This is a genomic window from Solirhodobacter olei (assembly GCF_004010155.1).
Taxonomy (GTDB): domain Bacteria; phylum Pseudomonadota; class Alphaproteobacteria; order Rhodobacterales; family Rhodobacteraceae; genus Solirhodobacter; species Solirhodobacter olei.
The window spans coordinates 1-55,859 of the sequence record NZ_RRYH01000028.1 but is presented as its reverse complement, the minus strand read 5'-3'; the positions used below and the strand labels follow the sequence as shown (position 1 = coordinate 55,859).

Genomic DNA, 55,859 nt, shown 5'->3' with positions numbered 1-55,859 from the left:
TGGACACACGTCCTGGGCGAGCGCATCATGCAGCAGGGAGGAAAGCAGCCATGGAAACGAACCCTGTCGGGATCGGACGCCTGTGTGGCGCCGTGCAGAGTGCGCGGGCACGCATCGTCCGCAACGCTGAACTCCGGTTGTTCGTAAGCGGAGGTTCAGCACCACTTACGAGATTGCAGAAGGATACCCGTCAGGCCGCCGCCTTGAAGTTGGCCGAAGAACTCGGGCGGCTTGCGAGCACGGAAACCGCCGAGACCCTGGAGTATGCTCAGCTGAGTGCCATCTTTGGACGCTTGACCAGCATCGGGCTGGTGCTGCCCGGGCCGGAAATGCAGGAGTTGCACGCGGCATTCTTCGCAGCGCGTTCAGAGTTCGCCGCATAGGATCTTCGTCCGACCGGCCCCGCGATGCGGTTGTTGGTGTCCGCTTAACCGCTGCACCGGGCGCTTTCGCGGCTGCCGCCGGCACTCGCGAACGGGCGCGGGCGCCACGACGGAACTGGGTTGCACGGCGAATGAGCCGCTCTGATGGGTGATCGTCGCCAAACTGATACCGCCGGATGCCGAGCAGAGTGGCTCGGCTGCAACGAACTTGGGTGCCGGGAAATAGCTGAGTGGAGGAGAAGCCGCGGCTCCTGATTGCGGTCTCCTGCTTATCGGGGCGTCCCGAACCTCCGCCAGGAACGGCTGCGCCCCTGGCCCATGGCCGGGTGTCGAGATGCGGCCAAGTTCGGCGGCCCGAATGTGCCTTCGCCGCCAAGCCTCGTGGGCGCATTGTTGCCGAGCCCTATAGGTGGTGGTTGGCCAATCACTGCCGAAAGCAGAACCGGCACATTCATCATAGTGATTTTTCGTTGTCCGGATCGTTACCGGTCCGTTATCAAGTGGTCAGACTTTCCGAGTTCGATGATCTGCAAAAGTCCTAGCCGTCGACCTTCAGTCCAGGAAAGACTATCCGATGCTCCATAGCAGTGTTGCGACCGTCGGTGACGAGCCGTCGGTCAACGATCGACTCAACGCCATCCTGACCACGCTCCGTCGGCATGTCCTCGGCCGGTATTTCATGGTCGCGGGGCCACTTGTCCGAGGCGACAAACGCCACGTCCGGCTCGATGTGATCGCCGACCTTCGCGACGAGGATTACCGCCCGGGGCTCGTGCCGAACTACGAGACCCTGCTCGCGCTCTCGCATCCGTTCTTCGGTAATCCTGACCTTCTGCAGCCCTACTTGATGTTCAGGGACACGTTGCTGTCGCGGTGCAAGCGGGGCAATTATTGGGTCGAACTTCCTGACCCGCAGATCCTGCGCGACGCTCTGGTTGCAGAAATGCAGCCGTTGAAGGCCGTGCTGCCGCTGCCAGCCTGAGCTGTAGCAAGCAACACCGGGCAACTTTCCCGTACAGCCCGCCGGCACGCTCCCGCCTTCGGCTCCGGATTTCAGTGAGCTTATCACCAGTGTAAGCGTGGCGCGGCTCAGAAGACCGCGACCAGTCTGTCGAGTTCCATGTCGAAGTCGGAAAACAAGCATTCGGTGGATGAATGGGTCACCGGGACCGGCCTGCGCAAGGAAGATTATGGCACGCATTCGCGGCGAAGGACCAAAGCCTCCATCAACTACAACGCCACGAGAAACCTGCGCGCAGTGCAGGTTCTGCTGGGCCACCCGAAGATCGAGAACATGGTTCGCGCTAGCGAATTCAGAGGGTTTCTTGTGCAACTTCAGTCTCTTGCGGCCACGACAGCGGGCGAAAGCTGGCGCTCGTCACATGATGCTGCACCTTTCGTCCAGCGCAAAAAGAATTGCGGGATTGTTGGCGGTGCCGCCCTTGAGCGGCAGCACCCTCCGAAATAGAGCCATCAATCGCCACGATCCCATTCGGAGAGCCAATGACCATTCATCCCTCAATGGGGATTTCGTCCTCTCGCAGCCTCAGTCGTTCCAGTTCTATGTCTCACGCCAGAAATCAATCCGGGCCGGTGACTCCGTAGCTCATCTGCCATCATCGATCGCACTGTGTGCCCTCGCAGCATGGGGCGCGCAGGTGGATTGGTCAGTCAACCCACTCCCCATCCCGGTGATTTCGTTGCTGGACGCAGCTCGATGCAAGATCGGCCTACTTCGGACATTTGCCATAGTCGAGCCCGCCACAACGCGGCATCTCCACATCTGCCATTCGTTTCCAAGCGCAGCAATTGCGCAGGTCATACTCACTAACAATCAGACCGGACCAGTCAGGTCAGACCGTCCAGTCTCGGCCGCTGATTGCCGTCCGGGACATGGGGGCCTTGCATCCTGCTGACGGCAATCCGACAGGCGATGGCACTGGCCTGCAGCTGACGCCGCGCTAATTCACCTGCAGTCTGAACGTCAGGAGGAAGCAATGAACGCCCGACTCAGCCTCGCCGTCGCTGCTCTGATCCTTCCGGCCGTCGCAGTTGCCCAGACCGGGGCGCCCATTCACCTGCGCGGCAATGTCGTTGCCGCCACCTCCACCAGCCTCACCCTTAGGACCGATGGTGGCACCGAAGGAACAATAGCGCTGCCGCCGGGGTATAGGCTCATCGGCGTTAAGGCGGCGAAGCTCTCGGATGTAAAGATCGGCGGCTTCGTCGGCGTAGGCTCAGTGCCGAACAGCTCCGGCGGCCAAAATGCGGTCGAAGTGACGATCTTTCCGCCTGCGATGGCGGGCACCGGCGAGGGCAGTTATCCTTGGGCCATGGCTCCGCAGGGTACCATGACGAACGCCACGGTAAGAAGCACAGTAAAGACGGTCTCGGCCGACCATCTGACGCTCGTTTACAAGGGCGGTCAGCGGACAATCGACGTGTTGCCAAGAACCCCGATCGTCGCCATTTCTCCGGCAACGACGGCGGACCTAAAACCCGGGGTCGCCGTATCTATCCGGGGCACGCAAGATGCGTCGGGGACGGTCATCGCGAAGTTTGTCATCGTAGGCCTCGGCGGCACCGTGCCTCCGGTCTAACGGCCCAACCTTAGCTCGGTATTCGCGCCCGGAATAGGTTGACACTCGCAGGAACGCGAACCTGGCCTTCAACATCGAAGGGCGCCAGCTCAGCTCGGCAAGTCTCCTCAATGGCAGCCCGGTCGAGCTCGGTTCCACCCAGCGCGGTCATGATGCGGGTAGCCGGTCCGTTCGAGACCGCGAGGTCAACAACCTCTTCAAGCGTGCCCGGTGGATGCAGGAAGAGCTTGGTTTCGACCCCGGAACAATCCTCCATTCCCGCTGACTGCAATATCTTGACCACGCGGTTGATGTCTCGAAAGGCCATGGGGCCAGGTGCTGTTGGGTCACCTGCTTCGACCTTACCGAGGCGCGCCATGGCGGCCTTGGCGGGGATAGTGAACCAGGGGTTTTGCTCCGGCGCGGCCCAGGCGGCGAAAAACACGCGACCTCCTGGACGCAACGCGGTCCCCATATTGCGGAAGGCGGCCGTAGGGTCGTCGAAGAACATCACCCGAACCGCGAAATGAGAACATTGAAGTTGCCGGACTTGAGCGGGTAGGTTTGAGCATCATCCAATTGAAATGTGACGTTGCTCAAGCCCTCGGCCTGAGCCCGCAGCTTGGCATGGCGCAGGAGCGGCTCTGATATGTCCAAGCCGAGGACCGAGCCTTCTGCGCCAATGCGGCGAGCGGCGGCGATTGTGGTGGCTCCTGCACCGCATCCGATATCAAGGACAGCCTCGCTTGGCTGGAGATCAGCGCCCGAAAGGACGAGGTCCAGCACCTCGGCCATCATGGCGTCAAGGGTGCCCTGGATGCTCACCCAATGCTCACCGCGGGGACCATTCCAAGCAGCGGCCTCGGCCTCGTTCGACATTGCGGCCATCTGCGGCGCCTCCATTGGCAACTGAAAAGGCAAATGAGTTGCCCATCCAGTCACTCTACTTCCGGTGGCTCACCACGTCATCCTCTGGCCGAGCATTGAGCCTGACCGCACCCGAGGCCCGCCCAATGCAGACCTTGACCAGAGGCAAAGAGAAGGAACGTTCCGGGCCAAATTGCCGGGACATTTCTTGGCCTGATCTGCCCGAAGGACATTTATCCTTTCATTCCAAACATGGGTACTTGCGGGTCAAATGAAACACCAAAGACTCACCTCTTAAGATATCGCGACTAATTTCTCGCTGTGACCTGTTTCGATCCCGTCAGCCAAAGACAACTTCGGCCTACGAATGAATACGATGGCAGGACTTCGAAGACTTTCGTCGGGCTCAGAAGAAGCAATATCTGCGAGAGTCGTTAACTTTCGGCACTCATCTACGCATGTGGCCCGACTTACTATCTCGACCTCAAGCTCCGACGGCTGACCTGCGGCGAGTAGCCTGTTTCCAAGCTCTGCAATGCGATGCATCGACATGTAGAGGGCGAGCGTCGTGCCTGGCGTCAACACCTCAGCGAACTCTGGCACCACTCCCTTCGCCTCAAGCGTGCCGGTTGCCAGCACCAATCGGTCCGTGCGCCCACGTTCGGTAAGCGGACGCCCAACGCTCGCAGCCGCGGCCGCGGCCGCCGTGATGCCCGGAATAATCTCGACGGCGACACCGGCTGCCTTCGCCGCCGCGATCTCCTCTGCGGCACGCCCGAAGATTCCTGGATCGCCACTCTTCAGCCGCACGACACGGCGGCCCTGCCGAGCAGCGGCCAACACGACGCCGTTGATCCTATTTTGGGGCCAAGAGTGTAGACCAACCTCCTTCCCGACATAGATCCGTTCGGCATCTCGCCGCGCGAGGTCGAGCACTTCCGGCTCGACAAGCCGGTCATAAAAGATGACGTCGGCCTCCTGTAGCCGCTGCACTGCGCGCAGGGTCAGGAGATCCCTTGCACCAGGGCCTGCACCAACGAGGCTGATCAGCCCTTCCGCCGCCCCGCGCCCGCCCTCCGAGATCGCGCGTTTGAGCAGCTGCGCCGCCTCCCGCTCCCGCCCCGCCGCATGGAGGCGGCGGGGCGTGTCGGAGAAGGCCCAGGCCCAGAACGCCCGCCGCTCCGCCGCCGGGACCTGGCGCGAAACGACCCCCCGGAGTCGCCCGGCCAGCGCCGCGAAGGCCCCAAGCCGCGGCTCCAACATGGTCTCGAGCGCGGTGCGGATCTGGCGGGCCAGGACCGGCGCGGTGCCCTCGGTCCCGATGGCGATCACCACCGGGTCACGGTCGACGATCGAGGGGGTGAAGGCGTCGCAAAGCTCGGGCCGGTCGACCACGTTGACAAGCGTCCCGGCTGCCTTGGCGAGGGCGTGGAGGCGGAGGTCCTCGGCCGCGTCCCCTGTCACGATGAAGACCAGCGCCGCATCGCGGAAGCTCTCGGTCGAGGCCGGGCACGCGTCGTGCTCGGCCCGGCCGCAGGCGACGAGGCCGGCGAGCTCATCCTCCAGCCGCGGGGCGAGGATCACCAGCCGCGCCTCGGTTCGCGCCATCAGGCGGGCCTTCTGCGCCGCGCCCTTGCCGCCGCCGGCGATGACGACGCGGCGGCCCGAGAGGGTCAGGAACATCGGAAAGGTCATCATCGCGAACCTCCGTTCTGGGTGCTCATTCTGCCGCCTCCCGCAGGGCCGAGGCGCCGATCAGCCGGCGGAGCTCCGGCCGGCAGGAGCCGCAATTGGTTCCGGCGCGGAGCGTGCGGCCGATCTCCTCGACGCTGGCGAGGCCCTCTTCGGCGATGGCGGCGAGGATGGTGTTCACGCCCACCTCGAAACAGGCGCAGAGGATTGCGCCCGGGTCCGGCATGTCGGCCGCCGGCCGCCCGGCGAGAAGGCCCGGCCCGGCCCGGCCCGAGACGAGCCCCGCCGCGTGGGTCCGCGACAGTGCAACCGGCTCCGGCCCGGCGAAGAGGGCGGCGGCGAGATGGCCCGCCTCCATCAGCGCGACGCGCGCGACGCCGCGGGTGGGGTCGGTGACCGTCACGACCTCGGCCCCCGGCAGATCGAAGAGCGCGCGGGCGGTGGCTTCCCAGTCCTCGGGCACTTCCTCCCCCGCCAGCTCGGCCCGCCAGCCGCTCGCGGTGCGGGCGGTGGCCCAGTAGGCGAGATCGGGGCGGATCGGCGCGCGGGAGACGGCGAAACCGTACCAGGCAGCGCGGAACGGCGCGACGCGGACCGCAGCGGCCTTGCTCTCGGGCTGGCCGGAGACGGCATCGGTCTCGGCCGCAATCAGGGCGTCGACGCGGCCGGTCGGCGCCGTCTCTCCGGTCCAGTGCATCGGCGCGAAAAGCTCACCCGGCCGCACCCGATCCGTCACAAGCGCGCGCAGGACAGCGCGGCCGGAGGGGCTTCTCACTTCCGCCAGCATGGCAGGCGCGATGCCGAGGCGGGATGCGTCCTCAGGGTGGATCTCCATATAAGGCTCAGCGATGTGCTGGGAGAGCCGCGGCGCGCGGCCTGTCCGGGTCATGGTGTGCCAGTGGTCGCGTACCCGGCCCGTGTTGAGGCGAAGCGGATGCTCCGCCGTCAGCGCCGCGCGCGGGGGGCGGGCTCGAAGCGGCAGCATTCGGGCGCGGCCGTCGGCGGTGAAGAAACCGCCCGCGCCGAAGAACCGCCCGCCGGTTCTCGTGGCCGTCACCGGCCAGCGCACCGGCTCCAGCTTGTCGTAATCCTCGTCCGAAAGATCCGCGAGCCCCGTTAGGTCGAAGTCCCTCCCAAGGCGCGCCGCAACGCCCGAGAGTGCGGCGTATTCGCGGAAGATATCGGCTGGGCCGGCGTAGGCGAAGGCCTCCGCCCAGCCCATGCGACAGGCCAGGTCACAAATGATTGCCCAGTCGTGACGCGCCCCGCCCGGCGGCGGCAGGACTGGGCGCTGGCGGCTGATCATGCGCTCGGAATTCGTGACCGTGCCGGATTTCTCGCCCCAGCCGGTTGCGGGCAGCAACACGTCGGCGAGGCGGGCGGTATCGGTCTCGGCGGTTAGATCGCTGACCACGGTGAAGGGACAGGCGGCGATGGCAGCCCGGACAACATCGGCCTCTGGCAGGGTCGCTGCGGGATTGGTCGCGATGATCCAGAGCGCCTTGATCCGCCCATCGGCCACGGCGTGGAACATCTCCACTGCCTTCAGGCCGGGCGTCTCGGGCATTCTCGGGGCGGCCCAGAAGCTGCGCACGGCTTCGCGATGCGCGGGCTCCTCAATGTCGAGGTGGCAGGCAAGCATGTTTGCCATCCCCCCCACCTCGCGCCCGCCCATCGCGTTGGGCTGGCCAGTGACAGAGAACGGCCCCATCCCGAGCCTGCCGATGCGCCCGGTGGCAAGGTGGCAGTTCAGGATCGCGTTCACCTTGTCGGTTCCAGAGGCTGACTGGTTCACACCTTGCGAATAGACCGTCACCACCCGCTCCGAGCGGATCCAAAGGTCGTAGAAGGCTTGCCGGTCGTCCGCCCTCAGGCCGGCGGCACGCGGGTCGCTTGCGCGGGCGGCCTTGAGTGCCGCTGGAAAGCCCGAGACATGCGTCGCAACATAGGCGGCATCAACCGCGCCCTGCGCCGCGATCTCCGCCAGAAGACCGTTGAAGAGCGCCACGTCCCCGCCGGGGGCGAGGGCGAGGTGCAGGTCGGCGATATCACAAGTTGCGGTGCGGCGCGGGTCGATTACGACGACTTTCATTCCCGGCCGCGCCGTCTTGGCCGCCTGCAGCCGCTGGTAGAGGACCGGGTGGCACCAAGCGAGGTTGGAACCGGTCAGCACAACCAGATCGGCCAGCTCCAGATCCTCGTAGACCCCGGGCACCGTGTCCGAGCCGAAGGCACGGCGGTGGCCAGCAACGGAGGAGGCCATGCAAAGCCTTGAATTCGTATCGATATTTGCCGAGCCGATGAAGCCCTTCATCAGCTTGTTAGCGACGTAGTAATCCTCCGTCAGCATCTGGCCGGAGACGTAGAAGGCCACGCTGTCGGGCCCGTGCTTCGTTATCGTCTCGGAGAAGCGCTGCGCCACGAGATCGAGGGCCACCTCCCAGCCAGCCTCCCGCCCGCCGATCCGGGGGGCGAGGAGCCGGCCCTCGAGCCCCATCGTCTCGCCCAGCGCGAGGCCCTTTGAGCAGAGCCGCCCGTGGTTGGCGGGGTGCTCCGGGTCGCCCTCGACCGTGAGCCCGCCGCGCCCGTCCGGCCGGGCCAGAACGCCGCAGCCAACCCCGCAATAGGGGCAAGTGGTGCGGAAGCTGACGGCCTTGCTCATGCCGCCGGCCGTTTCGCGAGGAGGCCAGCGTCGACAAGAATGCGCCCCCCTTCAACCCTTGCCGGATGGGTGGCGACCCGGCCCTCGTCCAAGCCCTCGGCGAGACCGGTCTCGAGATCGAGCACAAGGTTATGGAGCGGGCAGGTCACCCGGGCACCATGGACGATCCCCTCGGATAGCGGGCCGCCCTTGTGCGGGCAGCGGTCGTCCAGGGCAAAGACGCGGTCGTCCTGCGTGCGGAAGAGGGCGACGCAGCCGCGGGCGGCCTTCACCACCCGGGCGCCGCGGCGGGGAATGTCGTCGAGAGCGCCGATGTCGATCCAACCGGTCATTCCGCGGCCTCCAGCGTCAGGTCGGCGAGCGGAGCCCAGCGGGCGCGGGTCTCGGCCCGGGCATGCTCGGCCCAGGGGTCCTTGCGGTATACCGTTTGAGATATGTCGAACCGCTCCTGAAGCGCTCTTCTGCTCTGCGGATCCTCGACGACCTGCGCCTTGACCCAGTCGAGCCCGACCTTCGCGACCCATTTGTAGGGCCGGTCGAGGTAGCGGGCGCTCTCGCGGTAGAGCTGGATGAAGGCGGTGACGATTTCCACCGCTTCGTCCTCCGTCGAGACCTTGGCGAGAAGCTCGGTCGCCTTCACCTCCATCCCGGCCGCACCGGCAACGCCGATCTCGAAACCGCTGTCGACGCAGACGATGCCGACGTCCTTGCAGGTCGCCTCGGCGCAGTTCCGCGGGCAGCCGGAGACCCCGAGCTTCACCTTGTGCGGCGTCCAGGAACCCCAGAGGAGTTTTTCCAGACGGATCCCGAGGCCCGTCGAATCCTGGGTGCCAAAGCGGCAGAAATCCGTCCCGACGCAGGTCTTCACGGTACGGAGGCCCTTGGAATAGGCGTGGCCGGAGACGAGGCCGGCCTGGTTTAGATCGGCCCAGATTGCCGGCAGGTCCTCCTTCCGGACACCGAGGAGGTCAATCCGCTGGCCGCCGGTCACCTTTACCATCGGCACCGCGAATTTCTCCGCCGCATCGGCGATGGCGCGCAGCTCGGCCGGGGTCGTCACCCCGCCCCACATCCGGGGGACAACGGAATACGTGCCGTCCTTCTGGATGTTAGCGTGGTTGCGCTCGTTCACGAAGCGGGACTGGCGGTCGTCTTGGTACTCCAGCGGCCAGTCGGCGAGCAGGTAGTAGTTCAGCGCGGGGCGGCAGACATGGCAGCCGCAGGAAGTTTTCCAGCCAAGCTCCTGCATCACGGCGGGCATGGACTTCAGCGCCTTGGCACGGATCAGGCGGCGCAGGTCCTCATGCGTCAGATCCGTGCAGGCACAGACCGGCTTCACTGTCGGGGCGGCGTAATCCCCACCGAGCGTCACGGCAAGGATCTGCTCGACAAGCCCGGAGCAGGTGCCGCAGGAGCTTGAGGCCTTGGTCTTCGCCCGCACTGCCTCGAGCGTGGTGCAGCCGCCGGCGATGGCCTCGGTGATCTTGCCCTTGCAGATGCCGTTGCAGCCGCAGATTTCCGCCTCAGGCGGCAATGCTGCAACGGCCGCCATAGGGTCCGCGGGCGCGCCTCCCTGGTAGGCCGGGCCGAAGATCAGCGTCTCGCGCATGGCGGAGATGTCGGCGCCCTCCTGCATCAGGCCGAAGAACCAGTTGCCGTCGGTGGTCTCGCCGTAGAGGACGGCGCCGATGATCCGGTCCTCGCACAGGACGAGGCGCTTGTAGACGCCGCGGGTTGGGTCGCGGAAGACGATCTCCTCCCGACCCTCGCCCTCTGCGAAATCGCCGGCGGAGAAAAGGTCCACCCCGGTGACTTTCAGCTTGGTCGAGGTCTGGCGTGGGCGGAAAGCGGCGGGCTCGGCGGCGAGCGTCTTCGCTGCCACCTTCGCCATGTCGTAGAGCGGGGCGACGAGCCCGAAGAGTTGGCCCTGATGCTCTACGCATTCGCCCAGCGCCAGGATGTCCGGGTCCGATGTCTCCATCTGGTCGGAGACCGTGATGCCGCGCTCGACCTCGAGATGCGCGTCGGTGGCGATGCGGGTCTCAGGGCGGATACCGACGGCCATGACGACGAGATCGGCACCGTAGACCGTGCCGTCTTCCAGCAGCACCGCCTCCACCCGCTCGTGGCCGAGGATCGCCTTGGTTTGGGCGCGGCAATGAACCTTGATGCCGCGGCGCTCGAGATCCTTCTGCAGAAGGTAGCCTGCAGCGGGGTCCAGCTGACGCTCCATCAGGTGACCCATGAGGTGGAGAACCGTCACCTCCATGCCGCGGAGCCGCAGGCCTGCGGCGGCCTCGAGCCCCAGAAGCCCGCCGCCGATAACCACCGCCTTCGCGCCGGGCTTCGCCGCGGCCGCGATCATTGCGTTGGTATCGTCGAGGTCGCGGTAGGCGAGAACGCCCGGAAGCTCCCGCCCCGCGACGGGGATCATGAAGGGCGCCGAGCCGGTGGCGATGACGAGCTTGTCATAGGGCGTCTCGCGGCCCTTGGAGACGACAACCTTGCGGGCGCGGTCGATGGCGGTGACGGTCTCGCCGAAGCGACAGGCCACACCGTGGGCGGCGTACCAGTCCGCGTCATGGGTCACGATCTCCTCCCACGTCTTCTCGCCGGAGAGGACGGGGGAGAGCATGATGCGGTTGTAGTTTCCACGCGGCTCGGCGCCGAAGAGGGTAACGTCATAGGCGCCGGGCGTGTCCTCGAAGAGATGTTCCAGCATCCGGCCGGAGGCCATTCCGGCGCCGATCACCACGAGTTTCAGGGCCATCATGCAGCCTCCTCTTTGCGGTTCGGATGGGCGCCGTGCTCGTACTCGGCGAGAAAGCCGAGCACCTCGGCGCGGTAGCCGTAATAGGAGGGGTGCGAGAGCAGCGCCTTGCGGGTCCGCGGGCGCGGCAGGTCGATGTCGAGGACCTTTCCGATGCGGGCGCGGGGGCCATTCGTCATCATCACCACGCGGTCGGCCAGAAGGATCGCCTCATCCACGTCATGGGTGACGCAGACGGCGGTGACCTTGGTGCGGGACCAAACCTCCATCAGCACCTCCTGCAGCTCCCAGCGGGTAAGGCTGTCGAGCATGCCGAAGGGCTCGTCGAGCAGGAGGAGCTTCGGCGACAGCGCGAACGCGCGGGCGATGCCGACGCGCTGACGCATGCCGTTGGAGAGCGTGGAGGCGGGGCGGTCCATAGCATCGCCGAGACCGACCCGCTCGAGGTAATATTCCACCACATCCTGCCGCTCGGCCCGGCTCGCCGCCGGGTAGACGCGGTCGACGCCGATCGCCACGTTTTCCTTCGCGGTCAGCCAGGGGAAGAGCGAGGGCGACTGGAAGACCACGGCGCGCTCCGGGTCGGCGCCCTCGACATGAACCCCGTCGAGCTTGATCGCGCCTTTGGAGATCGGGTTCAGACCGGCGGTCATGGTCAACACAGTCGACTTGCCGCAGCCGGAATGGCCGATCAGGCTGACGAACTCACCTTTCTTCAGCGAAAGATCGAAATTCTCCACCACGGTCAGCGGACCCTTCGGAGTGGGGTAGATCTTGTGGAGTTGGGAGTATTGCAGGTAGCGGTCATCAAGCGGACTTGTGGCGGCCGTGGCATAGGCGCGCGGCATGGCGTGGAGGGGGGTGACGTCCGGTAGCTTCCGGGTCTCCTCCACCTTGGCGGCGATGCCCACTTCCATCAGGTATTGTGCGACCTCGGCGCGCAGGCGCTTGAAAGCGGGGTCGGTATTCACGCCGGCCCGGTCCCGCGGGCGCGGCAGAGCGACGGGGAAGGCCTGGCCGAGTGTCCCGTCTGGGTTCAAGGGCAGGATCCGGTCGGCCAGCAGGATCGCCTCGTCCACATCGTTGGTGATCAGGACGACAGTGCGGCGGTCCGCCTCCCAGATCGACTCGATTTCGTCTTGCAGGTTGGCGCGGGTCAGCGCGTCGAGGGCGGAGAGCGGCTCATCAAGCAACAGCACCTCTGGCGTGATCGCCAGGGCACGAGCGACGGAGACGCGCTGGCGCATGCCGCCGGACAGCTCCGCGGGGCGGCGCTCGGCGGCATGGGAGAGGCCGACCATTGCGATGTACTTCGCGACCAGCGCCTGGCGCTCTGCCTTCGATTTGCCGCGATGGACGGCATCGACGGCGAGCGCCACGTTGCCGGCGACGGTGAGCCAGGGCATCAGCGAATAGGACTGGAAGACGAGGCCGCGCTCGGGGCCCGGCCCGTCAACCTCGGCGCCGCGGAAGCGGACCATGCCGCGATCCGGCCGCTCAAGGCCAGCCAGCAGGTTGATCAGCGTCGTCTTTCCGGTGCCGGAGAAGCCGAGGATGGCGAGGAACTCCCCCTCCTCCACCCGGAGGCTCACGTCGCGGAGCACCTCGCGCCGAGCGGACCCCTCGCCGAAGCCTTTGGAAACATGGTCGAATTCGAGGATAGTCATGGCGCTCACCGATGTGTGGAGAAGGTGAAAAGCGATTGCAGCGCGAGCATCAGCCGGTCGAGGAGGAAGCCGATCAGGCCGATGGTCAGGACCGCCACCATGATCCGAGCAAGGCTGTCCGAAGATCCGTTCTGGAACTCGTCCCAGATGAATTTGCCCAGGCCGGGGTTTTGCGCCAGCATCTCGGCCGCTATCAGGACCATCCAGCCGACCCCGAGCGACAAGCGCATGCCCGTGAAGATCAGGGGCAGCGCCGAGGGCAGCACCAGCTTGGTGATCCTCCGCCAGGTGGAGAGCTTGAGGACGCGGCCGACGTTCACCAGGTCACGGTCGATCGAGGCGACGCCGAGCGCGGTGTTGACCAGTGTCGGCCAGAGCGAGCAGAGCGTGACGGTGATCGCCGAGACCAGGAAAGACTTGGGGAAAAAGCCGTTGTTCGTCGTGTAGAGCGCCGAGACGACCATGGTCACTATCGGCAGCCACGCGAGCGGTGAAACCGGCTTGAAGAGCTGAACCAGGGGATTGAAGGCGGCATTCGCCGTGGCCGACAGCCCACAGAGGATGCCGAGCGGCACCGCCACCAGCGTCGCCAGCAGGAAACCGAAGAAGACAGTGCGGATCGAGGTGAAGATCTGGTCATAATAGGTGGGCGTGCCGACATAGACGTGGTGGCGCACCCGATCGGCCTTGCCTTCGGCAACAAGCAGGGCGTTGCGCTTCGCCTCGCGGGCGTAGAAGGCCTTGGCCTTCAGGTGCTCTGCATTGGCCTCGGCGTTGAGTTGTACCGCCTGCTCCCAAACCGCGACCGGCCCCGGGATGGTGCCGAGCGAGGTCTTCACCTGGGGCGCGAGGACGCCCCAGAGCAGGAGGAACGCCCCGATCGCCAGAAGCGGCACGCCGAGGAGGCGGAAGATCTCGCGCCCCTGCGCCCTCGGGTTGTCGCCGGAGAGAGCGCGCAGGATCGGCGTCATCCAGGCGAGGCCCAGAAGCTTGAACCAGCCGTCGAGCGCGCTGATCCGGGTGAAGAGGCGCGCGCGGCGATCCTCCTTCAGGGCGGCCGTGTCGATTGTCTGGTCGAATGCGGTCATCTCTGGGCCTCCGATGCCGTGGTCAGTTGGTAACCTTGCCGTCGGTGACGGTCTGGTTGTCTTTGAGCCCGATCTTGAGGCTGTCGATATAGGCGTTGGGGTGAGTGCCGTCGTAGGTGACGTGGTCTATGAAGTCGGAGGTTGGGGGCTTGTAGCCATCGGTCATCCAGGGGAAGTCGGAGGCCTTGGCCTCGCCCTCGTCGACCAGCATCTTCGCGGCCTTGAGGTAGATGTCGGGCCGGTAGACCTCTTTCGCGACATCCTTGTACCAGCTGTCGGGATGGCCGACGGGGATCTGGCCCCAGCGGCGCATCTGGGTGAGGTACCAGATCGCGTCCGAGTAATAGGGATAGGTCGCGTCATGTCGGAAGAAGACGTTGAAATCCGGCATCTTCCGCTTGTCGCCCTTCTCGTATTCGAAGGTGCCTGTCATCGAATTGGCGATCACCGAGGCGTCGGCGCCGACATATTGCGGCTCCGACAGGATCTTGACCGCGGCGGCGCGGTTCTTGCCGTTGTCCTCGTCGAGCCAGATCGCGGCGCGGATCAGCGCCTTGGTCAGCGCCAGCGTGGTGTTGGGGTATTTCTTGGCAAATTCCGCGGTGACGCCGAAGACCTTCTCGGGGTTGTTCTTCCAAATCTCGTAGGAGGTCACGACCGGCACGCCGATGCCCTTGGCCACCGCTGCCTCGTTCCAGGGCTCGCCCACGCAATAGCCGTAGATCGTGCCGGCCTCGAGCGTGGAGGGCATCTGCGGTGGGGGCGTGACGGAAAGGAGGACCTGCGCGTCGATCGTGCCTGTCGCGTCGTCGGGGCTGTAGAAGCCGGGCTGGATGCCGGAGGCGGCGAGCCAGTAGCGGAGCTGGTAATTGTGCGAGGAGACTGGGAAGACCATGCCCATGTTGAAGGGTTTGCCCTCAGCCCGGTACTTGGCGACGATCGGCTTCAGCGCCTCGGCCGAGATCGGGTGGACCGGCTTGCCGTCCGCCCCTTTCGGGATGTTCGGCAGCATCTGCTTCCAGATGTCGTTCGAGACCGTGATTGCGTTGCCGTTCAGGTCCATCGAAAAGGGCGTGATGATATGCGCCTTGGTGCCGTAGCCAATGGTCGCGGCGAGCGGCTGGCCTGCCAGCATATGCGCCCCGTCGAGCTGGCCGGAAATCACGCCGTCCAGAAGCACCTTCCAGTTCGCCTGCGGCACCAGGGTGACGTAGAGGCCCTCGTCCTCGAAGAAGTGCTTCTCCTTGGCGATGGCCAGCGGCGCCATGTCGGTGAGCTTGATGAAGCCGATCTTCAGCGTGTCCTTCTCGACATCGAGCATGTCGGCCCGGGTCGTGGTGGCGAAGGCCAAGGAGGCGGCGAGGGCGGCGGTGAACAGTTTCATGTCCGGTTCCCTGTCGAGGCGGCGGCGGCCGCAAATACGAAAAAGCCGACGACACACGCCGCGGATGCGGCGGGTCGAGCGGCTTTGCTCTGGTCCCTGCGGATTTGGGAATTTGGCGGAGCGGCGCTGCCCCGGTGTCTTTCCATCGCCCGGCGGGGCGTGCCGGTCAAACGCTGCAGCGGTGAGGCGTGTGATTTTCGCTGCGCCGCAGCGCGGCTGCCCGAAAAAGCATCAACTTCCGGGAGCCGGGTCGAATATTCCGCCATCGAAGAATCGGTTGCGCGGCAGAATCACGCCCGAGGCGCCGCCTGCGGCGAGGATGGGCGCCTCCGCCCCGCCCTCCACCTTGTCCGATGTCGCGGGCATCTCCGCCCCCGCGCCGGCGAGGTTGCGGCGGTAGAGGTCGGAACGAAAGACGGCGCGGGCGGCCTCCAGCGCCTCGTTCCGGTCGAGGCCGAGGCGGGCGGCCATGCGCGCGCCGATCCAGGCGGCCTGGCTCCTCCAGGGGAAGGCCGCGAGGCCGGCGTGGAACTCGAGGAACCCCGGCACCTGCGCCTCCGCCCCCTCGGGAGAGATCACCAGATCGCCGGCAAGCCCGCGCTCCGGCACCTCGGCGGGCAGGTCCAGGTACTGCGGGCGTGCGAGGATTTCGGAGGCGGTGATGCGGTTGGCTGGATCGCCGAGCCAGCGCCCCGCCCGCCAGATCGCCCGCATCAGGCGGCCGGCGACCTCGGGCTCGCGCTCGGCCCAGTCGTGCCGGGTGGCGAGGACCTTTTCCGGCGCGAAGGACCAGATCGCCGAGCCCGGGAGCAGCAGGTCCCCCGCCCCGGTTGCCACTGCGATGGAGCCCCAGGGCTCGCCAACGCAGAAGGCGTCGATCTCGTCGGTGGCCAGCGCCGCGGCCATCTGCGGTGGCGGCACGGTGCGCACGGCAAGGTCCTGCGGGACACGGAAGCCGAGCGCGCCGAGCCAGTAGTAGAGAAGCTCGGCATGCATCGAAAACGGGAAGGGCACGCCGATCCGGAGCCCCTCCCCCGCCGCGGCGATGAGCGCGCGGCCGGCTGCCGCGGCATCGGCGAAGTCGAAGCCATGGCCCGCCTCCCGCATCCGCGCGGCAAGCGCGCGGGAGACGCCGATGACATTGCCGTTGACCGAGAGGACCTGCAGCGCGTCGAGCTGCCCTGCCCCGCCGCCGAGGCCAAGCGCCGTCGCCACCGGCACGGGCGCAAGCATATGCGCCGCCGCGACCTGCCCGAAGCTCAGCATGTCGCGCAGCATCGACCAGGAGGCGGCGCGACGGAGCTCGAAGGTGAGACGTTCCTCCTCGGCGAAACCCAGCTCCTGCGCAACGATGAGCGGCGCGGCATCGACCAGCGGGATGAACCCGAGGGGAAGCACCACCCCGCTCATTTCAACAGTGCCGCGGCGGTGACAAGGGCATTTGCGACATCGGCGATCTTGCGGCCCTGATCCATCGCGGTCTTGCGCAGGAGTGCGTAGGCCGCGTCCTCGTCGATACCGCGGGCGCGCATCAAAAGGCCTTTGGCGCGGTCAATGATCTTGCGTTCCTCCAGCGCAGCCTTGGTGGCGGCGAGCTCCGATCGCATGCGGTGGAACATGTGGAAGCGGGTGATCGCGGCATCGAGGATCGGCTTGATCCGGTCGGCGCGGAGCCCGTCGACGACATAGGCGGAGACCCCGGCCTCGATCGCGGCCTGGGCAAGGCCCTCGTCTGAGCGGTCGACGAACATGGCCACGGGCCGGTCCATCGGACCGGAGGCAAGGGTCAGTTCCTCCAGCACGTCGCGCGAGGGGCTGGTGAGGTCGATCAGAACGAGGTCGGGCCGGCGCTCGGAGATGCGGCGAGCAAGGCGTGATTCCTCGGAAATAACATAGATATCGTGGCCGCCCGCTTCACGCAGGCTGTCAACGATCAACATCGCCCTCTCACGGTCTTTCTCGACCACTACGATGGAAAGGCCTTGGTCCACTTCCCAACCTCTCGGTTCGTCCTTTGGTTTCGGGCGACTTCGTTCCGTGCAAGCCGTAACGCGTCGATCGAGCCATCCACCATCACTCTGCACATATTTTAGGCAACCAAATCGGCGCTTGGTCCTTACGTCGAGCGCTCGGTTTATTGGCGATCTGAGACGCGCTGACTCGAGCGAGGGCCCCTGACCAGATGTCGAGCGAACCGCCGTATTTTATGGCACCAGTTGGAATTGCCCCGAGAGACCGTAGGCCTTCCGCGCCGCTGCCAAGGTCTCTCCGCTCGACTGGGCCGGGGCGCCCCCCGGCCATTCCCACGAGCAGTGCCTTGAGAGATCCTGCGCAGCGCTGCTATTGGCAGCACCTCGGCGAGGAACTTGAGGATGCGCTGGCCCCTGCCGAGGCGGTAGATATCTGATCGACCGGGCCGCACGACATGGGCGGCCCTTTGCGGTCACCGGGGAACGGGGCAAAGCCACCTCTCAAGATCTCCGCAGCGGCCATATGTGCGGCCTGCAGCATGCCGATGGCAGTGCTGGAGGCCTCCGCGACAGGAGCGGTTCCCTTCACTCCTTCACCAGCTGAGCTGGATGCTGCCCGGCTGCCCAAGCAATTGCCTCTTCGAGGCGGTCGTCGCCCCAGAACACTTCTTCGCCGACGACGAAAGTCGGCGAGCCAAATCCACCGAGGCCACGGACAAAATCTGTTTCCGACGCATAGCGCTCGCAAACCTCGTCACTTCCGGCCTTGCGCAAGACCATCTCGGGATCCTTATCAAGGCCAACAAGGATATGCGTGAGCGCATCGGGATCTCCCAGAGGCTTGCCTTCGAGATACCAGGAGGAGAAGCTTGCACGGGTGTATTCGGAGCACCAGCCTTCAATCATCGCGACCACACCAACCCGGTTCGCAAGTTCCTCAGGATCGGTTGGCCACACCGGCGGCGCAACGAATGGCACTCCGTGCTGAGCCGCCCGGCGCTCAATATCGCGCCAGATGTAGCGCAGTTTCTCCTTCTGGCTCCGGAGAGGGTTTTTCTGCTCGATCATAAGGGTGCGGACGCTGAATGGTCGCCAATGGACGGTCACCCCTGATGCCTTTGCCAAGGCATCGATCCGCATCACCGACAAGTAGGCATAACCACTTCCGAAGAAATACATGAAATTCAGGTCTTGCATGCCCCCTCCCGGATATCGAGGCCCAACGTGATGGCTGTCACGATCCGGCGCCCGCCGCCTGTGCGAGACTCGTTTGGGATTATAGCAAATCACGTCGCCCAGAAGAACCTCAGCACGGCTTATGACCCGGCCAACGCATAGAAGACGTGGCCGCTCCCCGACCTGTTGCGGACCTACAACCGAGGATTTGACGCTGCATTGCAGAGCTCCAAGAGCTGCCCACCACGCTTGGCGCGAAGGCTAACCGCGCTACCCCCATAGCAAGGCACAAAAAGGGCGAAATCGCCGCTGCCGTTTAAGCGGGTCATAACAACGCCTCGGACCGTTGGATATTGAAATTTTGAGTTCGATCGATCTTTCCGTGTTGAAGATTCAGATCATTAATTTCGATGGCCTCGATGTAGATCGATAGTCTGTCGCATAGCCCAAATTGGTCATGCCACGATCAACGAGATGACGTATGCTTCAGAGGACGACATTGAGCCTGCATGGGAACGCATTGAGTTCGGCTGGCGAGATCGACGAGTTACCCTCTGACAAGAGGAAACCATCATGGTCCTTTTCAAAGCGGCTGCCGCATCGATAATGATGATTTTCGCGGTGGAAGCATCGGCAACCCCCTGCCGACAGATGACGACGGCACAGTTGAAGCGCCTGACTTCCAATGGCGTCACCCTCCACCTTGGGAAGCCGGATACCGGGGTCCTGGGCCGTCTCAGTATCCGCGGGAACGGAACGGCCTCGGGCTACATAACCATAGGTGGTCATAACTATGGCATCTCGGGTAAATGGCATGTTGCCGACAACAAGTTCTGCCGAACCTGGGAAGGTGGGCGCAGCGCGCATAAGCAGGTCTGCGAAACCTGGTGCATGCTTTCGCCGACATCCGTCGAGGCGTTCCAAGGCAGCAAGGATCTTGGGATGAATTCCTGGTAGGACTCGACCGATATTTTCATTCCGCTCGAGCAGCAGGCTTGGCCGCAAGCCATTCATGCATGATTGATCTGGAATGCTCACACGGATGCAAGACCCACGCTGGCCGCTCTTGCTCACATAGTCCATATGGATCATGACGTTCAGGCAGGCCCGTGATAATCGTGAAACATGGCCCTATCACGGTCGGTCATCGCGGAAAGGTGTCGGTGGTAGAATATTCGAAGACAGTTCAAGACAGAAATTTAACTCCCTCTTTGGTCGGTGCTATTTTGGTATTCCCCGATGGATGTTGTTGGTGCGTGCATCAGAGTTATCCGGCTGCGATATGGGCCTGCAAAAGACCAAATTAGATGCCCTTTTCTGCTCCCTGTTTTATTGGGATCGCGTTAAACGGGAGGTCAAACATGTCAATTCCCAAAGCCGCTCATTCATTGTCTGTTCTGGTCATTGGACTCAACCTGGCGACGCCCGGCTTCGCCGCAAGCTATCTCAGTCAGGCCCAGCTCTTGTCGATGTTGCCCGGCCATACCGTCAGCGGTCTCGCCGAGGATGGAACCAAGTTCGTGACAAACTACGGCCCTGGCGGACGCATGGGCAAGGCTGCCGGAACCTATCACAACCATCCCTTCGAGGAAGCCTGGTATGTTCAGGGCAATTTGTGGTGCGAGAACGGCGGCTGGGGCCACGTCTGCTACAAGGTGCAGCAGGTCGACGCCAGCACCCTGCAACTCTATTACAACGGGAAGGCGTTGAAGCACACCTGGTCGCTGAAATAACCCGGCGGCCCCGGGCACATGGCGCTCCTCGTGCGCAACGTCTTCGTCATTCACCGACCCGTCGCCTTCCCTGTCCCCACCAGCGAAGGGCGGCGAACCGCCGGGGTGGTACCGCAATCGGCGGTGCTACCCCGGAGGTTGACCGATTTCCCTTCTCGTGAGACGATGAGCGAGTTGGCAGGGGGCATCTGCCATGGGGTCATTGTGTCTGGGCACATATAGCCGACTGTCGGCTCTTATCTTTGCCGCCGCTCTCAATCCGGAGCTGTGGTTGGATGTCGCCGAAGCCTTTGCGTCCGAATCCGGCGGCGCCCATGCGCACATTATCGGACATGACACCCGAACGAATAAGGGCATTCAAGCTGTTACGTCGCTCTACGATCCAGAGAGAATGGCATCCTATCAGGAATACTATGCTCAGATAAATCCGAGGATCAACTGGATTAAGGCCCTGACACCCGGAAGGTTTGTCTTTTCGAGACAGGTTTTTCAACTCGATGAGCTTTTCGCGAGCGAGTTTTACAACGACTGGATGCGACCACAGAAACTGTCGCACCGGGGCGGAGGGGTCGTTCTCTTCAACGATCCGGAGAGGCTCATCTTTCTTGGGGCGGATGTTCCGGACAAGCAGGGTGATGATCTCGATCCGGCATGGGAAGGTCTTCTTACACCACTCATTGGCTCCCTTCAGCAAGCGTTGGAAATCAGCCGAAGCCTGGACGGACTTCGCATCGAGCGGATGCTCACGGATGACGAGTTCAACTCCGGAGCTGCCGTCTTCGCGGTCAGCGACGATCGCCGTTTGCTCTTTGCAAACCGGGCGGCCCGGTTGATTTTGACCCAAGGATTACTCTTTTGCGAGAATAACGCGGGCCAGGTCCGGTTGCGCGACGGGTGTCATATCGAGGGAAAGCCCGACCGTGCAACGCGCATCCGCGCAGGCAATCACCAGTGGATTATGCGCTGCGTCGACTTCACCCCCTCCGTGCTGGGGTTTTCTCCGTTCGGCACATTGCTGAACGTGGACCGGCGCTCCAAGCTCATCATCGTCTCTGAAGCGAGACATCACATTCCATCCGTCCAAGACCTTGGGTTGAGCGGAAGTGAATATGCGGTGGTGATGGCGCTTGGAAACGGCAAGACACCTCAAGAGATCGCGGATGAGCGGGCAACCAGTGTCAACACAGTCCGCAACCAGATCAAATCGGCCATGTCGAAGACCGAGACCCATCGCCAAGTCGATCTCGTTCTCGCGGTGAAGAGTGCCACGGAGGAAGCGCCGCCGGGTATCGTCGACTTATAGATCTCGATGTCGGACCCAGCAGTATCGCCATCCAAGTCCGGCGAGGTTGCTTCGAGCTGGAGGCGCGGCCTATTCTCCTTTAGCCATTTAATCCAATAGCCAAAATGGATCATGAAATTTCCCCGAATCAGGCGCATCATTGAAATCGGTCCTGGCCAAAGAAGCCGAGACTAAGCTGGAATATCGGAAACGGTTCACGGAGCTATCCGGATACCGATTCCGGGAAATATCTGACCTTCAATCTGGATAAATGCGCTTCCAGGCACGGCTAAAGTTCGGCCTCCGCCCGGTATTTCTGGGGGGCGAGCCGTGCAAATGCCCATTCGTCTCGGAAACGCCCTTCAACGGGAGATAAACATGAAACGTCCGGTAATCTTTAAAGCGAAATTCGCCCTTCCAATCGGCGTTGCTCTCGCTGTCGCATCCCTCGCGACACCTGGGCTCGCGAACTCCTACCTGACCCAACAGCAGCTCTTATCGATGCTGCCGGGCCACATTGTGATGGGCAACAGCTCCGGCGGTGCCAAGTTCGCCCGGAGCTTCGGACCCGGCCAGGAAATGGGAAAGGTGACCAATAAGGGCACCGGCACATTCAGCACCGAGGGTTGGTACGTCCAGGGCAACTCATGGTGCGAAGAAGATGGTTTTGACCATGCCTGCTACCAAGTGCAGCAGGTGAACGCCAACACGCTGCAGGCTTATCAGGGCGGGAAACCGCTCGAGACCGCCTGGACGCTGCAATAATCCATCTTTGAAGTTCCTTTTCGGCCCGAGCCTTCGAGTCCGAGGCGCTCGATAAGACGCCGGCCAGCGCACTGGCCGGCGTACCCGACGGCCCTACCGGGCGCGGGAGTGGTCAGGGCAAACACTTACCAGGTCGCAGACCATGACCTAATGGGCCGTCAGACTCTGGGGGGCTAGTCTCTCCGTTCCATGCTGTCCTCTTTCGCGAACTTCGTGGTGACCGGGAAGCTGTCAGATCGCTTCCATGGTCTCATCTCTTGGGGCGTCGAAGCGTGTGCCGTGGCGCAGGATGGTCCACGCGGTGCGGGCCAGCTTGTTGGCCAGGGCGACCGCGGCCTTGTTCCTCGGCATGCGGGAGACGGCCCGCTCGAGCCACGCGCCTAAGCTGAAGGCTTGCCAGCGGTGGGGACGCATCATGATCACCTTCGCGGCCTGAACGAACAGCATCCGCAGGTATCGGCTTCCCCGCTTGGTGATCCGTCCCAGGATCGTGCGACCGCCCGTGCTGAACTGCCGGGGCACCAGCCCGACCCAGGCGGCGAAGTCACGGCCTCGGTCGAAGGCCTCGCCTTGGCCGATCGCCGCGACCATGGCCGTCGAAATCATCGGCCCGATGCCCGGGATCGACGTGATGTTCGCGCAGTTCTCCTCGGTGCGGCTGATCTTCTCGATCTCCTTCGATACCGCCGCGATCCGGTCATCGAGCCAGAGCCAGTCACCATAGAGCCCGACCAGAATAGACCGAGTGCGAGGAGAGATCTCGTCGCGCCGCTGTTCGAGGATCGTCTCGAAGGAGTTTCTCAGCGCCCGGAGCCCGCTGCGGACCGCGATCCCCTGCTCGATCAACAGCCAGAGGATGTCGGTGGCGTCTCCGGCTATGCCTATTTTCTGAACATCCTTGCCGACCCGGACGACCAGGAACATTCCGAAACGCTCCGCTGGAGCGGCGGTTACTTCGATCCGGAGTGGTTCGACCTGGAGCGGATAAACAAGGACTTGCGTAACACCCTACGTGCCAACGCCCGCCGACCGAGAGACCAGCCGAAGCCGCGCAGGAATTGAAGCAATCCCGGAGCTCACGCGTTTAGACGGTCGGCCGCCACTCGCACCTTGGAGCAGACTTACCCCAACCCGCCTTGATAACTGTTATCAAGGCGGCCATATTGAGGGGCCAAGCACGTGGAGGTCAGGATGATCAGCGCAGACCTTGGAGCGCAGCTCGAACACTTCGTCTCCTCCCTTGTCGAGACCGGGCGGTACAATTCGAAGAGCGAAGTCCTGCGGGAGGGGATCCGTCTGATCCAAGAGCGCGAGGCGCGGCTTCAGGCGCTTGACCAGGCGATTGGGCGTGGGCTCGCCGATGCCGACGCCGGCCGCGTGGCCCCCCTCGACGATGTCGTCAGGCGGCTCGAGGCCAAGTATCAGGCCCAGGGTCGCGCCCCCGAATGATCGTCGAACTGACGGCGGCGGCCGCGGCGGATCTGGAGGCAATCGGAGACTACATCGCCCGCGATAATCCCGCGCGGGCTGCCAGCTTCATCCGGGAGCTCTATCGCGCCTGCACTGACATCGCGGATATGCCCGACGCCTGGCCGGTCGTTCCACGCTACGAGCGATACGGCATTCGCCGTCGGGTGCACGGGCGTTATCTGATTTTCTCCCGCGTCGCGAGCGATCGGGTCACAATCCTGCACATTCTCAACGGCACCATGAACGTCGAGGCTATTCTGTTTCCAAACGGATGAAATCAAGTCTGCCCATCCTCAGGCCGAAAGTTGGCACATCATAAATTCTATTAACCGTCGCAAGCTTACAGCACATCTGACGATTGAACCCTCAGAAGTGGAAGCGGGCGCGGCCGTCCGGTGTTTCTGCTGCCGTGAGGACGTGCCACCGCAGGAAGGCCTCCGGGCCGTCGATGATGACGGCGGTTCGGACGTATTCGGCGATCCTGCGGCCCGGTTCCTCCTTATAGACGTCGTTCCCCAAGAGGCGCAAAGCTTCCAGGATGATGTCGCAGTCGCCCGCATCGGGCACGAGCGCGGCTTTGGCGCTGCGCAAGGCTTTGGTGCAGGTCAACCTATCCTCCGTATCGGGCCGCAAGGCCCTATCGGTGTTGCGGCCTAAGACAACGCGGATATTGCTCACGAGTGTGTGAGTTCCAGCGTGGCGCGCACCCCTCCGGACGGCGCGCCGATCGCCGGGAACCGCTGTGCTGTCGCGATTAAATGGCCGCCAAGGCGGCACCAACGATCGATCAGGCCACGGGACACACAGCAGTAGCCCCGGCCCCTCCATCCTTGCATCAGCGTTAGAGCCGTCGCAGCATCTGGCTGACCTGAGACTCGGTTTCCGTCACGTCTGGGCAGCATTCTCTCGTGGACCACATTGCAAAGATCCTGGCCGAGAGCTTGGCGGATTGGGAAGCCGCCGCGCTCGTCGGGCTTGCGCAAGCCGCGATCTCCGATCGGACCCCGGCCTTGGAGCGGCTCCTCGACCTCCGACTAGCCGAACCAGTCATTGACGCAGGGATGCCGATGCGGGTTCGGGTCTCCCTTCTCGGTCAATCAGTGCTCGCGTTGATCCGACAGTCAGAGTGACTCTGGACCTGCTCGCATTCATAGGTTGCGACGCACATAGAGCTTCCCAACGACAAGCCCCACCCGCTCCTTGTCCGTGAGCTCGGCAAGCGCCCGTTCAAAGTCGGTCTGCAGGGCGCCGACGGTTTGCCTCACAGCTATCACATCGACAGCCTGCTCCGGGTCTGTGGCGTCCTGGCGCGCCAGTTCCGCAAGGATCGCCTGCCGCAAGCTCTCCGGTTCCATCAGGCTTTCTCCCCCTCTGTTGGCCCATGTCCCTAACATGGGGGCGCGGAGGTCATTGAAAAGGCCGCCATGGGCCGTGTGCCGGCAACTCTTCAGTGCGAATGGCCGAGAGGCCAAGCTCGTCAGGCCGTTGGAAAGACAAGTTCGGGGCCGCTTGCGGACTGGCCGATTGTGGCGAGGACGGCCGCCATTGCTGCCATTCCCGGGGAAGCGAACATGGAACAGGTATCAATTTGTCGTAGGCGATCCTTACCGCCAGTGCCGAACACACCTGCTATGGCAGTAACTTAGCACCAGGCTAGCGATAGTCTGCCCGGTCCGGCTGTGCCGCTCTACGAATACATCCGCAAAACCTGGACTTCAGAGCCGCACAGATTCATCATCGACTCGATCCGCCAGATGCCGGGATTGAACAGTCCCGGACGGACGGAGAGGGTTTCATGGGCATGCAATTCCGCGCCTGCAACCTGCCCATCATCCAACTGCAACTCTGCCAGCCCAACCACAGCCCCTCTCCCCAGCACCTGCATTTGGAGACCAAGGGCGAAGGCGTATTCCATAGGGGCTTCGAGGTTTCCGATGCCGACGCGGCGGAAGCCGCCTCGGGCACGCCGGTTAAGATGACGGGCCGCCGCGCCAATCGGACCGGCTTCACCTACTACAACACCGCCGACCATGCTGGTGTCATCCTGCTGAGCCGCGCCGCCAACACGTCTGGGAGGTGGCATTGGAGGCCAGCGGGGTCGGCCTTACGGGGCGGTCGCCTCTGCCGGCTCCACCGGGCGCATGTGCGACTGGCGTTCTGCCGCGCCGCGAATGGCGGCGCAGAGATCGTTGACGGGTTGCAGCGCCATCAGGTGCTGGCGCGTCACCAGCCAGGTCTCCAATGTCCGGGTGGGCGCATTGTGTCTGACGCGCTTGAGCCCGTGGCTCAGCGCCTCGCGCTCAAGGACGTCGGCCAGCAGGATGATGTGGTTGCTCTGGCTCACGATCGACAGCAGCGCGGCGACGGAGTTCGTGCGAAGGGTGCAGCGCGGGAACGAATGCGAGGGATTGCCGAAATCCTCTAGCACCTCCGCATCCTGCTGGTCGTCGCCTGAAAATCCGGCCCAGGGGTATGAGGCCAGATCCTCGGCGCTGACGGCCCCCCTTTCGAGCAGCGGATGTCCGGCGCGGACGAAGGCGAGCATCTGCACCTTTAGAATGGGCTCGATGACCAGGTCGTCGCGCTTGCCGCTCGCCTCGAGGATCTCGTCGATGTTGCGGACGGTGCCGAGAAACACGTCAATGTCGCCCGAGGTGATCAGCGGCAGCAGGGGCTTGGCGATTCCGGTGCGCACCTCGACCTGAAGCTGCGGATAGCTGCCGTGCAGCCTTGAAAGAATGCGCGGCAGGGGCCCGAGGCTCCAGATCAGACCCGCGCCGATGCGCAGGGTTCCACTGGTGCCCTTGCGCAGGGCCTCGATCTCCATCGCCGCGTAGCGGGCATCGGCGAGCATCACCTTGACATGGCGTTCGAGCGTCCGGGCGGCCACGGTCGGCACGACACCCTTGCTGGTGCGCTGAAACAGGCTGACGCCAAGCTGGTCTTCCAGCTTCGCCAGGCTCTTCGACAGGGCCGGCTGGGTGAGCCCGGCCGCCTCGGCCGCGGCCCTCAGGCTCCGATGGTTCATCACGGTGATGAAGTGTTCCAGTTGTCGCGGGCTCAGGGCGAAGGCGGGGCGCATTTTGCGATAACCTTTAGTTTTCATATTCTGAAAAAAAGCAATTAGACTTTATCATGTCTGCTTCCTAACGTCATCCGAACCGAATGCGAGGGAGGGGAGGCCACGCATGAGAAGCGTGTTCGTACTATTTGACTCGCTCAATCGACTCGCGCTGGCGGCGTACGGCGGCACCGCAGTGCCCACCCCGAATTTCGATCGCTTCGCGGCAAGAGCCGTCACCTTCGACACCCACTACGCCGGCTCGCTGCCCTGCATGCCGGCGCGACGTGACATGCATACGGGCCGGCTGAACTTCATGCATCGCAGCTGGGGGCCGCTGGAGCCCTTCGACAATTCCTTTGCCGAGATCCTGTCGAAGGCCGGCGTCAAGACGCACATGATCAGCGACCATCTGCATTATTTCGAGGACGGCGGTGCCACCTACCATACCCGCTATGACACCTGGGAGTTTATCCGGGGGCAGGAATATGACCCTTGGATCGCAATGGTCGAGCCACCGCTGCAGCGCTTCCGGGAGAAATACTCACCCAAGCACTATGACTTCTCCCAAAGCCCGCGGAAGCTGCAAAGCGCAGTCAACCGCGAAGAGATGCGCACCGAGGCTGATTTTCCCGGCGTGAAATGCTTTGACGCCGCGCTCTCCTATCTGGAGCGGAACCGCCGGGCCGACGACTGGCTGCTGCATCTGGAATGCTTTGATCCACACGAGCCCTTCGATGCCCCCGAACGGTTCCGGGCGATGTGCAGCACCGGCTACAACGGGCCCGTACTCGACTGGCCGGCCTATGAGCGGGTCACGGAATCGGCCGAGGAAATCGCCGCCATCCGTGCGAATTACGCGGCACTCGTGGCCATGTGCGACGAGAACTTCGGCCGCTTGCTGGATTTCTTCGACGTGCATGAGATGTGGCAGGACACGGCGCTGATCCTGACCACCGATCACGGTTATCTGCTGGCCGAGCATGACTGGTGGGCGAAGTCGCGCATGCCGTATTACGAGGAAATCTCGCACATCCCACTGATGATGCACCACCCCGAGCTCGGCCGCCCGGGCGCCAGGTGCCGGACGCTGACCCAGACCACCGACCTAATGCCGACCTTCCTCGACCTTCATGGGCTGCCGGCGCCGGCGGAGAGCCGCGGGCGGTCGCTGCTGCCCCTGGTGAACGGTACCGAGACCACGGATCGTGCGGTGATCTTCGGAATCTTCGGCGGCCCGATCGGCGTCACCGATGGCCGCTGGGTGCTCTATCACTACCCGCCGGACACGGCGGCAGACGGGTTGAACGAATATACCGTGATGCCGACGCATATGAGCGAGCCGTTCCGGCCGGACGAATTGCGCACGTCCAGCCTCGCGCCGCCCTTCGATTTCACCAAGGGCGCGCCGCTGCTCAGGATCAACGCGCTGTCGGATGCGCGTCGCGTTCCAATGAACGACGGCCACCGTTTCGCCGACTACGACACCGCGCTCTATGATCTCCGGTCCGATCCGCGGCAGGAGCAGCCGGTGCGGAACGCCGAGGTCGAGCGCGCGCTCTACGCGCAGATGCACCGGATTCTGAAGGATCACGACACACCGGAGGAAGTGTTCGCCTGGTATCGACTGGAACCGGCGGGGCCGAGCCTCGTGAACGGATAAGATGCAAAGGGAGGAGAAGATGTTGAGAGGGTTTTCGAAGATAGTGGCTGCCTCGGCGCTCGCACTCGGCGGAGCGGGGCTCTTGGCCGGGCCGGCAATCGCGCAGTCGAGCTTCCCGACGCGGCGCATTGAGGTGATCTATCCCTGGACTCCGGGAACGCCTACCTATGCCGTCAGCCAGATCATTGCCAATGCCATGGGCAATAACCTCGGCGTCAACATGCCCGTGGTCGCGAAGACCGGCGCCAGCGGGGTGAACGCCTTCGACCAGGCGCTGGCCCAGCCGGCGGACGGCTATTCGGTCATCGATGGTTATGTCGCGCCGCTGGTCATCTCGCCGCTTTTCAAGAAAGCGAACTGGAATTGCGGCGACTTCGTCCCGCTCTATTCCGCCACCTCGAACGCCTTCGCGGTCGTCTCGCGCGCGGATGAAAAGCGCTGGACCGACTTTCCGTCCTTCATCAAGTATCTGAAAGCGCATCCCGGCAAGACCCGCTACACGGCCAGCGCGCAGCTGTCGCTGCCACATATGGTCATGGCTAAGGTGTTGAAGACCGTCGGCGCAGTGGCGCGCAACGTGCCCTACAACGACCTTGCGGACGGCACCAAGGATCTGCGGAGCGGGCTGCTCGACTGGATGGTCGTCAATCCCGGGATCTACCGCGCGAACAAGAAGGAGTTTCGCGTGCTCGCCGTCCTTAGCGGCCTGAAGGAGGTGAGCAAGATCTATGATGGCGCCAAGCGGGCGCAGGACTATGGCGTCGACATCGGTCTGCACAGCCTTGCTCCGATGGGATGGGACTGGTGGCTCGTCAAGAAGGGCACCCCGGCTCCGGTCGTCGCCAAGCTGCGCGCGGCGATGGGCAAGGCGCTTGCCGAGCCGGCGGTGCATAACAAGATCCTGCAGATCGGCTTCGTACCCACGAGCTATAAGCCCGACCAGTATTCCAAGGTCTGCACCAGCGTCCGCCAGCAGCTGCAGGCGGCGATGGGCGCCATCACCTGGGAGACCAACGAACTCAAGAAGTACCACTGAGCCATGGCCCGCTTGCGTGAGCGTCGGCTCATTGGGGAGCTGGTCGTCTCGGCCGGCTTCCTCGCCCTGTCGCTGTTGGTCTTCGAGCAGATCGTCGTGGTCTTTGCGCCGGAGGGGGCAGCCTCCGGGGGGGCGCTGCAGAATGCCGCGCTCTATCCCGGGCTCCTGGCCGGCGCATTGGCGGCGCTCACTCTGGTCCAGATCGGAAAGACCCTGACAGCACGGCGGGCACCGAAGATCGAGCCCGATCAGGACAACGGCCGGGTCGCGCCGGAGGACGCCGAGTGGATACGTGCCTTCATCTGCACTGCGGCCTTCGTCTGCTATCTGATTGCACTTCCGCCCATCGGCTACCAGCTGGCGACGCCGGTGCTGATGTTCATCCTCTACCGGTCGCTGGGGGAAACAAGCCTCTTCAAGGTCGCCTTTTTCGCCATCGCGACCTCGCTTGCGGCCTCGTTCGTCTTCGAGCGGCTATTGGACGTCATTCTGCCGGTCGGCCGCTTCGGCATCGGCTACTAGGCATTTCAGGGGAGCAGCGAGACAATGATGACGGGAGCTTTCATCGCCGGGGCGGGGCTGTTTTTCACGCCGATGACGGTGCTGATGACGGCGCTCGGCTGTCTGCTGGGCATCGTCATCGGCGTGCTGCCCGGACTCGGCCCGCTCATGGGCATCATTCTGCTGACCCCTCTTGCCTTTCATCTGCCGCCGGTCGAGGCGATGGGCCTGCTCATCGCGGTCTATGTCGGTGGGTCCTGCGGCGGAGCGATCTCCGCCATCCTGGTGCGTATTCCCGGCACGCCGCTGGCCGCTGCGACCCTCCTCGACGGCCATCCAATGCATCTTAAGGGCAAGTCGCGAGAGGCTGTCGGGCTGGCCATCTCAGCCTCGGCCATGGGCGGACTCATCGGCGGATTGTTCCTGGTCTTTCTGGCCCCACTTTTGGCGGCCGTGGCCCTGCGCTTCGGCCCGCCGGAGTATTTCGCCCTCACTCTTCTGGGCCTGATCAGCATCGCCGTGGTTTCTGGGGAGGAGACCACCAAGGGGCTGATGGCGGGCCTGATGGGGCTGCTCGTCGCCACCGTCGGCGCTGATCCGTTCTCGAGCACCTACCGCTTCACCTTTGGCTACAATCCGCTGCTCGGCGGCTTCAACATCGTCGCCATTGTAGTCGGCCTCTTCGCCCTCTCCGAGATGTTCATCCAGATCACCAGCGGCCATCTGACCGAAAAGCCCCAGGTGCCCTGGGTTAAGACCTCGTTCGACTCGATCGGCGCGGCGCTGTCTCGCTGGGTCAATCTGCTGCGCTCAAGCCTGATTGGAACCTTCTTCGGCATCTTGCCCGGGGCTGGCGGCGTGATCAGCGCCTTCACCTCCTACGCGGTCGCGCGCGCCAATTCCAAACATCCTGAGCTCTTCGGTACCGGCGTGGAAGACGGGGTCATCGCCTCCGAGGCGGCGAACAATGCCTGTTGCGGCGGCGCCATGATCCCAACCCTTGCCCTGGCGATTCCGGGGGATGCCTCCACCGCCGTGCTGATGGGGGCACTCATCCTTCTGGGTTTCTTCCCGGGCCCCGATCTCTTCAGCAAGCATGCCGACGTCGTCGGTGGCATATTCCTGGCCTATATCGCGGCGAACGTCTTTCTGCTGGTGCTGGGCATTCTGCTGACGCCGTTCTTCGTCTCGGTCATCAAGATCCGGAAATCTTATCTCATTCCAATCGTGCTTCTGCTCTCTTGCATCGGCACCTATGCCATTCAGGGATCTGCCTTCGACCTTTGGGTCATGCTGGGCTTCGGCGTCGTCGGCTACATCCTGCGTCGGTTTGACTACCCGCTCGCCCCGATTGTGATCGGGGCGGTGCTCGGGCCGATCTGCGAAAGCTCCCTGCGCCGATCGCTGATCTTGTCCGGCAACAACGTCGACATATTCTTCAACCGTCCGATCTCGGCGGCCATCCTCATCATCGATATCGCCCTCATCCTGTGGATTGCTCTGCCGCGCGGGCTCAAGTCCACGATCCGGGGCCGGGCCATTGGCCTGATGAAGCTGGCGCCGGAGAAGGGCGGCCCGGACTGACCCGGGGAAGCTGCCCGCATTTCTCTTCGTCCTTGCGGGCGCGGCTAACCCAATCACCGCCTCGCGCCCGCTGCGGGGCCGATCCTGCGGGGCCCCAAGGAATGACCGGTTTCGGGATTGAGGTGCAGAACCCGGAACGACCTACTTGGCGGCGCGTTGCCGTCGGACAGCTCCGGCGCTGAAGCAGCCCGCAAACGCGGGACCGGTTGCAGACTTGCACCTTGCTGCGATCGCGAAAAGCAGCGGACCTTCGTCGCGCTCTTGCGAAACGCCAAGATTGGTTAACCCGTGACAAGAAACAGCTCGCTAGACACATGCAGGTTTGCGCATCTGGCGATTGCACAGTAACGTCCCCGTGAACTTTGGTCGGTGGCTTTCGGCCCGCGACCCCGGGGAGACAGATGTCGAAGATCGCAACAGTCCTGCTTCGCGGCCTTGCCGTCATCGTTCCGGCCGGCGCCGGGGTCCTCTCGATTCTCTTCTCTGGCACCTTTGCTCAGGCCCCCCAAACCAAGGAAAAGTCCCAGCCGCCGGTGCCCGTGCGCATTCTGACGCTAGCGCCCGTCGAGGTCACCCCGCGGGTGACAGGCTACGGCATGGTAGCGCCGGCGCGTGACTGGCGGGCGGTGGCGCGGGTCGAGGGCGAGGTGATCGAAACCTCGCCGTTGCTCGCCAACGGCCAGCTCGCGCCCAAGGGCACCGTGCTCCTGCGCATCGATGACACCGACCTGAAGCTGGCGCTCGCCCAGATCGACGCGCAGGCGGCCGCGCTCGTCGTGAAGGACGAGACGCTGATGGCAAGCCTCTCGCTTAGCCGCTCCGACCTCGCGCTCAGCCAGGCCGAGCTCGACCGCCAGAAGCGGCTTCAGGGCCAGGGCGTGGCGACCCAGGCGCAGCTCGACCAGGCGGGACGCGTGACGCTCTCCGCGCAGTCAAAGGTGACCGAGATCGAGAACCAGCTCGCGCTGAACAAGGCCGAGCGCGAGGTGCTCGCCGCTCAGCGCGCCATCGCCGCGCGCAATCTCGACTTCGCCACCATCGCCGCGCCCTACGACCTGCGCATCGACACGGTCAGCGCCGAGCTCGGCCAGGTGGTAACCCGCGGCGCCACCCTGGTCGCCGCCGAAGGCACCGAGGCGGCCGAGGTGACGGCGCAATTCCCGATCGGCCGCATCGGCCCGGTGGTGCGCGGCCTCGGCCCCGATGCCGCAGTAACCGGACTGAGGGCTGTGGTGAGGCTCTCCGCCCCCGGCCACGAGGTCAGCTGGCACGCTATGGTGGACCGGGTCGGCGAGACCATCGACCCCCGCACCCAGAGCGCAGGGATCGTCGTCCGGGTCGCCGATCCGCTCGACCTCGCCCAGCCCGGGGTGCGCCCCGAGCTTCGCCGCGGCATGTTCGTGGTGGTCGAGCTCTCCGCGCCGCCGCGAAAGGCGCTGGCGGTGCCGGCCGCGGCGATCCAGGGCGGCCAGGCCCTGGTGGTGACCGCCGACGACCGGCTGGAGCAGCGCGCGGTGCGGCCGGCCTATATGATAGACGGCGTTGCGATCATCGCCGATGGCCTGAAGCCCGGCGACCGGCTGGTGGTCACAGATCCCTCCATCGCGCTGCCCGGGATGGCGGTGAAACCCGTCGAGGACAAGGCGCTGAAGGCCGAGATCGCCGCCGCCGCGAAGGGGAACTGAGCCGTGATCGCCCTCTTCGCGCGGCACCGCACCGCCGCCAACATCCTCATGCTTGCCTTCATCGGGCTCGGCCTCTTCGCCCTGCCCACCCTGCAGCGCGACACCTTCCCAGTGGTCCCGCCGACCATCGTCGAGGTCCGCATCGCCTATCCCGGCGCCTCCCCGGCCGAGGTCGAGCGCGGCATCTGCCTGGCGGTGGAAGACCCGGTCCGCGCGGTCGAGAACCTCTCCGAGCTCACCTGCCAGGCCCGCGACAACCTCGCCGTGATCGACGCCGAGATCGTCGAGGGCGCCGACATGACCCGCTTCGCGCAGGACGTGAAGGCCGCGGTGGAGGGAGTGACGACGCTCCCCGACAAGGCCGAGGCACCGGTGACTCGGGTGGTCGAGCGGGTCGCCGCCGTCGCCTCGGTGGCGGTGACCGGCCCCGCCGACCCGGCGGTGCTCTACGCCTACGCCGACCAGCTGGCCGAACGGCTGAAGCGCAACCCGGCGATCTCGCAGGTCGATGTCGCCGGCTTCTCGGGCCGCGAGATTTCGGTGGAGGTCTCCACCGCGGCGCTCCTCGCGCATGGGCTCTCGATCGCCGACGTGCAGGCGGCCCTCGCCCGCAGCAGCCTCGACCTGCCGGCCGGCACGGTGGAAGGCCCCCGCGGCGACGCGCTGATCCGCTTCGCCGGCGAGCGCCGCACCCCGGCCGAGCTCGCCACCGTCCCGGTGGTCGGCTCCGCCGCCGGCGGCGAGGTCCTGCTGGGCGAGATCGCCACCATCACCCAGGGCTTCGCCGACCCCTCGGTCGCCACCTGGTTCAACGGCAAGCGCGCCGCCATCGTCAACGTGACCAAGACCGCGAACCAGGACACCCTGAAGGTGATGGCCGCGCTGCAGTCCGAACTCGCTAAGGCGCGGGCCGAGGCGCCGGCCGGCATCACCCTCGACATCTCGCAGGACAGCACCACCAACATCGTCGAGCGGCTCCGGATCATCGGCACCAACGGGCTGCAGGGCCTCATCCTCGTGCTGGTCACCATGTGGCTCTTCTTCGGCTTCCGCTTCTCCTTCTGGGTGGCGATGGGGCTGCCGGTCTCGTTCCTCGGCACCGTCTTCGCGATGCAGCTGATGGGGCTGACCATCAACATGATCACGATGGTGGCGCTCCTGGTCGCCATCGGCCTCCTGATGGACGATTCCATCGTCATCTCGGAAAACATCGTGCGCCGCCGCCAGCAGGGCGAAACCGCGGTCGAGGCGGCGGTGAACGGTGCCGTGCAGGTGGCGCCCGGGGTGGTCGCCTCCTTCCTGACCACGGTGATGATCGTCGGCCCGCTCGGGCTGATGGCGGGCGCCATCGGCGCGGTGCTGAAATTCCTGCCGATCGTGCTGGTCATCACCCTCGTGGTCAGCCTCATCGAGGCCTTCTTCATCCTGCCCCACCACCTGCTCCACGCGCTCAGCGGCGAGCTCAGGCCGGGCGCCGTCAGCCGCGCGGTGAACGGCGCCTTCGACCGGCTGCGCGACCGCGTGGTGGTGCCGCTCGCCCGCCTCGCGCTGCGCTTCCGCTACCTGACGCTGGGCCTCGCGCTGTTCCTGATCCTGATCTCCGTCGCCCCGATCAAGGGCGGCTTCCTGAAGTTCCAGAGCTTCCCGACGCTCGAAAGCGACACCGTCGAGGCGCGGCTGCTGCTCGCCCAGGGCACGCCGCTCGCGCTGACCGAGGCGCGGGTGCAGAAGGTCGCCGCGGCGCTCGAGGCGCTGAACGCCGAGGAAAGCCCGAAGCAGCCCGGCGGCCAGCCCATAGTGCAGAAGCTGACGATCTCCTACGGGGTGAACGCCGACGTCGCCGAAAGCGGCCCGCACATGGCCACCGTCTCGGCCGCGCTGCTGCCCGCCGGCACCCGCACCACCTCCGTCACCGCCATCCTCGACCGCTGGAAGCAACTGACCGGCCCGATGCCCGACATGGCGGCACTGCGCTTCACCGACAAGGAGCGCGGGGTCGGCGGCAAGCCGATCGACATCCGCCTCGCCGGCCCCGACCTCGCCGCGCTGGAGGCCACCGCGCGCGAGCTGCGCGGCTTCTTCCGCGGCTTCGCCGGGGTGCGCGACGTCACCTACGACCTGTGGCCCGGCAAGCCGGAATACGTCGTCACCCTGAAACCCACCGCCGCCACCGCGCTCGGCGTCACCGCCCAGGGGGTGGCCGCCGCGCTGCGCGCCGCCTTCAAGGGCGACACCGGGCTGACCGTCCAGGACCCGCTCGGCCCGCTCGACATCGTGGCCCGGCTCGCGGCACCCGACCGCTCCGGCGCCGCCGACATCGCCGCCTTGCGCATCGCCGGGCCGAACGGCGCGCTGATCCCGCTCTCCACCGTGGCCGACATCGCCGAGACCCGCGGCTACGCCGGCATCACCCGCACCAACGGCGAGCGCACCGTCACCGTCACCGGCTCGATCAACCCCGCCGTCGCCAACGCCCGCGAGCTGATCGCGGCGATGAAGGCCGACTACCTGCCGAAGCTCGCCGAGAAACGCCCCGAGGTGCGGCTCACCGTCGCCGGCGAGGAGAAGGACGCGGCCACCACCGGCTCCTCGCTGGTCAAGAACCTCGCCATCGGGCTGATCGGCGTCTACCTGATCCTCGCCTTCCAGTTCCGCAGCTTCCTGCAGCCCGTCGCAGTGCTGGCCGCGATCCCGCTCGGCGTCGTCGGCGTGGTCTGGGGCCACCTGGCGCTCGGGCTGCAGCTCTCGCTGCCGAGCGTCGTCGGCCTCGCCACGCTGGCCGGCGTGGTGGTGAACGACTCGATCCTGCTCATCGAATTCATCAAGGAGCATTTCGGGAAGGGCGAGGACATGGTCGAGGCCGGGGTGGCCGCGGTGCGCGACCGCTTCCGCGCGATCTTCCTCACCTCGCTGACCACCGTCGTCGGGCTCGGCCCCCTGCTGTTTGAGCAGTCGACCCAAGCGCAGTTCCTGCGGCCGATCGTAGCCAGCCTCGCCTTTGGGCTCACCGGGGCGACGCTGCTGGCGCTCTTCGTGACGCCCGCCGTCTTCGCCATCCTGGCCGACCTGCGGCTGGTTCAGCGGCCGTCGTCTTGAAACTGAGCGCAGGGCCGTTCTCCGACCCGGTCCGGCATTCAAGAGCGGAGCGCCCGGGGGGCAAGCACCTGCCCGTGGTCCAGGCGAAGGCTTCATCGATGTTGGCGCAGAGTCTGCCCCTCCTGGACTTTCGGCTGGTTCGCTGTGAAAGACCGCTTCCAAGTTGCTCGAGCTTGACCGTGAACGGCCGACTACGGGGCGCGTAGCTGCCCGGCGGCTTGCGCTAGTAAGGAGCCCGCCAGCTCCGGGGCCGACTGCGGAATGGCAGGTTGCGTCATCTCAACTCTATTTTGACCGGCCGATCGGAGAACCGCGCCTCGCGCGGACTGACGGTATATTCTTGTTGTTTGGTCAAAAGGCCGTAGAGCCCTGGGCGGCGACCACGAAGCCAACGACGGCCCGTGCAGGTCGGCAAGAGGTCAAAGTCAAGATCGGCCACGACCATACGATCCGCTGCGGCCCAGGTTTCCCGAAGGATTCGTCCATAAGGATCAATGATCATTGCATTGCCGGTGCGTAAACTCCACATCCCGTCCGCCGGCGCGCGAGATCTGGCTGCTCGCAAGTCGCGTGGGGCTCAAGCGCCCCGAAGTTCATCGGGTCTTTGCAGGTCTGCAGGAGTTGTTCCAGTCACGCTGGAAACCTGAACGGTTCCCTAGCTAAGCCGCTTTCACCGGACGTCCCTCACGTCCGACCAAAGGTCTGCGCCGCAGCACGACGAAGTTGCCGAGCACAATGAGACCGACGCCTGCGAGTTTCGCCGCCGTCCACTGATAGTCCTCGAAGATCGAAGAGAGCAGGAGAGCGATGATGGGGAACAGGATCGTCGCATACGCGGCGCGGGCCGAGCCGATGCGCCCCAGGAGCGTGAGGTAGGCGCCAAAGGCGACGATTGAGCCGAAGATCGCGAGGGCGAGCAGACTGAGAACATAGCCGGGGCGGGGGTCGAAGGCGAACCGCCCCTGCGTCGCGAGCGCGCCCATGAAGAGCAGCCCCGCACCATATGTCATGCCCCAGGCATTGGCGCTCAGCACGTCGACCTTGCGCGCCTGCAGGCCGCGCGAGGCCATGTTGCCGAGCGAGGCCAGGAATGTGCCGCCGATTGATAGAAGGATCGCCAGGCCGGTAGCATTCCCGGCGAAGACGGCGCCGATCTCGTCGCGGAAGAGCAGCGCGCTTCCGGCCAGCCCGATTAGCGCGCCGGGCCGGATTCCGGGCTGCGGACGCTCGCCGAACATCAGCCGGGCGTTGGCAATGTTCATAAAGATCAGGAAGGAAAAGATCACCGCCTCGAGCCCGGTGGTGAGGCCGAACGCCGTCGCGGTGTAGAACAGAAGGTAGTTCAGCGAGAAGAGGCACAGGCCGAGGGCGAGGAAACGAAGATGCGTGCCGCGATCGAAACGGGTTCGCGGTCTGGCGAGCAGGAGATAGCCCTGCAGCAGGGCCGCCGCGATGGCAAAGCGATACAGGACGGACTCGATCGGGGGCACCACGCCTACTTGGAACTTGATGGCAAGCCAGGTTGATCCCCAGATCAGGACGACAAGGGCGTAAAGGCCAGAGTTCAACATGCAAATCTCGCTAGTTGGGATTAGATCGCTCGGCAGCGTCCGCCATCGAGAGGCGGATTCTGGCCGTTTGTGTATGCCTGAAGCGACGAAGTCACCTACGCTCCAACGACTTCGCTGAACTGCACAATGGGTGCGATGTCCGTATAGTTGACGACATCCGCGCGGATCTCCGGTGAGTGGGGACCGAACGCCTCCTGGAATATCTCCGGAGACGGCGAGTAGATGTGGCACGCCGCGACGAACTCCGGCGCGCTTCCTGGTTCGCGACCCGAGAACCCCTTATCGATCTCATAGCGAAGGCAGGCATCGCCTAGCCGTTCCTGGATCAGCGGCATGTGGCGAGTGCGGTAGTAGTCGTGATCGAACTTCGAGCCGCCGTCGGCCGGATAGTAGACACTCATCTTGATCATGGTTGGGCTCCTGCCTATTAGTGTCGCGTTGTCGTTCAATCTGCATTTTCTTCGGCAATCACCCGAGCCCGTCGAAGATGGCCGAGAAGGATTTCCCACTCCGAACCAAAGGCGGACACGAAATTCTCCTGGACTTCTTCCCAGGCCGCGCCGGCGTCCTTGCGCAATGATTGGCCGCTATCGGTCAGAGACAGAATCTGCTCCCGCCCATGGCCCGGCTCGGTTGCTATTAGATTGCGGCGTTGAAGAACGGAAAGCGCTCGGTAGAGCGTGGTCCGTTCGAGCGACAACATCTCCGCAAGATCCATCGTTGGGACTGCGCCGCGCCTGCCGATATTGTTGAGAATGGCGAACTGCATGGCGTTGAGATCGAAGGGCGCGAGCGCGCGATCATAAAGCCGCCCGGTCGCGCGCGCCGCCATCTTCAGATTGGTGCAGGCGCAGACGATCGGATCGATGTCCGACTTTGCTTCGTTTTCCGCTGGCATAGAAGACTCCAATCAGGATGAGGCAGGTCCCCAGACCCTCACGCAGATCCAGAGGCTCGCCGAGGAACGCCGCTCCCAGGAGGAGTGCGACAGCAGGGGGTATGTAATAGACCGTCCCGGCACGTAGTGCGCCGAGCTCCGAGATTAGCTCGTAGTAGATGACGAAGGCCGCGCCCGTGCCGAGGAACCCCAGCCCGAGAACCAACCCGGCCAGTGCGCTCGGGAACTGCGCTAGGGTATCGATCGAACCGGGCCGGGAGAGTGGTAGCAAGAGCGCCAGCGCGAAGATCATCTGCCAGGCGGCAAGCCGATTGGAGCCGAGCCCGAGGGGTTGCACGAACCGGCGCGCATAAACCAGCGCCAGTGCGTAGCTTAGCGCGCCGCCCAGCATCGACAGCACGCCTGCCCATTCGAGCCTCCCAGCGGACTGGTCCCCTCCGAGCGGCGATAGCAAGAGGATGCCAGCGAGCCCCAGAACAAGGCCCAATACCGTTGCTCTGGTGGGACGCTCTGACGGAAGTGTGACCGCCGCGATCGCCGCCGTAATGCATGGAACCGATCCGGCAATCGCGCCCGCCACACCCGACGGGAGATGCTCGGTCCCCATGACGAACAGAACATAGGGGCCGAGGCTGGCCAGCAATGCCATCGCAAGAAAATGGGGCCAGTGGCTCAGATCCCGCCACAAAATCCGCCTGCGCCAGAACGCCAGGGCGACGATCGGCACTGCTCCGCAGGCCGTCCGCCACATCGCGACATCGAGGGCCGGGATACGGACCACCGCCAGTTTCATGAAAAGGAAGTTTGCGCCCCAGAAGAAGCCGAGGACGGACAAGAGGGCTGCGGCACGCATCGACATGGTAATGATGTATATGCATCACATTCTGGAATAGCAAGCGCTTGTCAGGATCGACATGTCGCGCGAAGAAGAATGAGTGGCGCCTACCAATATTGCGCCATCATCTCCGCAACCCAATTAGGCTGGAAGACGTCTTCCCGAGGGAGGAACTCGTGCATCACCGGTTTGATGTCGACCACGGGTGTCCCATCAATCGCATCGAGTCCAGCAACTGTCAGTCGTGTCCCATCGACAGAAATGATCCGGCAGATCGTCGCCCCAAGCCTGTTCGGTCGGTTCTTGCCGCGCTGAGCGAATATTCCTGTAAGTGGCCATTCCGCACGGTTCCTTGGGTGCCGGGCGCCGGTCTCGACCTTGTCGCGCGGGACCCTGTCGAAGACGAATATCACCTCGGCATGGCTAAACGCCTCCAGACCGACCAGCGCGTCGGCTGTGAAGATTGCCGCATCGAGTTCAATGACAGCGCGGGTGGCTCCCCAATCGTCGTCTCTCGGATCTAACCTGCCTCCGCGGACATAACCAATTGGCAGAATCTCGTATGAGACCATACCTCGGGTACCTCCCTCATCTGTCCTCTGCAGAATGCCGACGCCAGAACTTCACCCGGCGGGCAGCGTCATCCCCCATTCGGCCGCACGTCAGCCCTAGCCTCAGCGAGAAGCCAGCGCGTGAAGGCTCGCAAGGGACCGCTTGTGGCCTCGACCGGCTCCGGTAGGACGAGGCAGAATGTCTTGGCGATGCTCGAGCCTGTCGGCCACGGGGCGACAAGACGGCCCTGTCCGATTTCCGCTTCGACGTAGAGTCGCGGGACCAAAGCGATACCAAGGCCCGTGAGGGCTGCTTCGATCAGCATCGAATAGAGATCGTAACGCGCTCCGACCGCAATATTGGCCAGTGCGACACCGGTTTCCGCGGCATAGCGTGGCCAGGCATCGGGGACCTGGCGCTTGTGAAGACGTGGCAACTCGAGCAGCGCGGCTTCCGGTGACACGTTCGCGAGCAAAGCGGGGTGGCAAACCGGCACCAAGACCTCGTGAAGCAGCGGGTAAATGTGCATGCCGGCCCATGCAGGGTGCTCGAAGTGAACAGCGGCGTCGACCCCACTACCCGGGAGATAGAACGGCTCTACCCGATCTGAGACATGAACGGTGATGTCCGGGCAGAGGTCCTGGAACCGCTTCATCCGCGGGATCATCCATCGGCTGGCGAAGGTTGGAGAGACGGCGACGCTGAGGGTTCCGCTCTCGGCCGGCCGTCCCATCGCCAGTTGGCTGTCGCGTTCGAGCCGATCGAGAATTTCACGTACTTGTGCTGCGTAACGCACTCCATTGGGCGCGAGCTGCACCCGGTTCCCGACGCGGGTAAACAGCGTCGCGCCGAGGAACTCCTCGAGCCGCGCAATCTGTCGACTGATTGCCCCCTCGGTCAGCGCGAGTTCCTCGGCGGCGCGGGCAAAGCTGTTGTGCCGCGCTGCGGCCTCGAAGGCCATGAGGGCGGAATTACTTGGAATCTTGCGCCGCATCGGAGCCTCCGCGAGCACGGGTTTCAGCTTGAGCGATGGTCATCGAAGCTTGAGAAAGTATCGTTTTTCATCGGGGGAATGGAACCATAGCTTCACGGAGCAATCGGGAGCCTGCCACGCTCCTCCCGGAAGGACAGCTAACATGATCTATACCGTTGAATGCAGTTATACCGATCCTGCCAGCGAGGCGGAGTGGAACGATTTCTATAGCTTGGAGAAACTGCCGGCCCTGATCTCCGTCACAGGGTTTCACAGCTCGCAACGGCTGAAGGCGCTTGGACCGGGCTTCCCGACCTATCTGGCGCTGCACACGGTCGACGGGCTCGATGTGCTGGAGGGGCTGGAGTACCGTGAGAAAGGCGGTGGCAATTTTGCGCGCTGGCAGCAGCACATCACCGATTGGCACCGCAATCTCTATGATGCAGCCGGTTCTGCCCCGGGGGTCGGGAGGGGCGAGGTACTGGCGGTCAGCCACCATGGCCCCGACGCGCTTGTCGACATGGGTCTCGGCCCACTCACCCTTCAGGCCGTTGCTCTGGAACGGCATCCGGCCCGGCGATGGCTGGCGAAGCTGCCGCGGGAAGCCGCCGAGCTTACGGCGGGCTTGGCCGGCGGCCTCCAGCTCTACGCTCCGATGACCGAACAACTGACGAGCAGGCGTGCCGCTGCGGCCTCGAAGTAAGGACGGCGTCCGATGCCCAACGTCACGTTCTACTTTCCAATCAGCGACATGCCGCCCGATGATGCCCGCGCCCGTCTCACCGACGCCTGCACTGCGCTCTGCATCGACCCGCTGAAGGCCGCGCTCAACAATGTCCATGTGTTGTTCGTCGGGGTAAAGCACGGCCGTGGCCATCCTGTCTTCGCCGAGATCCGCTATCGGCAACAGCCTCATCGCACGCCCTGTGTCATGGCGGAGTTTATGGAGGCGCTGGACGCCGCAATCCGCGACACCACCGGGCTCACTGCCCGAGTCCGCTGTTTCGGCTACGGGCCCGCGCAAATCTACGCACGCAACTGAATAGGAGAGAGATTCATGTTCGACTTCGAACTTCCAAGTCGGTGCGTCGGCGATTTCACAGTCACGGCGCTCAGCGATGGCTACCTGACGACCCCTCCCGGAACCCTTTCCGGCATCGACCAGGCCGAGGCGCGTGGGATGATGGTAGCTGCCGGCGTCGCCGAGCCTGCGCAGGTGCATATCAACTGCTACCTGATCCGCGGAAACGGCGGCACGATCGTCGTCGATGGCGGCGGCGGCGGGGTTCGGCAGATGGGCGGCAAGCTGCCTGCCGTCCTGACGCGGGCGGGGGTCGCACCCGCGGATGTCGATACGATCCTGCTTACCCATGCCCATCCCGATCACGTCGGCGGACTGCTCGGAACCGACGGCGCGGTGACTTTCCAAAATGCAGAACTCGCAGCAAGCGAACGCGAAATCGCCTTCTGGCAGGACGACGGGCATCTGGCCAGGGCCGACGCGCGGCGCCAGGGCAATTTCGCGGCGGCGCGGCGAGTGTTCGATGGCTATCGCGACCGGCTGTGGACCTTTAACGGCGGCGAGGTGATGACCGGCATAACCGCGATGGCTCTTCCCGGCCATACCGCCGGTCACACCGGTTATCTGGTTGAATCCAGAGGCGAACGCCTGCTGATCTGGGCCGACATCGTCCATTTCCCCCATGTCCAGATCGCCCGCCCCGAGGTGTCCGTCGCGTTCGATCAGGAACCGAACCTTGCAGCCCAGACACGCGCCAAGATCCTCGACATGGTCAGCACCGAGGCGCTGCCGGTCGCCGGCATGCATCTGGGCGAAGCGGGCTTTGCGCAGATCACACGAATGGGCTCCCGTTACGCCATCGAGGATGCCTAGCTCCCAGCCGCGCCCCCGGCCTCGGGCCTGAACTGTGGCCGAGGCTGCCTGCGCCCACCAGTCACGCAAGCTGAGCGGCTCCCGTCGGGGCGGCACCCAGATGCGCCTCGGCATAGGCCTTAAGGCGCGCGCCCGCCGCCTCGGCCGGGCAGATCAAAGCGACGTAGCCATCGGGGCGCACGAGGACGGCCTGCGGCGTCGCGCCGAACAGTTGCCGGAACGCCGCTTGGTATTCCGCCGCGGGCCGAACCGCGGCCGCTCGATGGAAGGGCCCGGCCTCGCTCGCCTCGTCCTGCGAAGTGAAGAGCACGGTGAACGCCGACGGATCGAGCAGATCCTGCGCTCGAGCCGGCCGCCAACCATCCCCGGCGCGATGTTCCAGCGCCACATCCGGCAACCGATCACCCGCCCTCAACGAGCCGTGATTTGTGCCTCCTTCCGTGAGCGGGCTCTCGCGATAGCCAATGGCCACCTGGCTCATCCGCGCCGTGGCTCGCTCCTGCACGAAGTCACGCGATCCGAGCCAGGGGCTGACATGGTCAATGAGCCCGCGCCGCACCGGGTTGGTGGAGGCCATCCCGTCGGTGAGCTTCTCCGTGCCGAAGAGCACCTCCCGGATCACCGGCAGCCGTTCGGCCTCGTAGCTGTCGATGAGGCTCTCGGGTGCCGCACCATGGATCACCCGGGCGAGTTTCCAGCCGAGGTTGATCATGTCCTGCAGGCCAGTGTTCATCCCCTGCGCTCCGGCCGGCGAATGGATGTGCGCGGAATCCCCGCCGAGTAGCAGCCGGCCGACCCTGAGCCGCGAGACCATGCGGCTGTTGATCCGGAACCACGAACTCCAGACCAGATCGTGCATCCGTCCCGGCAGATGGGCGCGGCGGTCGAAAACCTCCTGCAGTTCCGGCAGGGTCGGTGCCACGCCCGTCCGCGGCACATCCGAGGCGATCAGCCGGAACCGGCCGCCGCCGAGCGGGAACATGCCCAGGAATCCCGCACCGGAAGAGAAGATGTAGAGCTCGCCCGGCTCCAGCCCGCCGTCCACCTGCACGTCGCCAAGGGCGAACTGCTTCGCGATCGGCTTGCCTTCGAACGGCAAATCGAGCGTGCGGCGGACCAGGCTGTGCGCGCCCTCGGCGGAGATGATCCACGGGGGACGCAGCTCCTCGAGGCTTCCGTCGGCATGGCGCAGCACAGCGGTCGGCAGGTCGCCGGCACGGGTCGGCGAGCCCTGCGCCAGCGCGATCATTTCGGTGCCCCATTCGACAGCGGCACCATGCGCCGCGATGACCTCACGCAGCAGGTTCTCGGTTTCGACCTGGGTAACGAAGAGGATGTAGGGAAAGCGGCTTTGCACGTGGGCGAAGTCAAGCCGGAACAGCGGTTTGCCCTCGCCATAGAAGTTGCCGTAGCGCGTTGGCAGGCCGCGTTCGATCAGCGGCTCGGCCAGGCCGCGCTGGTCGAGAAGCTCGAGCGTCCGCGCCTGCACGCCGATGGCGCGCGAGGTCGTCGCGGGCCCTGTGGCTTTCTCGATCAGGCGGACGGCGATGCCCCTGCGGGCCAGTTCCAGCGCCGCCATCAGGCCCGTTGGGCCGGCGCCGACGATCAGGACGGGATTCGGCATGGAAAGCTCCTTCTGTCTGCGGGCCGCGCCGGGCCCGGTTCTGGGGTCGTGCTGGTGAGTGATGGCGGCAGTTCCGTCGGGCCTGCGGGCAAGCCGAATTCGGCTCGGGCTTCCGATACCGGTGGGGGCCGCCTATGTGTGCTGGCCCTTTGTCGCGCCCGCAAAGATGCCCTTGGGACTCGGCGGCACGAGGCCGCCGATGAGCCGCGAGACGATGGGCAGCGACGAGAAGTTGAAGACGATGGCGCGCAGCCAGACCCGGAACCGCGAACTCGGCACGATCCATTCTGCCGTTCGCCGGCCCGCGGCCTGCTTCTTCTCGGCCTCGGGGCGCATGACGCGCTCGAAGGCGACCAGCGCGGCGCCAATGTCATCGTGCTCCGCCAGCATCCGGGCCAGGAGATGGGCGCCCCCGATCGCCAGCGAGGCCCCCTGCCCGGCCAGCAGGGACACCGCATAGGCGGCGTCGCCGATCAACACGGTGCGCTTTCCGTGCCAGTGTTCAGCCTCGATCTGGGCCACGACATCATAGTAGATATCGGCATTCTCGGGGGCGCCGGCGAGGATTTCCGGGATCAACCAGCCGAGGTCGCCGAATTGTTCGGCAATCGCCTGCCGGGTGTCGGCCGCACGCTCGGGCCGGGCATCACGCCACAGGAAATAGACAGCCACCTGATCGCCCTGCATCCGGAAGATGCCAGCCTGTCGACCGGGCAGCGACAGCATCGTGAAGTTCCCCTTTGCCGCCTCGGCGACGGCCTGAGACCGGAAGATGTAGGCGGCGGTGTGATAGCCCAAGAATTTCAGCGCTTCGGCTTCCCCGCAGAACATCTGCCGCCGAAGCCCGGAATGCAGGCCGTCCGCCCCAATCAGAAGATCGGCTTCCGCACCCGTGCCGTCGTCAAGTACGACAGCAACACCCGTGTCACGATCTTCGACCGCGATAACCTCGCTTCCGAACCGGAGCGCCACGCTCCCCGGCAGGGCCTCAAACAGGACCTGCTCGATATCCCCCCGCATCAGCGAGAATAGCCGACCGCCGAGCGAGGCCCGCAGCGCCGCATAGGACATGTAGGCCTGGTGGCTGCCGTCGCCATTCACAAGCTCCACCCCGTCGATGGCGTGGGCGCGGCACGCGAGGCCGTCCAGAAGCCCGTTTTCCTCGGCCGCGTCATAGCCGGGTCCGAAGAAGTCGATCATGTAGCCGCCGGAGCGCAGCTCTTTGGCGCGCTCCAACACGGTCACATCCCAGCCCATCCGGCCAAGCTCATAGGCGGCGGTCAGGCCAGCAATGCCGGCGCCCGCGATGATAGCCTTCATTCGCCTGTCTCCTTCCCGTCTTCGCTTGGTGCAACCTGGTTCACGAAGAGCTTCCAGGCGCGTTGAATCTCCGTCCGTCGCTCCGGGAACGCCTGCAGGTGGATCGCCATTCCGTCGGCGGTCACGAAGATCAGGGTTCCCAGCGCCCGCGCCTCGTCGGGGGCGAGCGGGCCGGGGCAGAGCTGCGCGACGATGCCGCAAAATGCATCCGCGGCTGCGTTGACCGTTCCGAGCACCCGCGTTCGCAGCCGTTCGTCGAACAGCGCCCTGCCGATAAAGACGAAATAGGCCCTGGCGACCTCGTGGCCGGTCTCGTCGAGGCCGAACGAGGCGTTGCCGATGCCTTCCAGCCAGCTGCGTAGCGTCATGCCCTTGGGCGGGGCAATGATATCCATGCCGCGCGAGAACTGATCGAACGACTCGAACACTACGTCGTCGAGGGTCGCGAAATGGTGGAAGAGCGTGGCCTTCCCTACCCCGGCCGCTTCGGCAAGGCGCGAGGCCGAAAACCCCTCCAATCCACGCTCCTTGAGCACGCGTAGCGCGGCATCAAGGATGGCTTGACGTTTGCTCGAGCGCACCATCGTCGCTGTTTCCTTCGCATTCGCATCGAATTCACCAAATGTTGCCGACCGATCGGTCGGTCGGCAACCAGAAATGGTTTCGCCGCGCGGAATTTCGCCCACGTTGCAGGACATCCTCCGTCAGCAAAGGCCGCCGGCGAGCTCCCCGACGATCTCTGCTGCCGGGAGGCTGGCGCGAACCATCCCCACCGCCGCGCCCGCGTAGAGCGCCATCGCGTCGACGTCTCCGGCCACGCCGCGCGTCGGTGCGCCGAAATGATAGCGCGGGATAACCGATCCATCCGCGCGCGTGCCGATCCCCTCACCCTCGTTCGGCCGTTGCCCGACGAGAGGGCGACCTGCCTCTTCCCAGAGCCTCGTGGTGGCGTTCCTCAACGTCCGGAGCGGCGCGCCGGACCAGCCAAGATTGAACAGCTCCGAATGGAGCGTGTCGTCACCGCCCGAGGTGAGTACCCGGTCCTGGTAGCGCGGATGGATATCGGCCTCCGCGCTCGCGAGAAACCGCGTGCCCACCCAGACCCCAGCCGCACCGAGCGCCAGCGCCGCCGCAACCCCGCGCCGGTCGGCAATACCACCGGCTGCCAGAACCGGAAGAGGGAACACCGCGTCGACCACCTGCGGAACCAGCGCCATCGCTCCAACGTCCCCGCGAACATGGCCGCCGGCGTCACGCCCCTGGGCGACGATCAGGTCGAAGCCGGCATCGGCGGCGCGCATCGCTTCGTCGATGGAGCCGACCACCTGGATTGCCGCGGCACCTGCCTCATGCACGCGCTTCACATAGCGACCGGCATCACCCCAGAAGAACGAGATGATCTGAAGCCCATGGTCAAGCGCAACGGCAAGCTGGTCCTCGATCGGAAAGTCCAGCACGAAATTCGCGCCGTAGGGCCGGCGCGTCAGCTTTCGCATCTCACCGAACAGCCGGTCGAGTTGCTCGGGGCTACGCCAGGTGCAGGCCAGGTGTCCGACGCCGCCGGCCTCGGACACTGCCGCCGCCAGCTCGGGCGATGCAACCGAACCGATCGGCGCCTGGAAGATCGGCGTGTCGATACCGAGCAGGCTGAAAATGTCTTTGGGGGGCATGTGAGTCCTCCTTTGCTTCCATTGTTGCCCCTGCATAGGTTGACCCGCTTGCGGGATGGGGTCATTTATCGATGCAAACGGGCCATTTTCCACGAACGTCGAACATGTCATCGGAACCTGCGCACTACCCGGACGTGGATCGGCCGGTCATCGCGATGGCGAAGGAATTCGCCGCGAACACGCGAACCGGGCGCCATGGCCATGTTCGCGCCCAACTCATTCACGCGATCGAGGGCCTGATGGTGGCGACTACCGATCATGGAACCTGGGTCGTCCCGCCTGGCTTCGCGCTCTGGGTGCCGCCCGGCATCCGGCATGATGTGGCGATGCACGGCTCGGTTTCCATGCGCACAGTCTACGTTCGGTCCGCGGAGGCCGCATCGCTTCCTGACGCGATCCGCGTCGTTGCCGCGTCCGCGCTGCTTCAGGCGGCGCTCGTCTCCCTGTCCGCCGATCCGCCGGCCTACGACGAGCGGAAGCGCGGCGGGCATCTCGCGGCCCTGATCCTCGACGAGATCGCCCGCGCACCGGCGACGCCCTTCGCCCTGCCGGTCCCCGAGGATCAGCGGTTGGCCAAGCTTGCACGGGCGCTGATCCGCGACCCGGGCGCAGCACTGGATATCAACGGCTGGGCCGACGAGATCGGCGTGAGCCGCCGAACCCTGACCAGGCTTTTTCGCGCGCAGACGGGCATCTCCTTCGGGACGTGGCGGCGGCGTCTGCGGCTGATGCGGGCCCTGGAGCGATCCGCCGACGGTACGCCCCTCGCCAGGGCGGCGGCGGGTGTCGGCTACCGGAGCCTACCGGCCTTCCGCACAATGGCCCGCAAGGAGTTCGGCGCGGATTTCGAGGCTGTCCTTGGATCGCGCCGCCCCGCAAAGGGATCGCACAGTTAATGCAGATGCCGAAGCTTGTCGGGGTTCCGGACAACGTAGATCGCCGCGATCTTGCCGTCCTCGATTTCGAGTGCCGTGGTCTGCATCTCTCCGTCGGGTTCGAGTGTGACGAAACCCGGCAAGCCGTTCACGAATCCAAAGCGGATCGGTTTCGAGGCGCCAAGTGGAAGTCGCTCATAGAGCCGCAAGAAGGCCTCGATCCCGAGGATCGGCCGCAGCGCTGCGGGACGCTTGCCGCCGCCATCGGTATGCAAGCTTACATCGTCGGCCAGAAGCGCCTTCAGCGCGGTCGTGTCTCCGCTGCGGGAGGCGGCGAAGAAGGCCTCGGCAAGTGCGAGGCCCTGTCGCTTCTCCACCTTGAACCGGGCTCGCGCCTGGCGAACGTGGCCGCGGGCTCGGGCGGCGAGCTGGCGGCACGCAGCCACGTCGCGGCCGATGGTGCTCGCGACCTCGTCGAACTTCACCCCGAACACGTCATGCAGCAGGAAGGCCGCCCGCTTCAGCGGCGTGAGACGTTCGAGTGCCAGCATCAGCGGAAGCGTCACGTCTTCCTCATCCTCCTCCTCGACGACCGGCTCGGGAAGCCAGGGACCGACATAGCTCTCCCGGCGGCGGCGCGCCGTCTTGAGTTCATCGAGGCACAGCCGCGTGACCACGCGGCGCAAGAAGGCCACCGGCTCGCGGATTGGACCGCGATCGATCTGCATCCAGGCCAGGAACGCATCCTGCACCACGTCCTCGGCATCCGCCACCGAGCCGAGCATGCGGTACGCGACCCGCTGCAGCGTGGGACGCAGCGGCGCAAAGCTGGCCGCTGCGTCGTCGGACGTCTCCTCCGCCATCAGGCAGCCGCCGCCTTGGCTGCTGCCTTGATCGCCGCCGGGTCGGCAAAGGCGCGGAAGCCGACCGCGAGGCGGTTGTAGCCGTTGATGATGTTGATCAGCACGGTGAGCTTCACCTGTTCCTCCTGCGTGAACTCGGTCTCCAGCGCCGCGTAGGCGCCGTCGAGTTCCGGCCCTTCGGAGAGCCGCGTCAGCGCTTCTGTCCAGCCGATGGCCGCCCGTTCGCGATCATTGTAGCACGGCGCCTCCCGCCAGGCCGGCAGCAGGTCGATGCGCTGCGCGGTCATCCCCAGTTCGCGCGCCTCGGTGCCATGGAGGTTTAGGCAGTTGGCGCACCGGTTGATCTGAGAGGCACGGATCTTCACGAGTTCGACGAGCTCCGGCTCCATCGCGGCGGCGGCAGTGAGTGCATACATCGCCCGCTGGTATTCCTTGGCAAGCGTGGGGGCCGCGGCAAAAAAGTCGAGTCTGGCAGTCATGGCTGGCGTCCTTCTGTTAGTTACATATCCATGACGAGTCAGGGCCCGGCCAATGTGACATTGCTGGAAGGATTTTTCTGGGTCGAGCGCTCCGCGTGGTCACGCAGCGGGACATAGTTCGCCAGAAAATGCTCCATGGTCTCCTCGACCTGCCTCAGGTTCCCCGAGGCCAGAAGCGACAAAAGGAGGCCCCGGGTGACGGCGAGAAGGAGACCCGCCGATGCGCGCCGCGCGTCGGGAGCGACGCCGATCTTCTCCGCGACGATTTCCAGCGGAGCCAGCCAGGTATCGACAAGCGCGTGCAGAAAGTCCCGGGTGTCGTCCCGACCTGCGAGCGCATAGCCGTAGACTTCGAAAAACAACTTCTCCCGCGGCCGCATTCCGGGCGCGCAAAAGCTGCGCCAGACCTCCCGCAAGCGCGCGACCAGGGGACGTGCGTCGTCGTCGAGCAGGCCCCGCATCCAGGCGGCTTGCTCCACTTCGAAGGAGCGGACGATCTCGATCAGCAGCCCTTCGCGCGAGCCGAAGTGATAGACCAGCATGCGGTGGCTGGTTCCGATGGCCGCGGCAAGCTCTCTCAGGCTGAAGTCTGGTGCCTCGTTGGCTCGGATATGTTCCAGCGCCGCCGACAGCAGGCGCTCCTTCGGGCTGGTTCCGGCTTTTCTGGACATGAGCTTCCCGCCCCCGTTCAATTACGGCCCGGCACGGCCTTTGGCGACATTGCGATATTGGCCCGGGCGGCGTCGAGAATTGATGGGTCCGTAGCGGCCTTTGCCAACTTCCGCGACGTCGAGCCCAGCACCCGTCGCATGACCAGCTTCCAGAACCATCCAGACCCGAACGACATGACCTCGAAATGCGCCCGCCACGAGATATCCGTCCCTCCCGCCGTTCCGGGCTCCAGACGCACATCGGCCCGATAGTCGCGAAAGGGCATGCCCGAGCGCAGCACATAGCTCAGCTGACGCCCGTCCGCGATCTCGACAACCTCCTCGCGGGCCCGGCGGCCCGGACTCACGAAGACCCGGATCGCTCCGACGCCCAGCGGATCGGTCTTGCCCGCCCGCTCGAGTTCGAAGGCCGAGAACATGCTCCAGCGCGGCCAGGTCGAGCCGTCCTTCAGCAGCGCGAAGACGTCAGCGGGGGCGGCCGAGGAACGTGCGGTGGCTGCGATCTCGATCGGTCTCATGTGCGTGGCTCCTGTAATGTACCATTGGTACATAATGATGGGTGGAGCCACCGGGAGGTCAAGGCTTGCGACGTGTTTTCGTCAGCTGCGCCTCGCCAAGGGCGGGATGGCGCGGGTGTGTCGCCCTTGCAGAGCAGTTGCCTGTGCCAGCGACATCGACCGTCGGCCGTGAGCTCGCCAGAGGCCTGCCCACGCGACGGCTGCACCGGAGTGCTGCCTTGCCAATCTCAGTGCCATGTCTCCCCGGGCACATCGACACCGGTTCCGAACTCCCTCTCGATGAGCTCGGCGAGACGAAGCGCGGTCAGGTCCTCCCAGAGCGGCGCGATGATCTGCACCCCGACCGGCAACCCCGCGGACGTCACGCCCGCCGGCATGCAGGTCGAAGGAAGGCCCGGAAAACTGGCAATGCCCGCCCAAGCGCGTTGCTGAAGATAGGGCGTCTGACCACCGTTGATGATCAGCGTACGTTCATGCACGGGCTTATCATCGTGGGGGAATGCCGCTGTCCCGAAAGGTGGCGCCAAGACAACGTCAAAGTCCCTGAACACAGCCTCCCAAGCGCGGCGAATATGGTCCCGCGCATTGAGGAGCTCCATCCATGCGCCAGTGGTCATGGAAGTGTCTCGTCGCGTCACGACGTCGGCCATCGCGCAATAGTGGCGGTGAGTCAGTTCAAGATCGGGAAGGCGTCCATCGGCGCGCTCGACCCTGGCGCCTACATTGGCGAGACGGTCTGCCAAGCGGCGCAACGGTTCAACCACTTCCTCGTCCGCGTCGACAAGCGGGTGGCGCTCCAGAACCAGCACACGGAACTCGAAAAGGCGATTGGCGCGGGGGGCGGGAAGCTGCAACCGCCATGCCTTCGTTTTCGGAAATTCCGGGCCCGCCAGGACCTTGAGTGCCAAGGTCAGATCGCCGGCGGTGCGCGCCATCGGGCCGACGACGGCAAGACCGGGATCGGCACCCACCATTGCACCCGGCGGTGCGTAATCCGTTGATGAAACGAGTTTCGCAGTCGGTTTGTGGCCGAAGACGCCGCAGAAATGCGCAGGCACTCTTATTGATCCTGCAAGGTCGGAACCGAGTTCCAGCGACACCATACCCGCCGCGAGAGCCGCCGCGCTTCCCCCCGACGACCCCCCTGGAGAGTGCGCGAGATTGTACGGGTTCGAAGTACGGCCGTAGATTGCATTGCTGCTCTCCCACCCCGCCAAACCTGGCGGCACATTCGTCTTACCGATGATTACCGCACCGGCGCCCTTAAGCCTCGCGATCGTCGCGCCGTCTACATCCGCCGTCCAAGTTGCAAATTGTTTGAGCCCCCAGGTCGTCGGCAGCCCGACGGTACGGTGCGACTCCTTCACGGTTATGGGTAATCCCAGCAAGGGCCGCTGCTCGCCCCGTCGCAAGGCCTCATCCGCTTCCCGAGCCGTCGCCCGCGCACCCTCGAAATCGCGCATAACAACGGCATTGACCGCCCCGTCAACGGCTTCAATCCTGGCGATTGCGGCCTCAACGAGTTCCCTGGCGCTAACCGCACCCTCAGACAGTGCCGCCAACATCTGGCGGGCAGACGCGCGGTGATATTCGATCTCCATCCAGCGTGCCCATGGTCCAACGCAATAAAGCAAACTCGACCTTCAACGAACCGAAGCCTTTGAAGACCCGGCCCTTGCAGCCGTCAAAACGGCTGACGCGACGGCCTTCACGATGCCCGCCACAGGTCGTGCGACGATGCTGCAACCTTGGGCAGTACCTTCGGAAGGTCAAGGCACTCGGCTCCGCTTTGTCGAATGTGCTCTGGGATAGGCAGAGGGCGCGCCTACATGGACGGACCGGGCTGGCCGGACCCTTGCCGGTGCGTGGAGCGCCCTTTGACTTCGTTCACCCGGATAGTTCTCCGCTTCGGCCACCCAAATACGGTTTGCCTTGCGATCGTTAATTTCGAACAAAAAAGGTGGGCTGGGCGAGACTTCGCTTCGGCCCAAACTAGTGGCCAGTTCGAGGCCGTTTGCGCAATGGCTGGTTCCAAGCTGTCTGCCCGGCGAAAGCGGCCATTCATAGGCGCGGCACGAAGGCCGAGAGAGCGGCCCGTTGCGGACTTTCGGACACTAAAAGGGTGATGCGGGATAGTTGCCCTTCACGATGTCGCGCAGCATCTCGGGATCTCGAACAGCAGCAGCGCGAACGAAGCGGCCCTTCAAGCCAGGTGCGATGGAGGGCCGGTGCCCTAGCGCGGGTGGGCGCTGCCGACCGGCCTGGTCTTCGCTTAATGGTGACGCTCTCCGACGGCTTTCCTGGCACCAGCGTCGCAAAACCCCCTCCCTTGGTGATGGTCGGGCGTCGGCCCAGTGGTGCGTTCCGCGCCTTGTTCCGGGCCGGGAAACGTCGCAACCGGAGCACTCAAGGAGCTGCAGCGCCGCCCCCATCCAACGCCCGCCACGGGACCACGGCCCCCGCGCTTCGGGAATCCGTTCAAGAGTTCCGTCTTTCCCCAGCAACCGGTCGACGCCGTCAAGCACCCCGCTCGCATGGCCGGGAACGAGGGGGCCCGTCGCGCTCAAGGTTCGAAACGCAGCCCCTCCCGTTGCTTAACCGGTGCGCTGCCGCTATGAAACGGGCATGCCCCCAACAACACCAGCGCCCCCCGACAGCTCATCACTCATGCCGGACGCGACTCCCTCATACCAACCGTTCGGCGCCGACGCGCTGGAGAGCTTCGACGCGGCCGATCTGGCTTACACCGCCTACAACGCCGAGCGGTCCCTGCAGGACGGCGAGAACGCGCTCGAAATCCGGTCCTTCGGGGCGGGGCTCCACGGCCTGCGCGATCCTGGCCGCGAGGAGTCCTACTACAACAGGCTGGTCGGACTGAGCGAAGCCTCGCTCGACAGGCTCGGCGCCGCGATCGACTGGTATCATGCCGCCGGACGCGAATGCCGCGCCACGCTCCTCCCGAACCGGGCGACGCCGGCGCTGATCGGCCGTCTGGAATCGGCGGGCTTCCTACTCGCAGCCCACGACTGGATCTTTGCGATCCATCGGAGCGCGATTGCAACGCCGTCCATGCCGGTCGCAGTACGGCGCGCCAGTGCCGAGGATATGGATGTCGCCTTCGATTTATGGGAAACGCCCGACAGCCCGATACCCGCGAAGGTCCGGGCGCTACGCCGCCCGGCACACCTGCGGGCCGATTTCGCGATCTATCTCGCCGAGATCGAAGGCCGGCCGGCCGCGATGGCCACGAGTTTCGTCGCCCACGGCATCGCCTGGCTCGGAAACGCCAACACGCGCGAAGCCGACAGGCGCAGAGGTTGCCAGCAGGCGCTGATGCAGCACCGGCTTTGGGAGGCGCGCGAGGCAGGATGCACCTGGGCGGTGACCGACACGGCCTTCGGCACGGCGACCCACCGCAACGCGGAACGGCTCGGGATGCACCTAGCCTTCAGCCGGTTCGAGGTCCGGCTGCCGGCGCCGGCCGGGGCCCGAACGCCGCCGTGATGGCCGACGAGCCGGTAGCGCTCAGGATCGAGCCGGTCTCGGGGGCCTTGCTGCCGTTTAGGTTCCGCGCGACCCCGAGCCCATGGCCTTAGTTGGCATTTGTAAAAAGTTGACCTTACTGCGAGGGTGCGCCGAGCCGCGCTGGGAGACTCCTATGCCAATTCACATCACCTACCTCGAAGACCCGGGCGAAGAGGAAAGGCACGCCATTTTCGTTCCATTGTTGGAACGCAGCCCGAGCATCGCTACGGCCCGCGATCTCTCGGCCTGGCTCAGCCCGCTCGACGGGGCGAAGCTGATCGCTTGCCCGGTCCAGTCCGAGGTCGAAGGATTCTTCGTCGGCTATGGAGTTTCCGACAACCACTTCAAGCGCCTCGACCTCGCAGAGACCCGCCGGGTGCTGGGCTACGCGCCACAGGACGACGCCTTCCAGACTTTCCGTGTCGCGTAGGTCTTGGGCGGCTGGAGCGCGCGTCAACTCTCGGCGCGAAAGTTACGCCCGAGATTGGTAGCGTTACCGAAGTAATGGCGGAAGACGTAGTGAAGCGGGTTCCAGCGCTCGGTGTCGATATGGTTGGTGCCCGGCACCACAATGTCGCGGTGGGCATGAATGAGGTCCACCCCCACCTCAAGGAGCAGAGGGCGCGAGGGCTGCCCGGCCCAGTCCTGCATGCTTTCATGCTGTGCCAGCAGCCGAGCCTCGAATTGCAGCGGACACTCGGCGATGCGGGGCGGTGCAACGGTCTCGCTCGCTTGTCGGGTGAAGCCGCCGCGCGCGAACTTGTCCGCCTCATGCGCGAATCCAGCTTCCGCCTTGTAAGTCGGCACCGGGTTGGCGCCGGTGGTGGGCGCGATGCGCTCGACCCGAGGCCAAAGGTCGGCTGCGGGGAAATTCAGCGTGCATTCACCGGCGCGCAACAGGTTGATCGTGCCCTGGCCGGTCGAACTCAGGCCGAGGACCACCGAGCGACCGAGCGCCCAGGCCGAGGACATCGGCGTGATGTTGGCGGAGCCGTCAGGGTTGAGGGTGACGATCAGCACGACAGGCGTGCCGAAATAGAGGATGGAGGGGGTGATGGTCAGGTGATCGGACATTACGGGCTTCCTTATTGGTCGCCCTCTCCTAACAGGTAGCATCACCGGAATGCTTCGACCCGAGCCGAAGCATCGCCTACCCGCGCGGGCCCAGACGGTCTCGATGAAAGATTCCCGCCACCCCCTGCCCAGTGTCAGCTTTGGCGGGCGCCACGTTGAACGACCGCTCTCGGGGTGCCCTTCCCCGCCATTGAACGGCAGGGATGAGGAAGCGCCCGATCCGCTTACAGGATGTCCATCCCCGCTCCTGAACGTCCGGGATGGGGGCGCTCAGCCGCCCTTCGGGCAGGGCGCAGCGAAGGGCAGCGACGAGCCCTTCTACCGCATGACGCAGGCGCGGCATTTCGCAGCCGTGGCATGGGGGGCATCGTCAAGTTGACGGGTGTTGGCGTGCAGTCTAGCG

General features: G+C 64.8%; 55 protein-coding genes and 1 pseudogene. 23 read left to right on the top strand and 33 right to left on the bottom strand.

Annotated elements, in window-relative coordinates:
* The first annotated feature begins 50 nt into the window (after positions 1-50).
* The 4 genes from EIP85_RS17640 (at position 51) to EIP85_RS17625 (ending at position 2,983) form a co-directional block, all read left to right on the top strand.
* On the top strand, positions 51-383 hold the full coding sequence (locus tag EIP85_RS17640; protein WP_127903532.1) for a hypothetical protein: 333 nt from the start codon (positions 51-53) through the stop codon (positions 381-383).
* Between the two features lie 574 nt (positions 384-957).
* Complete coding sequence (locus EIP85_RS17635) at positions 958-1,365, top strand: hypothetical protein (RefSeq protein ID WP_127903531.1); 408 nt, start codon at positions 958-960, stop codon at positions 1,363-1,365.
* Positions 1,366-1,503: 138 nt separating this feature from the next.
* Positions 1,504-1,851 carry a site-specific integrase gene (locus tag EIP85_RS23065; RefSeq protein WP_206615571.1) on the top strand — a complete coding sequence of 116 codons (348 nt, stop codon included), beginning with the start codon at positions 1,504-1,506 and terminating at the stop codon, positions 1,849-1,851.
* A 529-nt stretch (positions 1,852-2,380) separates the two neighbouring features.
* Positions 2,381-2,983: a hypothetical protein gene (locus EIP85_RS17625; RefSeq protein ID WP_127903530.1), complete on the top strand. Its 603-nt coding sequence runs from the start codon at positions 2,381-2,383 to the stop codon at positions 2,981-2,983.
* 10 nt (positions 2,984-2,993) lie between these two features.
* On the opposite strand, the gene EIP85_RS17620 is transcribed toward EIP85_RS17625, so the two are convergent.
* The 12 genes from EIP85_RS17620 to EIP85_RS17565 all read right to left on the bottom strand — a co-directional run bounded on the left by EIP85_RS17620 (position 2,994) and on the right by EIP85_RS17565 (position 18,259).
* Positions 2,994-3,473, bottom strand: coding sequence for a class I SAM-dependent methyltransferase (locus EIP85_RS17620; RefSeq protein ID WP_127903529.1), 480 nt, complete (start codon positions 3,471-3,473; stop codon positions 2,994-2,996).
* A complete protein-coding gene (locus EIP85_RS17615) occupies positions 3,473-3,850 on the bottom strand; it encodes a methyltransferase domain-containing protein (protein WP_164871780.1) in 378 nt (125 codons plus the stop codon). The genes EIP85_RS17620 and EIP85_RS17615 overlap by 1 nt, the downstream gene beginning before the upstream one ends.
* Positions 3,851-4,123: 273 nt before the next feature.
* On the bottom strand, positions 4,124-5,527 hold the full coding sequence (gene cysG, locus EIP85_RS17610) for a siroheme synthase CysG (RefSeq protein ID WP_127903527.1): 1,404 nt from the start codon (positions 5,525-5,527) through the stop codon (positions 4,124-4,126).
* 22 nt (positions 5,528-5,549) lie between these two features.
* The gene (locus tag EIP85_RS17605; protein ID WP_127903526.1) at positions 5,550-8,183 is read right to left on the bottom strand and encodes a nitrate reductase; all 2,634 of its coding nucleotides are present in this window, start codon (positions 8,181-8,183) and stop codon (positions 5,550-5,552) included.
* The gene (gene nirD, locus EIP85_RS17600) at positions 8,180-8,515 is read right to left on the bottom strand and encodes a nitrite reductase small subunit NirD (protein WP_127903525.1); all 336 of its coding nucleotides are present in this window, start codon (positions 8,513-8,515) and stop codon (positions 8,180-8,182) included. Before nirD ends, EIP85_RS17605 begins: the two co-directional genes overlap by 4 nt.
* The gene (gene nirB / locus EIP85_RS17595) at positions 8,512-10,953 is read right to left on the bottom strand and encodes a nitrite reductase large subunit NirB (RefSeq protein ID WP_127903524.1); all 2,442 of its coding nucleotides are present in this window, start codon (positions 10,951-10,953) and stop codon (positions 8,512-8,514) included. The genes nirD and nirB overlap by 4 nt, the downstream gene beginning before the upstream one ends.
* The gene (locus EIP85_RS17590; RefSeq protein ID WP_127903523.1) at positions 10,953-12,620 is read right to left on the bottom strand and encodes an ABC transporter ATP-binding protein; all 1,668 of its coding nucleotides are present in this window, start codon (positions 12,618-12,620) and stop codon (positions 10,953-10,955) included. The genes nirB and EIP85_RS17590 overlap by 1 nt, the downstream gene beginning before the upstream one ends.
* A gap of 5 nt (positions 12,621-12,625) precedes the next feature.
* Positions 12,626-13,708: an ABC transporter permease gene (locus EIP85_RS17585; RefSeq protein ID WP_127903522.1), complete on the bottom strand. Its 1,083-nt coding sequence runs from the start codon at positions 13,706-13,708 to the stop codon at positions 12,626-12,628.
* 22 nt (positions 13,709-13,730) lie between these two features.
* Positions 13,731-15,092 carry a CmpA/NrtA family ABC transporter substrate-binding protein gene (locus tag EIP85_RS17580; protein ID WP_127903521.1) on the bottom strand — a complete coding sequence of 454 codons (1,362 nt, stop codon included), beginning with the start codon at positions 15,090-15,092 and terminating at the stop codon, positions 13,731-13,733.
* A 231-nt stretch (positions 15,093-15,323) separates the two neighbouring features.
* Positions 15,324-16,502, bottom strand: a complete 1,179-nt coding sequence (locus EIP85_RS17575; RefSeq protein ID WP_127903520.1) for a CmpA/NrtA family ABC transporter substrate-binding protein — start codon at positions 16,500-16,502, stop codon at positions 15,324-15,326.
* Positions 16,499-17,083: an ANTAR domain-containing response regulator gene (locus EIP85_RS17570; protein WP_127903519.1), complete on the bottom strand. Its 585-nt coding sequence runs from the start codon at positions 17,081-17,083 to the stop codon at positions 16,499-16,501. The genes EIP85_RS17575 and EIP85_RS17570 overlap by 4 nt, the downstream gene beginning before the upstream one ends.
* A 564-nt stretch (positions 17,084-17,647) precedes the next feature.
* Entirely contained in the window at positions 17,648-18,259 is a 612-nt protein-coding gene (locus tag EIP85_RS17565) for a 2-hydroxychromene-2-carboxylate isomerase (RefSeq protein ID WP_127903518.1), read from the bottom strand.
* A 552-nt stretch (positions 18,260-18,811) separates the two neighbouring features.
* Here EIP85_RS17565 and EIP85_RS17560 point away from each other — a divergent pair.
* From EIP85_RS17560 to EIP85_RS17545, 4 genes are all read left to right on the top strand, one after another.
* Positions 18,812-19,195: a hypothetical protein gene (locus EIP85_RS17560; RefSeq protein ID WP_127903517.1), complete on the top strand. Its 384-nt coding sequence runs from the start codon at positions 18,812-18,814 to the stop codon at positions 19,193-19,195.
* Between the two features lie 404 nt (positions 19,196-19,599).
* Entirely contained in the window at positions 19,600-19,971 is a 372-nt protein-coding gene (locus EIP85_RS17555; RefSeq protein ID WP_127903516.1) for a hypothetical protein, read from the top strand.
* A gap of 271 nt (positions 19,972-20,242) precedes the next feature.
* The gene (locus tag EIP85_RS17550) at positions 20,243-21,274 is read left to right on the top strand and encodes a LuxR C-terminal-related transcriptional regulator (protein ID WP_164871778.1); all 1,032 of its coding nucleotides are present in this window, start codon (positions 20,243-20,245) and stop codon (positions 21,272-21,274) included.
* Positions 21,275-21,631: 357 nt separating this feature from the next.
* Positions 21,632-22,018, top strand: coding sequence for a hypothetical protein (locus EIP85_RS17545; RefSeq protein WP_127903514.1), 387 nt, complete (start codon positions 21,632-21,634; stop codon positions 22,016-22,018).
* Positions 22,019-22,249: 231 nt separating this feature from the next.
* Here EIP85_RS17545 and EIP85_RS17540 read toward each other — a convergent pair.
* Positions 22,250-22,864: pseudogene (locus tag EIP85_RS17540) on the bottom strand (IS110 family RNA-guided transposase); the annotation flags it as partial.
* Here EIP85_RS17540 and EIP85_RS17535 point away from each other — a divergent pair.
* The 3 genes from EIP85_RS17535 (at position 22,790) to EIP85_RS17525 (ending at position 23,763) form a co-directional block, all read left to right on the top strand.
* Positions 22,790-23,080: an IS1096 element passenger TnpR family protein gene (locus EIP85_RS17535; RefSeq protein ID WP_127903571.1), complete on the top strand. Its 291-nt coding sequence runs from the start codon at positions 22,790-22,792 to the stop codon at positions 23,078-23,080. The pseudogene EIP85_RS17540 and the gene EIP85_RS17535 overlap by 75 nt on opposite strands.
* A 129-nt stretch (positions 23,081-23,209) precedes the next feature.
* Positions 23,210-23,467: a type II toxin-antitoxin system ParD family antitoxin gene (locus tag EIP85_RS17530; protein WP_127903513.1), complete on the top strand. Its 258-nt coding sequence runs from the start codon at positions 23,210-23,212 to the stop codon at positions 23,465-23,467.
* Complete coding sequence (locus tag EIP85_RS17525; protein WP_127903512.1) at positions 23,464-23,763, top strand: type II toxin-antitoxin system RelE/ParE family toxin; 300 nt, start codon at positions 23,464-23,466, stop codon at positions 23,761-23,763. The genes EIP85_RS17530 and EIP85_RS17525 overlap by 4 nt, the downstream gene beginning before the upstream one ends.
* 91 nt (positions 23,764-23,854) lie before the next feature.
* Here EIP85_RS17525 and EIP85_RS17520 read toward each other — a convergent pair whose 3' ends face one another.
* From EIP85_RS17520 to EIP85_RS17505, 4 genes are all read right to left on the bottom strand, one after another.
* A complete protein-coding gene (locus EIP85_RS17520; protein ID WP_127903511.1) occupies positions 23,855-24,097 on the bottom strand; it encodes a hypothetical protein in 243 nt (80 codons plus the stop codon).
* Between the two features lie 539 nt (positions 24,098-24,636).
* Positions 24,637-24,843, bottom strand: a complete 207-nt coding sequence (locus EIP85_RS17515; protein ID WP_127903510.1) for a hypothetical protein — start codon at positions 24,841-24,843, stop codon at positions 24,637-24,639.
* Positions 24,844-25,175: 332 nt separating this feature from the next.
* Positions 25,176-25,520: a hypothetical protein gene (locus EIP85_RS22865; protein ID WP_164871773.1), complete on the bottom strand. Its 345-nt coding sequence runs from the start codon at positions 25,518-25,520 to the stop codon at positions 25,176-25,178.
* 72 nt (positions 25,521-25,592) lie between these two features.
* Positions 25,593-26,570, bottom strand: coding sequence for a LysR family transcriptional regulator (locus tag EIP85_RS17505; RefSeq protein WP_164871777.1), 978 nt, complete (start codon positions 26,568-26,570; stop codon positions 25,593-25,595).
* A gap of 106 nt (positions 26,571-26,676) precedes the next feature.
* Between EIP85_RS17505 and EIP85_RS17500 the strand changes: the two genes are divergently transcribed.
* From EIP85_RS17500 to EIP85_RS17475, 6 genes are all read left to right on the top strand, one after another.
* Positions 26,677-28,212: a sulfatase gene (locus tag EIP85_RS17500; RefSeq protein ID WP_127903507.1), complete on the top strand. Its 1,536-nt coding sequence runs from the start codon at positions 26,677-26,679 to the stop codon at positions 28,210-28,212.
* 19 nt (positions 28,213-28,231) lie between these two features.
* Entirely contained in the window at positions 28,232-29,248 is a 1,017-nt protein-coding gene (locus EIP85_RS17495; protein ID WP_164871776.1) for a Bug family tripartite tricarboxylate transporter substrate binding protein, read from the top strand.
* Between the two features lie 3 nt (positions 29,249-29,251).
* Positions 29,252-29,770 carry a tripartite tricarboxylate transporter TctB family protein gene (locus EIP85_RS17490; RefSeq protein ID WP_127903505.1) on the top strand — a complete coding sequence of 173 codons (519 nt, stop codon included), beginning with the start codon at positions 29,252-29,254 and terminating at the stop codon, positions 29,768-29,770.
* Between the two features lie 27 nt (positions 29,771-29,797).
* Complete coding sequence (locus EIP85_RS17485; RefSeq protein WP_241560079.1) at positions 29,798-31,333, top strand: tripartite tricarboxylate transporter permease; 1,536 nt, start codon at positions 29,798-29,800, stop codon at positions 31,331-31,333.
* Positions 31,334-31,734: 401 nt separating this feature from the next.
* Positions 31,735-33,018, top strand: a complete 1,284-nt coding sequence (locus tag EIP85_RS17480) for an efflux RND transporter periplasmic adaptor subunit (RefSeq protein ID WP_127903503.1) — start codon at positions 31,735-31,737, stop codon at positions 33,016-33,018.
* A gap of 3 nt (positions 33,019-33,021) precedes the next feature.
* Positions 33,022-36,114: an efflux RND transporter permease subunit gene (locus EIP85_RS17475; protein WP_127903502.1), complete on the top strand. Its 3,093-nt coding sequence runs from the start codon at positions 33,022-33,024 to the stop codon at positions 36,112-36,114.
* A 659-nt stretch (positions 36,115-36,773) separates the two neighbouring features.
* Here EIP85_RS17475 and EIP85_RS17465 read toward each other — a convergent pair.
* From EIP85_RS17465 to EIP85_RS17440, 6 genes are all read right to left on the bottom strand, one after another.
* Positions 36,774-37,685, bottom strand: coding sequence for a DMT family transporter (locus EIP85_RS17465; protein WP_127903501.1), 912 nt, complete (start codon positions 37,683-37,685; stop codon positions 36,774-36,776).
* A 95-nt stretch (positions 37,686-37,780) separates the two neighbouring features.
* Entirely contained in the window at positions 37,781-38,095 is a 315-nt protein-coding gene (locus EIP85_RS17460; protein ID WP_127903500.1) for an EthD family reductase, read from the bottom strand.
* Between the two features lie 35 nt (positions 38,096-38,130).
* The gene (locus tag EIP85_RS17455) at positions 38,131-38,517 is read right to left on the bottom strand and encodes a MarR family winged helix-turn-helix transcriptional regulator (protein ID WP_164871775.1); all 387 of its coding nucleotides are present in this window, start codon (positions 38,515-38,517) and stop codon (positions 38,131-38,133) included.
* Complete coding sequence (locus EIP85_RS17450) at positions 38,486-39,442, bottom strand: DMT family transporter (protein WP_127903498.1); 957 nt, start codon at positions 39,440-39,442, stop codon at positions 38,486-38,488. Before EIP85_RS17450 ends, EIP85_RS17455 begins: the two co-directional genes overlap by 32 nt.
* 83 nt (positions 39,443-39,525) lie before the next feature.
* Complete coding sequence (locus EIP85_RS17445; RefSeq protein WP_127903497.1) at positions 39,526-39,990, bottom strand: SAM-dependent methyltransferase; 465 nt, start codon at positions 39,988-39,990, stop codon at positions 39,526-39,528.
* Positions 39,991-40,058: 68 nt separating this feature from the next.
* Positions 40,059-40,964, bottom strand: a complete 906-nt coding sequence (locus tag EIP85_RS17440) for a LysR substrate-binding domain-containing protein (protein WP_127903496.1) — start codon at positions 40,962-40,964, stop codon at positions 40,059-40,061.
* Between the two features lie 142 nt (positions 40,965-41,106).
* On the opposite strand from EIP85_RS17440, the gene EIP85_RS17435 reads away from it, so the two are divergent.
* Genes EIP85_RS17435 through EIP85_RS17425 form a run of 3 tightly spaced genes read left to right on the top strand, consistent with a single transcriptional unit; the run spans position 41,107 to position 42,837 of the window.
* Positions 41,107-41,646, top strand: a complete 540-nt coding sequence (locus tag EIP85_RS17435; RefSeq protein ID WP_127903495.1) for a sugar ABC transporter — start codon at positions 41,107-41,109, stop codon at positions 41,644-41,646.
* A 12-nt stretch (positions 41,647-41,658) separates the two neighbouring features.
* On the top strand, positions 41,659-41,985 hold the full coding sequence (locus tag EIP85_RS17430; RefSeq protein ID WP_127903494.1) for a hypothetical protein: 327 nt from the start codon (positions 41,659-41,661) through the stop codon (positions 41,983-41,985).
* A 15-nt stretch (positions 41,986-42,000) separates the two neighbouring features.
* On the top strand, positions 42,001-42,837 hold the full coding sequence (locus EIP85_RS17425) for an MBL fold metallo-hydrolase (protein WP_127903493.1): 837 nt from the start codon (positions 42,001-42,003) through the stop codon (positions 42,835-42,837).
* A gap of 61 nt (positions 42,838-42,898) precedes the next feature.
* Here EIP85_RS17425 and EIP85_RS17420 read toward each other — a convergent pair whose 3' ends face one another.
* The 4 genes from EIP85_RS17420 to EIP85_RS17405 all read right to left on the bottom strand — a co-directional run bounded on the left by EIP85_RS17420 (position 42,899) and on the right by EIP85_RS17405 (position 47,451).
* A complete protein-coding gene (locus EIP85_RS17420) occupies positions 42,899-44,461 on the bottom strand; it encodes an FAD-dependent oxidoreductase (RefSeq protein WP_127903492.1) in 1,563 nt (520 codons plus the stop codon).
* Positions 44,462-44,593: 132 nt separating this feature from the next.
* The gene (locus EIP85_RS17415) at positions 44,594-45,781 is read right to left on the bottom strand and encodes an FAD-dependent oxidoreductase (protein WP_127903491.1); all 1,188 of its coding nucleotides are present in this window, start codon (positions 45,779-45,781) and stop codon (positions 44,594-44,596) included.
* A complete protein-coding gene (locus EIP85_RS17410) occupies positions 45,778-46,467 on the bottom strand; it encodes a TetR/AcrR family transcriptional regulator (protein ID WP_206615570.1) in 690 nt (229 codons plus the stop codon). The genes EIP85_RS17415 and EIP85_RS17410 overlap by 4 nt, the downstream gene beginning before the upstream one ends.
* A gap of 18 nt (positions 46,468-46,485) precedes the next feature.
* Positions 46,486-47,451 (bottom strand): NAD(P)H-dependent flavin oxidoreductase, encoded by a 966-nt coding sequence (locus EIP85_RS17405; RefSeq protein ID WP_127903490.1) that lies wholly within the window; start codon positions 47,449-47,451, stop codon positions 46,486-46,488.
* A 104-nt stretch (positions 47,452-47,555) separates the two neighbouring features.
* Between EIP85_RS17405 and EIP85_RS17400 the strand changes: the two genes are divergently transcribed.
* Positions 47,556-48,347: a helix-turn-helix domain-containing protein gene (locus EIP85_RS17400; protein WP_206615569.1), complete on the top strand. Its 792-nt coding sequence runs from the start codon at positions 47,556-47,558 to the stop codon at positions 48,345-48,347.
* Here EIP85_RS17400 and EIP85_RS17395 read toward each other — a convergent pair.
* The 5 genes from EIP85_RS17395 to EIP85_RS17375 all read right to left on the bottom strand — a co-directional run bounded on the left by EIP85_RS17395 (position 48,344) and on the right by EIP85_RS17375 (position 52,458).
* Positions 48,344-49,189: a sigma-70 family RNA polymerase sigma factor gene (locus tag EIP85_RS17395; protein WP_127903488.1), complete on the bottom strand. Its 846-nt coding sequence runs from the start codon at positions 49,187-49,189 to the stop codon at positions 48,344-48,346. The genes EIP85_RS17400 and EIP85_RS17395 overlap by 4 nt on opposite strands.
* The gene (locus EIP85_RS17390; RefSeq protein WP_127903487.1) at positions 49,189-49,668 is read right to left on the bottom strand and encodes a carboxymuconolactone decarboxylase family protein; all 480 of its coding nucleotides are present in this window, start codon (positions 49,666-49,668) and stop codon (positions 49,189-49,191) included. Before EIP85_RS17390 ends, EIP85_RS17395 begins: the two co-directional genes overlap by 1 nt.
* A 38-nt stretch (positions 49,669-49,706) precedes the next feature.
* Positions 49,707-50,339 carry a TetR/AcrR family transcriptional regulator gene (locus tag EIP85_RS17385; protein ID WP_127903486.1) on the bottom strand — a complete coding sequence of 211 codons (633 nt, stop codon included), beginning with the start codon at positions 50,337-50,339 and terminating at the stop codon, positions 49,707-49,709.
* Between the two features lie 17 nt (positions 50,340-50,356).
* Positions 50,357-50,857: an SRPBCC family protein gene (locus EIP85_RS17380; protein WP_164871774.1), complete on the bottom strand. Its 501-nt coding sequence runs from the start codon at positions 50,855-50,857 to the stop codon at positions 50,357-50,359.
* A 227-nt stretch (positions 50,858-51,084) separates the two neighbouring features.
* Entirely contained in the window at positions 51,085-52,458 is a 1,374-nt protein-coding gene (locus EIP85_RS17375; protein WP_206615568.1) for an amidase family protein, read from the bottom strand.
* Positions 52,459-53,524: 1,066 nt separating this feature from the next.
* On the opposite strand from EIP85_RS17375, the gene EIP85_RS17370 reads away from it, so the two are divergent.
* Positions 53,525-54,361, top strand: coding sequence for a GNAT family N-acetyltransferase (locus tag EIP85_RS17370; RefSeq protein WP_127903484.1), 837 nt, complete (start codon positions 53,525-53,527; stop codon positions 54,359-54,361).
* 154 nt (positions 54,362-54,515) lie between these two features.
* Complete coding sequence (locus tag EIP85_RS17365) at positions 54,516-54,812, top strand: hypothetical protein (RefSeq protein WP_127903483.1); 297 nt, start codon at positions 54,516-54,518, stop codon at positions 54,810-54,812.
* 23 nt (positions 54,813-54,835) lie between these two features.
* On the opposite strand, the gene EIP85_RS17360 is transcribed toward EIP85_RS17365, so the two are convergent.
* Positions 54,836-55,456 (bottom strand): flavin reductase family protein, encoded by a 621-nt coding sequence (locus EIP85_RS17360; RefSeq protein ID WP_127903482.1) that lies wholly within the window; start codon positions 55,454-55,456, stop codon positions 54,836-54,838.
* Positions 55,457-55,859 lie beyond the last annotated feature (403 nt).

Bases quoted from the DNA above. Each gene is read 5' to 3' on its own strand.
- EIP85_RS17500 (WP_127903507.1), top strand. From the start codon at position 26,677: ATGAGAAGCGTGTTCGTACTATTTGACTCGCTCAATCGACTCGCGCTG.
- EIP85_RS17455 (WP_164871775.1), bottom strand. From the start codon at position 38,517: ATGGCGGCGCGCGCGACCGGGCGGCTTTATGATCGCGCGCTCGCGCCC.
- EIP85_RS17365 (WP_127903483.1), top strand. From the start codon at position 54,516: ATGCCAATTCACATCACCTACCTCGAAGACCCGGGCGAAGAGGAAAGG.
- EIP85_RS17390 (WP_127903487.1), bottom strand. From the start codon at position 49,668: ATGACTGCCAGACTCGACTTTTTTGCCGCGGCCCCCACGCTTGCCAAG.
- EIP85_RS17425 (WP_127903493.1), top strand. From the start codon at position 42,001: ATGTTCGACTTCGAACTTCCAAGTCGGTGCGTCGGCGATTTCACAGTC.
- EIP85_RS17400 (WP_206615569.1), top strand. From the start codon at position 47,556: ATGTCATCGGAACCTGCGCACTACCCGGACGTGGATCGGCCGGTCATC.
- EIP85_RS17405 (WP_127903490.1), bottom strand. From the start codon at position 47,451: ATGCCCCCCAAAGACATTTTCAGCCTGCTCGGTATCGACACGCCGATC.
- EIP85_RS17415 (WP_127903491.1), bottom strand. From the start codon at position 45,781: ATGAAGGCTATCATCGCGGGCGCCGGCATTGCTGGCCTGACCGCCGCC.
- EIP85_RS17445 (WP_127903497.1), bottom strand. From the start codon at position 39,990: ATGGTCTCATACGAGATTCTGCCAATTGGTTATGTCCGCGGAGGCAGG.
- EIP85_RS17370 (WP_127903484.1), top strand. From the start codon at position 53,525: ATGCCGGACGCGACTCCCTCATACCAACCGTTCGGCGCCGACGCGCTG.
- EIP85_RS17545 (WP_127903514.1), top strand. From the start codon at position 21,632: ATGAAACGTCCGGTAATCTTTAAAGCGAAATTCGCCCTTCCAATCGGC.
- EIP85_RS17585 (WP_127903522.1), bottom strand. From the start codon at position 13,708: ATGACCGCATTCGACCAGACAATCGACACGGCCGCCCTGAAGGAGGAT.
- EIP85_RS17575 (WP_127903520.1), bottom strand. From the start codon at position 16,502: ATGAGCGGGGTGGTGCTTCCCCTCGGGTTCATCCCGCTGGTCGATGCC.
- EIP85_RS17360 (WP_127903482.1), bottom strand. From the start codon at position 55,456: ATGTCCGATCACCTGACCATCACCCCCTCCATCCTCTATTTCGGCACG.
- EIP85_RS17430 (WP_127903494.1), top strand. From the start codon at position 41,659: ATGCCCAACGTCACGTTCTACTTTCCAATCAGCGACATGCCGCCCGAT.
- EIP85_RS17525 (WP_127903512.1), top strand. From the start codon at position 23,464: ATGATCGTCGAACTGACGGCGGCGGCCGCGGCGGATCTGGAGGCAATC.
- EIP85_RS17605 (WP_127903526.1), bottom strand. From the start codon at position 8,183: ATGAGCAAGGCCGTCAGCTTCCGCACCACTTGCCCCTATTGCGGGGTT.
- EIP85_RS17375 (WP_206615568.1), bottom strand. From the start codon at position 52,458: ATGGAGATCGAATATCACCGCGCGTCTGCCCGCCAGATGTTGGCGGCA.
- EIP85_RS17620 (WP_127903529.1), bottom strand. From the start codon at position 3,473: ATGTTCTTCGACGACCCTACGGCCGCCTTCCGCAATATGGGGACCGCG.
- EIP85_RS17590 (WP_127903523.1), bottom strand. From the start codon at position 12,620: ATGACTATCCTCGAATTCGACCATGTTTCCAAAGGCTTCGGCGAGGGG.
- EIP85_RS17505 (WP_164871777.1), bottom strand. From the start codon at position 26,570: ATGCGCCCCGCCTTCGCCCTGAGCCCGCGACAACTGGAACACTTCATC.
- EIP85_RS17580 (WP_127903521.1), bottom strand. From the start codon at position 15,092: ATGAAACTGTTCACCGCCGCCCTCGCCGCCTCCTTGGCCTTCGCCACC.
- EIP85_RS17490 (WP_127903505.1), top strand. From the start codon at position 29,252: ATGGCCCGCTTGCGTGAGCGTCGGCTCATTGGGGAGCTGGTCGTCTCG.
- EIP85_RS17480 (WP_127903503.1), top strand. From the start codon at position 31,735: ATGTCGAAGATCGCAACAGTCCTGCTTCGCGGCCTTGCCGTCATCGTT.
- nirB (WP_127903524.1), bottom strand. From the start codon at position 10,953: ATGGCCCTGAAACTCGTGGTGATCGGCGCCGGAATGGCCTCCGGCCGG.
- EIP85_RS17615 (WP_164871780.1), bottom strand. From the start codon at position 3,850: ATGGCCGCAATGTCGAACGAGGCCGAGGCCGCTGCTTGGAATGGTCCC.
- EIP85_RS17635 (WP_127903531.1), top strand. From the start codon at position 958: ATGCTCCATAGCAGTGTTGCGACCGTCGGTGACGAGCCGTCGGTCAAC.
- EIP85_RS17380 (WP_164871774.1), bottom strand. From the start codon at position 50,857: ATGAGACCGATCGAGATCGCAGCCACCGCACGTTCCTCGGCCGCCCCC.
- cysG (WP_127903527.1), bottom strand. From the start codon at position 5,527: ATGATGACCTTTCCGATGTTCCTGACCCTCTCGGGCCGCCGCGTCGTC.
- EIP85_RS23065 (WP_206615571.1), top strand. From the start codon at position 1,504: ATGTCGAAGTCGGAAAACAAGCATTCGGTGGATGAATGGGTCACCGGG.
- EIP85_RS17440 (WP_127903496.1), bottom strand. From the start codon at position 40,964: ATGCGGCGCAAGATTCCAAGTAATTCCGCCCTCATGGCCTTCGAGGCC.
- EIP85_RS17420 (WP_127903492.1), bottom strand. From the start codon at position 44,461: ATGCCGAATCCCGTCCTGATCGTCGGCGCCGGCCCAACGGGCCTGATG.
- EIP85_RS17640 (WP_127903532.1), top strand. From the start codon at position 51: ATGGAAACGAACCCTGTCGGGATCGGACGCCTGTGTGGCGCCGTGCAG.
- nirD (WP_127903525.1), bottom strand. From the start codon at position 8,515: ATGACCGGTTGGATCGACATCGGCGCTCTCGACGACATTCCCCGCCGC.
- EIP85_RS17565 (WP_127903518.1), bottom strand. From the start codon at position 18,259: ATGCAAGACCTGAATTTCATGTATTTCTTCGGAAGTGGTTATGCCTAC.
- EIP85_RS17485 (WP_241560079.1), top strand. From the start codon at position 29,798: ATGACGGGAGCTTTCATCGCCGGGGCGGGGCTGTTTTTCACGCCGATG.
- EIP85_RS17560 (WP_127903517.1), top strand. From the start codon at position 18,812: ATGGTCCTTTTCAAAGCGGCTGCCGCATCGATAATGATGATTTTCGCG.
- EIP85_RS17465 (WP_127903501.1), bottom strand. From the start codon at position 37,685: ATGTTGAACTCTGGCCTTTACGCCCTTGTCGTCCTGATCTGGGGATCA.
- EIP85_RS17530 (WP_127903513.1), top strand. From the start codon at position 23,210: ATGATCAGCGCAGACCTTGGAGCGCAGCTCGAACACTTCGTCTCCTCC.
- EIP85_RS17515 (WP_127903510.1), bottom strand. From the start codon at position 24,843: ATGGAACCGGAGAGCTTGCGGCAGGCGATCCTTGCGGAACTGGCGCGC.
- EIP85_RS17495 (WP_164871776.1), top strand. From the start codon at position 28,232: ATGTTGAGAGGGTTTTCGAAGATAGTGGCTGCCTCGGCGCTCGCACTC.
- EIP85_RS17625 (WP_127903530.1), top strand. From the start codon at position 2,381: ATGAACGCCCGACTCAGCCTCGCCGTCGCTGCTCTGATCCTTCCGGCC.
- EIP85_RS17555 (WP_127903516.1), top strand. From the start codon at position 19,600: ATGTCAATTCCCAAAGCCGCTCATTCATTGTCTGTTCTGGTCATTGGA.
- EIP85_RS22865 (WP_164871773.1), bottom strand. From the start codon at position 25,520: ATGGTCGGCGGTGTTGTAGTAGGTGAAGCCGGTCCGATTGGCGCGGCG.
- EIP85_RS17385 (WP_127903486.1), bottom strand. From the start codon at position 50,339: ATGTCCAGAAAAGCCGGAACCAGCCCGAAGGAGCGCCTGCTGTCGGCG.
- EIP85_RS17450 (WP_127903498.1), bottom strand. From the start codon at position 39,442: ATGTCGATGCGTGCCGCAGCCCTCTTGTCCGTCCTCGGCTTCTTCTGG.
- EIP85_RS17395 (WP_127903488.1), bottom strand. From the start codon at position 49,189: ATGGCGGAGGAGACGTCCGACGACGCAGCGGCCAGCTTTGCGCCGCTG.
- EIP85_RS17460 (WP_127903500.1), bottom strand. From the start codon at position 38,095: ATGATCAAGATGAGTGTCTACTATCCGGCCGACGGCGGCTCGAAGTTC.
- EIP85_RS17435 (WP_127903495.1), top strand. From the start codon at position 41,107: ATGATCTATACCGTTGAATGCAGTTATACCGATCCTGCCAGCGAGGCG.